This is a genomic window from Chachezhania antarctica (assembly GCF_003646465.1).
GTDB lineage: Bacteria > Pseudomonadota > Alphaproteobacteria > Rhodobacterales > Rhodobacteraceae > Chachezhania > Chachezhania antarctica.
Map to the genome: position 1 here is coordinate 57,672 of NZ_QZEX01000007.1, position 57,671 is coordinate 115,342.

Below are 57,671 nucleotides of genomic sequence, written 5' to 3' on the forward strand. Positions count from 1 at the left end.
AGCGTCCAGCCTGGCGCCACGCCCAGCCACTGGCCGTATTTCAGCACCGTGGGCTGCATGTAACCGTTGTTGGTCAGCCAGCTCAGCACCGCCTCGTCCGACATGCGGAAGTTGCCCTGGGTCTTGGCCAGCTTTTCGAGGTTCGGAAAAAGGTTCGTCAGAAAGAACACGATGAATGTCAGGCACAAGGCCGTCAGCACCATCACACCGGTCCGTCGGAGGATGAACAGTCCCATTTTTTCCCCTGTCGGTCAGGGGCATCGGGCCCCTGCGCGCATTATTGGTTTTGCCGTCTTTCGGTCGTCTTCATTCGGTGCATAGTGCCGACTGTCCATGGGATCGTCGGGCGCCCCCGGCCTGCCTGCGGCCGGTCAATGGTTTCGTGCGGTTCTTCGGTCCCTGTCCCACTTGCAGTCTGGCTGTGGCGGGGGCGCGTCACGGGCGACCCAACTCCCTCATTCGGCACGACTTTGACCGTCAGGTCAATTCCTGTCTGGGGGATCGTGGGGTCCAAAAGCGACCAATGACCAGTCTGAAAACGACATTGCGCCCAAAATTCGGGCGGAAGTGTCGCGGGGCGCAAGGGGCCTGTGCTGGAAATTGCGGCGCAAATCACCCGGGCAGGGCGACGGGCGTACCGGATTGGCGGAACGCCAGCGGCGTGTGGCCTGTCTGGTGGCGCAGGAAGGTCGAGAAATAGGCGGGGCTGGAGAAGCCCAGGTCCCGCGCGATGTCCTGCGCCGGCGCGTCGGTCTCGATCAGCGCCTGGCAGGCGGCGTGGGTCAGCCGCTGGGTCAGAAGCGCGCCGGCCGTCAGCCCGGTTTCCGCACGGCAGACCTGCCCCAGATAGGTGGCAGTGACACCCAGCGCCTCGGCATGTTCGTCGACCGTCAGCCCCAATGCATGACCATCGGCCACCCGTTGGCAGAACTGGCGCGACAGGTGCCGCGCGGCGTGGGTGGGCATGGTATCCGCCGCCCCGGCGGCGGCCCGGCGCGACAGCCAGACCATGGTGAGCTGGGCAAATGCTTCGAGCGCCGCAGGCGTCAGCGAATCTTCCGCCCGATCGGATTCGCGCATCCCCGAGGTCATGAGCCCCGTCAGTTCCGACTGCGCCCGGGCGTCGCGAAAGCGGAAGATCAGCGGCTGTTCGGGCATGGGCAGCGCCGTGGGGTGCGGCAGGCTCAGGACGTGCCCCGACGCGCCGCGGGCCAGTTTCAGGGCAAACAGGCTGTGGGCCGGCAGGAAAAGCGCCGTATGCGCCCCGATTCCGTGCCGCCCGCCGCCGATCAGCGCGGTGCCGCGGCCCAGCGTGATCCAGATCAGCGTCGCGCCGGGCCTGTCATGCGCAAGCTCTGTCTGCCAAGGCGCCCGGGGGGCGAGCTGGGCCAGGGGAGCGAAAACCGGGGTTCTGTAACTGTGCATCATGTCGAGCATAGCTCCGGATGGTTACGCAGCAGGCCGGGTCCGGCCAAGTCCAAACAACGGCGCCGGCGCAAAACCGCTGCGAAAACCGTGCGCCTGATCGGTTATGCAGCAACAATCCGCCGCCAGTTCCGCATCCGGGTGCGGAACCACGTCCGTTGCCGCTTGGCGAATTGCCGGGTCGAAACCGTCGCACGGTCGCGCGCGGTGTCCAGCGATACGAGGCCGTTCAGGTGATCCACCAGCTCGGGCACGCCGATGGCCTTCATCGACGGGAGCGCCGGATCGAACCTGTCGCGCATGGCGTCGACCTCGGCCAGCGCACCGGCGTCCAGCATCGCGTCGAACCGCCGGTCGATGCGCGGCGTCAGCCAGTCTTTCGGCGCGTCGATGACCAGCGGCAACGTTGTGTCGAGCGGCAGAAGCGGCGGGGGCGTGTCGTCCTGCCAGCGGGCCAGCGACTGGCCCGTTGCGCGCTGCACTTCCCAGGCGCGTTGCACCCGCGCACGGTTCAGCAGGTCGATCCGCGCGGCTGTTTCGGCATCCAGCCCAGCTATCAGGCGGTTAAGCGGGATCTCGTCCGCTTCGGCCCGAATCCGGGGCGGGGTCGGGGGGATGTCGGCCAGCCCTTCGGTCAGCGCCGTAAAGTACAGCCCGGTGCCCCCCACGATGATCGGCCGTTCGCCGCCCGCAAGCAACGGCGCCACGGCGCGCAGCCAGTGGCCTGTGGAATAGGCCACGTCGTAGGCGACATGGCCATAAAGCGCATGCGGTGCCCGCGATTCCTCTTGGGGCGAGGGGCGTGCGGTGATCACGCGCCAGCAGTCGTAGACCTGCGAGGCATCGGCGTTGACGATACGCCCGCCAGCCCGTTCGGCGATCTCCAGCGCAAGGGCGGACTTGCCCGACGCGGTCGGCCCCGCGATCAGCACGGGCCGGTCCGCGGGCAGCGTATCAAGGGGAACCTGTCCGATCATCGTGCGTCAGTCTCGTGCCTGTATGTCATGAACCGGCAGATCGTACCCGTCCGCCTGCCTTGTCGCATTGAATCTGCGCGCCTGATCGGTCAGTTTGCGCGAAATTACACCCCCAGTCAGCCGGAGCGCAACATGCCCCCCATCGATGTTCCCGTATCCGAAACCTCGGGTCTGAAATACAAGCGCGTGATGCTCAAGATCTCCGGCGAGGCGCTGATGGGCCAGGAAGGCTATGGCCTGCATCCCCCGACCGTCGAACGCATCGCCCGCGAGGTGAAGACGGTCCACGATCTGGGCGCCCAGATCTGCATGGTGATCGGCGGCGGCAACATCTTCCGCGGGCTCTCGGGCTCGGCCCAGGGGATGGAACGGACGACGGCCGATTACATGGGGATGCTCGCCACCGTGATGAACGCGCTGGCGATGCAATCGTCGCTTGAGAATATGGGCGTCTATACCCGCGTGATCTCGGCCATCCGGATGGACGAGGTGTGCGAGCCCTACATCCGCCGCCGCGCCGTGCGCCACCTGGAGAAGGAGCGCGTCTGCATCTTCGCCGCCGGCACGGGCAACCCGTACTTCACGACCGACACGGCGGCCACGCTGCGCGCCAACGAAATGAAGTGCCAGGCGATCTTCAAGGGCACGAAGGTCGACGGGATCTACGACAAGGATCCCAAGAAATTCGACGACGCCACGCGCTACGACGACCTGAGCTATGACCAGTGCCTTGCGGAAAACCTGGGCGTGATGGACGCCACCGCGATCGCGCTGGCGCGCGACAACAATCTGCCGATCATCGTCTTCTCGCTGGACGAACCGGGCGGTTTCAAGGGTATCCTTGCCGGGGAAGGCACCTATACAATGGTGCACGGCTGAGTTTATAGAGCGGTCACGGGCCGTTTGCCTTGGCGCCGGGCCACGGGTCCGGCGCAATGCGTCAGGAGAACCGGCGCGGGCTGCCTGGATGTGCATCCGGGCCGATGGGGAGCGGCCGCGAGGCTGGAACAGATCCGGTAGGGGTCGCGTTGACCGTGGCCGGAGGAGAACGAGAAGACCACCATGTCCGACGATTTCGAACTCGACACCGAAGACCTGCAACGCCGCATGGATGGCGCCATGGCGAACCTGCGGACCGAATTCGCCTCGCTTCGTACCGGGCGGGCCAGTGCATCCATGCTGGAACCCGTCATGGTCGAAGCCTATGGCCAGCCCACGCCGATCAACCAGGTGGGCACCGTGAACGTGCCGGAACCGCGGATGGTCACGATCAACGTCTGGGACAAGGGCCTTGTCGGCAAGGTCGAAAAGGCGATCCGCGAAAGCGGGCTGGGCATCAACCCGCAGCTGAACGGCACCATCATCATGCTGCCGATTCCCGAACTGAACGAGGAACGCCGCCGCGAGCTGACCAAGGTCGCCGGCACCTATGCCGAAAACGCCAGGGTCTCCGTGCGCAACGTACGCCGTGACGGGATGGACCAGATCAAGAAGGCCAAGGCCGACGGCATGAGCGAGGACGACCAGAAATTCTGGGAGACCGAGGTCCAGGAACTGACCGACAAGATGATCGCGGCGGTCGATGCGGCGCTTGAGACCAAGCAAGCCGAGATCATGCATGTCTGAAGCCAGGATCGCTCCGGAAGACATCGTGGACGACCTCCCCGGCCCGAAGAAGGACTTCGCGCCGATCGAGGGGGCGCCGCGGCATGTCGCGATCATCATGGACGGCAACGGCCGTTGGGCGCAGGCCCGCGGGCGGCCGCGGTTGTTCGGCCATCATGCCGGGGCGAAACGGGTACGCGAAATTGTCGAGGCGTGCGAGGATCTGGGTGTCAAATACCTGACGATATTCGCCTTTTCGACCGAGAACTGGAAACGCACTCAGGTCGAGGTGGCCGGGCTGATGAGCCTGTTCCGCCGCTACATCGCCAAGGAAACCCGGGAACTGGACGAACGCGACGCGCGGGTCCGGTTCATCGGGGACCGGGTGAAGCTTGACCGCAAACTGATCGCCCTGATGGACACGCTGGAGGCCGAAACATCGGGCAACGACGGCGTGCAACTGACCGTGGCGCTGAACTACGGCGGCCGGGACGAGGTCGCGCGCGCGACCAAGCGGCTGGCGCAGGACGTGGCCGACGGCAAGCTCGACCCCGCGAAGGTGGACGAGGAAACGCTGCCCAAGTACCTCGATACGCACGTGCTGCCCGACCCGGATCTCGTGATCCGCACCAGCGGGGAGGCACGGATTTCCAACTTCCTTCTCTGGCAGTCGGCCTATGCCGAGTATGAATTTGTCGACACGCTCTGGCCCGATTTCTCGGCCGAGGAATTCGCGCGCCTGTGCGAAAGCTATGCCCGGCGCGACAGGCGTTTCGGGGCCGTGATCAGCTGATATGGACACGGGCCGGAGCGACAGCGCCACCGGCGCCAAGCCAAAGCGCACATGGGCGGATCTGCGGGTGCGGATCATCTCGGGCGCGGTGCTGGCGACGGCGGGGATCGGCGCGCTGAGCATCGGCGGGCTGATCTGGCTCGTCTTCGTGTCGGCGATTGCCGGGCTTCTGACCTGGGAACTCTACACGCTCCTTGACCGCGAAAGCCCCGTGCTTGCATGGCAAATGGGGATCCTGGCGGGGGCCTGTGCGCTTTTTTCCATCATGTTCCGCGCCGAAATGGTCGTGCCGACGTTGCTGGTGCCGCTGGTCGCCACGTGGCTGACCCTGCCGCACGCGCGGCGCATGGCGATGCCGGCGATGGTGCTGATCCTGCTGGCGGCCTTCGGGATGATGTCGGTCCGGAACGAATTCGGCGTGCACTGGATGCTATGGCTGGTTCTTGTCGTGGCCGGGACAGATATTGCGGGCTATTTCGCCGGCAAGTCCATCGGCGGCCCGAAAACATGGCCCAGCCTCAGCCCCAACAAGACATGGGCCGGGACGATCGCCGGCTGGGTGGCCGCGGCCCTGATCGGTGCCTGTTTTGCCATCGGCGTTTCCATGGGGTTCTGGCTGGTGGCCCTGTCGGTGGCGGCGTCCATGGCCTCGCAACTGGCCGATATTGCCGAAAGCGCGATCAAGCGCAGCGTCGGCGCCAAGGACAGCAGCGCGCTGATCCCCGGGCATGGCGGCTTTCTGGACCGCTTCGACGGCATGATCGGCGCGTCGGTGCTGGTCTTGCTGGTGATGACGGCCACGGGCTATCCGGCGGTGACGCCGTGATGCGGCGGGTCTCGATCCTCGGGGTCACGGGTTCCATCGGACAGAACACCATCGACCTGATCTCGCGCGCGCCGGATGAATATGACGTGGTGGCGCTGACCGGGGCAGGGAACATCGACCAGCTGGCGGCGGATGCCGTGCGTCTGCGCGCGGACGTGGCCGTGACAGCGCATGACGACCGGTACGAAGATCTTCAAGCGGCCCTGAAAGGCACGGGCGTTGCCGCGGCAGCGGGCACCGAGGCGCTGATCGAGGCTGCCGCGCGACCGGCCGATTGGGTCATGTCCGCGATCGTCGGCGCGGCCGGGCTGACGCCGGGCCTGACGGCGCTGGAGCAGGGCGCGACGCTGGCGCTGGCCAACAAGGAATCGCTCGTCTGCGCCGGTGCGCTGGTGATGGAAACGGCGCGCGTCAACGACGCGCAGCTGCTGCCCGTGGACAGTGAACATTCGGCGGTCTTCCAGGCGCTGGTGGGGGAAGAAATCGCGGCGGTCGAGCGGGTGATCATCACCGCGTCGGGCGGCGCGTTCCGGGACTGGCCGCTGGATCGGCTGTGCCACGCGACACCGGCCGAGGCGACGACGCACCCGAACTGGACCATGGGCCAGCGGATCACGGTCGACAGTGCCTCCATGTTCAACAAGGCGCTGGAACTGATTGAAACGAAGGAATTCTTCGGCGTCTCGCCCGACCAGATCGAAACGGTGATCCATCCGGAATCGCTGATCCACGCTCTGGTGGGTTTCCGGGACGGCGCGCTGATGGCCCATGTCGGCCCGCCCGACATGCGGCATGCCATAGGCTACGCGCTGCACTGGCCCGAACGGCGGGAACTGCCCGTCGCGCGGCTGGACCTTGCACAGATCGGCGCGTTGACCTTCCGCGCCCCCGAACCCGAACGCTATCCCGCGCTGGCGCTGGCGCGGCAGGTCATGGCGCGCGGCGGTCTGGCGGGCGCGGTCTTCAACGGGGCCAAGGAACGTAGCCTCGATGCCTTCCTGGCCGGTCACATCCGCTTTACCGACATGGCGTCCGTCGTGGCCGATGTGCTGGACTGGGCCGAAGGGCAGGCGGGGCTGCTGGATGCCGCGATGACCTTGGAAAACGTGCGTTTCGCGGATGCCGAAGCACGGCGTGCGGCGGACATGGCCATCGCGAAACGGGCAGGCGCAACGGTCGAAAGTGTCCGGGGATAAGCGCCCGGACTTGATTGACGGCCCGCGCCCCGCACATGCATATGAGCGCGCAACAGCTGGAACGAGCAGGAACCCCACGTGAACATCACCGAGATGCTGCCGCAATTCGGCGGGCTGGCCTATACCATCGTCGCTTTCGTGATCGCCCTGTCGATCATCGTGGCCGTCCATGAATTCGGCCACTACATCGTCGGCCGCTGGTCGGGCATCCATGCCGAGGTGTTCTCGCTGGGGTTCGGCCCCGTCATCTTCTCCCGAGTGGACCGTCGCGGCACCCGCTGGCAATTCGCGGCACTGCCCTTTGGCGGCTACGTGAAATTCCTGGGCGATGCCGATGCGGCCTCCGCCGGGGCGGATGATGCCGCGATGGCGCAGGCGGCCAGAGATCCGGCCGAGTTGCGGCGCACGATGCACGGCGCACCGCTTTGGGCGCGGACGCTGACGGTGCTGGCGGGGCCGGTGTTCAACTTCATCCTGTCGATCATCGTCTTTGCCGTGATCCTGATGGCCCGCGGCGTGCCCAGCGAGCCGCTGACCGTGGGCAATGCCTACGACTTGCCGGGCGGCTTCTACGAGTTGCGGGAAGGGGACGAGGTCCTGGGCATCGCCGGTACCCCCACGCCCGATTTCGGCGATGGGGCGGCGTGGTCCGCGTTCACCAACGACATTCCGCCGGAACCGGTGCTCGACTACCGCATCCGCCGCGACGACCAGCAGATGAACGTCGACGGCCCCTACCTGATGCCGCCCCTGATCCGGCAGGTCGCGCCGCGCAGTGCGTCTTCGGATATCGGGCTGAAGCCGGGCGACGTGATCACGGAAGTGGATGATCAGCCGATCTTCTCGTTCAACGAGCTGCGCGAGATCGTCGAAGGTTCCGACGGGAGACCGCTGCTGCTGAAGGTCTGGCGCGACGGATCTGTGATGGATTTCGCCCTGACGCCCCGCCGCACGGACGAACCGGGCCGGGATGGCGGTTTCGTCACCCACTGGCGCATCGGCATCGTCGGCGGCATGGCCTTTGACCCGGCAACCACCGTCGCCGGACCGCTGGATGCGCTGGAGGGCGGGGTGCGGCAGACGATCGCGATCGTCGAAGGTTCGCTTTCCGGGCTGTGGCACATGGTGACCGGCGCGATCAGCACCTGCAACATGTCCGGACCCATTGGCATCGCCGAGGCCTCGGGCGACATGGCCAGCCAGGGCGCGCAAAGCTTCATCCGCTTCGTTGCTGTCCTGTCCACGGCGGTGGGCCTGCTGAACCTGTTCCCGATCCCGGTTCTGGACGGCGGCCACCTTGTCTTCTTCGCCTACGAGGCCGTCGCGGGCCGTCCGCCCAGCGAACGTGTGCTGCGGGTGTTGATGACCGTGGGGCTGGCGATCATCCTGTCTCTGATGTTCTTCGCGCTGTCGAACGACATTTTCTGCTGACTTCCGGCCGGCCCGATCCGGCGCGGCTGATTCTGGCAGGCGCGGCGATGTCGGTCTCAGGGCGGCCCGGGTCGCCGGCTTGAAGTCCGTCGCCTAACCGGTTTCATTATCTGTCTTTTGATCTTTGCGCCTTGCGCGACAGGGGCCGGGCCTTGTCATACCGCAAACCGCCGGCGGGCGGTTTTGCGGTTTTGACATGGTCCTGATATCCCGGTAACCACTTCTGTGAAGTCTGCTGATATTGGGTCGGGAACACATGGATTCTGCCAACTGCATGGGAAGTGCGTGCCTCACCAACGCGCCGCGTCCATCGAAGTCCGCATCCGTGCGTTTACTGGGCTATATGGCACTTGCGTTCGTGCTGGTGCTGGCACCGCTGAACGAAGCGCTGGCGCAGTCCTACCGGTTCACCGACCTGAAGATCGAAGGGGCTCAACGGATCGAGCCTGCGACGATCATCAGTTATCTCGGTGTCGAACGGGGCCAGGAGATCTCGGCCGCGCAACTGAACGACGGCTACCAGCGGCTGGTCGATTCCGGCGCGTTCGAGACGGTGGAGCTTGTTCCGCAGGGTTCGACCCTCGTCGTGAAGGTCAACGAATATCCGACGATCAACAGGATCAGCTTCGAAGGCAACCGTCGTCTGAAGGACAGTGACCTGTCCGAAGTGATCGAATCGCAATCGCGCCGGGTGCTGAACCCGGCCCAGGCGGAACGCGATGCGTCGCTGATCGCCGAAGCCTATGGCCAGCAGGGCCGGATCGCCGCGCGCGTCCGTCCGCAGATCATTCGCCGCAACGACAACCGCGTCGATCTTGTCTTCGAAATCTCGGAAGGCACCACGGTGGAGATCGAGCGCGTCTCGTTCGTCGGCAACCGCGCGTTTTCGGATCGCCGCCTGCGGCAGGTCCTGCAATCGAAGCAGGCGGGTTTCCTGCGTGCCTTCATCCGCCGCGACACGCTGATCGAGGACCGGATCGAATTCGACAAGCAGGTGCTGCGCGAATTCTACCTGTCGCGCGGTTATGTCGATTTCCGGATCAACAGCGCCAACGTCGAACTGACGCGCGAGCGCGACGGGTTCTTCCTTGTGATGGACATCCATGAAGGCAACCAGTTCACCTTCGGTGAGATCGGGGTCACCTCGGAGATGAGCCAGGCCGTCGCCGCCGACTATGCCGATACGCTCGTGATCAAGCCGGGGGTCGTCTACAACCCCGCGCTTGTGGATCAGGCGATCACGCGGATGGAACGTCTGGGCGTCAAGCAGGGCGTCGACTTCTTGCGGGTCGAACCGCGGGTGACACGCAACGATCGCACCCTGACGCTGGACATGGATTTCGTCCTGTCGCGCGGGCCGCGGATCTTCGTCGAACGCATCGACATCGAAGGCAACACCACGACGCTGGACCGGGTGATCCGCCAGCAGTTCACCACGGTCGAAGGCGATCCGTTCAACCCGCGCGCCATCCGGCAAAGCGCGGAGCGGATCAAGGCGCTTGGCTATTTCGAGACGGCCGATGTCGAGACCCGCGAAGGATCGTCACCCAGCCAGCGGATCGTCGATGTCGAAGTGGAAGAAAAGCCCACCGGCTCGCTGAGCCTCGGCGGTTCGTACTCGGTCGACGAAGGTGTGGGCATCGCCGTCGGCCTGCAGGAAGACAACTTCCTTGGGCGTGGCCAGCGCGTCCGGCTGAGCCTGTCGACCGCGCAGGAGGCCGAATCCTACCAGTTCAGCTTCACGGAGCCCTATCTTCTGGGACGTGACCTGATCTTCAACCTGGATCTCGGGCTTGCAGCGACGGATTCGCGCTTCCGGTCCTACAACACATCGACCACCTATTTCCGCCCAGGCCTGACCTTCGACGTGAACGATTACGGCGCGCTGACCACGGATTACTTCTTCTCGTCGACCAAGCTGGAAGATCAGGATGGCGCCCTGCTGGGGCCGATCCTGAACAGCGAAGTCGCACAGGGCCGCCGGACGGCCAGCGGCATCGGCATCGGCTACACGTTCGATACGCGGACGACCGGGCTCGATCCCAATCGCGGGCTGCTGATTTCCTGGAACACCGACCTGGCCGGGCTGGGCGGCGACAACAAGTACATCAAGTCGACGGCGAAGGCGATCGCACAGACCCGCGTCTGGAACGAGGAAGTCGTGCTGCGGGCAACGTTCGAGGCCGGCGCGCTGCGCTGGGAATCGACCGATGCGGCCAGCCGTTCCACCGACCGTTTCCAGCTGTCGACCGACCAGATGCGCGGCTTCGATCCCGGCGGCATGGGCCCGCGCGAGATCGGCCCGGGCTACAACGATCCTCTGGGCGGCAACCAGTTCGCGGTGCTGCGGCTCGACGCCGACTTCCCCATCGGCCTGCCCGAGGAGCTGGGCGTCCGTGGCGGCGTGTTCTACGACATGGGCTCGGTCTGGAACCTGTCCGACGTGGAAACCAACGGCGCGGGTGCCGTTGGGCGCGATTTCTCCCTTCGTCATGTCATCGGGGTTTCGGTGCTGTGGACCACGGCCATCGGGCCATTGCGGTTCAACTTCTCGAAGGCGCTTCGCAAGGAAACGTTCGACGAGGTCCGCAATTTCGACCTGACGATCCAGGCAAACTTCTGACCGGGCGGCCGTCTTGCGCCGACACGAAGGATCACACAGCGTGTGGCGTCATCTCCTCATAGCCCTGCTGATCGGTTGCTCTGGTTTCGCGGCCGCCCCGTCCGGCGTCGCGGCGCAGGAGACCCCGGACCAGAAGCGTCTTCAGACGCCCGTGCTGACCGTGCGGTCGGAACAGGTGTTCCTGCGGTCGGCCTACGGTCAGCGGATCGAAAGCGATTACAAGTCTGTCCTGGATGTCGTCGCCACCGAGAACCGCCGGATCGAGGCCGAGCTGACGGCCGAGGAGCAGGACCTGACCCGCAAGCGTGACACGATGGAGCACGCGGAGTTTTCGGCGCTGGCGCAGGAATTCGACACCAAGGTCCGCGAGATCCGGCGCGAGCGGGACATGGCGCTGGCCGGGGCGAACCAGACATACGAGGCCTCGCGCGCGCAGTTCTGGGAAGACGTGCGGCCCGTCATGGTCAGCGTCCTGGCCGACAGTGGTGCGGCGGTCATGGTGGAACGGCAGTCGGTCATCGCCAGCGCGGATGCGATCGACGTGACCGACGACGTGGTGGCGCGTATCGACGAAGTGCTGGGCGAAGGCCCCGAGTTGCGGCCGGAAATGCCCTCGATCCTGCAGGAAGGCACGCCCGAAATCACCGATCCGGACAAGCCCTGACACCGGCACTGCTTGCCTGCGCGCGGCCCTGTTGCTAGTCACCGTGCGACCCATTCAAGGACCGATGCCCATGACCGATAGCGAAGCCCCAGCCTTGCAGAGTGCCGACATCCACAAGATCCAGGCCATCCTGCCCCACCGCTATCCGTTCCTTCTGGTCGACAAGGTGGTGGATATCGACGGCACGGTGTCGGCCAAGGGCATCAAGAACGTCACCATGAACGAGCCGCATTTCCAGGGCCATTTCCCCGGAACGCCGATCATGCCGGGCGTGACCATCGTCGAAGCCATGGCGCAGACGGCAGGTGTGATGATCGGCTGTTCGATCGATGACATGGAATCGCAGGACATGCTTTTGTACTTCATGGGGATCGACAATTGCCGCTTCCGCCGCAAGGTCGTGCCCGGCGATGTGCTGGAGCTGAACGTGACCACCACCCGCGGCCGTCCCGGCGCGAAGGTCTGGAAGTTCCAGGGCCGGGCCGAAGTGGACGGCGAATTGGCGGCCGAGGCAGAGTTCTCTGCCATGGTCGACTGGAACCCGAACTGACGGGAGCACCCGCCCCATGACCACCATCCACCCCACCGCCTTCGTCGAAGAGGGCGCCGAGCTGGGCGCAGAATGCGTCATCGGCCCGTTCTGCCTTGTCGGCGCGGATGTGAAACTGGGCCGCGGGGTGGAGTTGAAGAGCCATGTCGTCGTCACCGGCGACACGACCATCGGCGCGGAAACCGTGGTCTTCTCTTTCGCCGTGATCGGGGAAATCCCCCAGGATCTGAAATTCGGCGGGGAAAAATCACGGCTGGAGATCGGTGCACGCTGCCGGATCCGCGAACATGTGACCGTCAATCTGGGCACTGCGGGCGGCGGAAGCCTGACGAAGATCGGCGATGATGCGCTGCTGATGGCCGGCTGCCACGTGGCGCACGACGCGATCCTGGGCGACCGGGTGATCATCGTGAACTCGGCCGCCGTGGCCGGGCATTGCGTGCTGGAAGACGACGTGATCGTCGGCGGTCTCTGCGGCATTCACCAATTCGTCCGCATCGGCCGCGGCGCCATCATCGGCGCGCTGACCATGGTCACGAATGACGTGATCCCTTACGGCCTCGTTCAGGCCCCGCGCGGCGTGCTGGACGGTCTGAACCTCGTCGGCCTGAAGCGCCGGGGCGTGCCCCGGTCCGACATCACGGCACTGCGCGCGGCGTTCCAGATGCTCAGCCAGGGCGAAGGCACCTTCCAGGACCGCGCCCGCCGTCTGGGCGAGGAAACCCAGAGCGACTATGTCCGCCAGATCGTCGATTTCGTCACCGCAGGGACCGACCGGCATTTCCTGACGCCGGGCCCCGGGCACTGACATGTCCGACGCGGCGCACACGAGCCAACGTCAGGTTCGCGCCCGACCCCGAGGGTGGGCACAGAAACGCCTGAACGGCCTGAAGGGAATCGCAAGACCTTTGCGCCCGTTTCAACGCCTCATCCATTCGCGCCCGCCCTGGGGGACGGGGTCGGGCGCGAACCGGGTCGCAGGCGATCCGGGGGGGCCTGCTGTCTCGGATAGCACGTGTGTTGTGGCGCCGTCATTTCATACCGGGGGCTGCTTATGCAGGCACTGATCGCAGGAGGCGGCGGACTGCCCGCAGCCATCGTCGCCGCCATGGAGACACGGCCTTTCATCTGTGCCTTCGAAGCGACGGAGCCCGAGGGCCTGACACCCGACCTGACCTTCCGCGTCGAAACGCTGGGCACCCTTCTGGCCGAACTGAAGGGCCAGGGCGTGAAGGAGCTTTGCATGGCCGGCGCCGTGACCCGTCCGCAGATCGACCCGCTGGCCATCGATACCGCCACCCTGCCGCTGGTTCCCGTGATCATGGAGGCGATGGCGCAGGGCGATGACGGCACGCTGCGCACCGCCATCCGCATCTTCGAAGGGCAGGGCTTCACGGTCCTTGGCGCGCACGAGATCGCGCCGCATCTGCTGATGGCGCCCGGCTGCCCGACGCTCCGCCAACCGGGCGAGGCCGAGGAGCGCGATGCCGCCCGCGGAGCCGATGTCGTCGCCGCCATGAGCGCCGTGGACATCGGGCAGGCCTGCGCGGTGCGGGGCGGGCTGGTGGTGGCGGTCGAGACCGTGTTCGGGACCGACTGGATGCTGGCCAGCCTCGTCAACCAGCTGGACGTGCTGCAGACCGAAGGCGGCATCCTCTACAAGGCGCCGAAAACGGGGCAGGAGCGGCGCGCAGACCTGCCGACCATCGGGCCGGAGACCATCCGCGCCGCGGCGGATGCGGGGCTGGCAGGTGTCGTGATCGAGGCGGAGGGCGTGCTGGTGCTGGACCGCGAGGCGGTGATCGCCGATTGTGACCGGCTGGAGCTGTTCCTCTGGTCGCGGGCGCCATGAGGGTCTTCCTCATCGCCGGCGAGGCGTCGGGCGACGCGCTTGGCGGGGCGCTGATGGAGGGACTGAAGGCGCTGATATCCGGCGTGACATTCGACGGTGTCGGCGGCCCGATGATGCAGGCGCAGGGGCTGAAAAGCCGCTTCCCGATGGAGGAGCTGTCGATCATGGGCCTGGCCGAGGTGTTGCCCAAGTACTTCCACCTGAAACGCCGGATCCGGGAGGTGGCCAATGCTGTCACCCAAACGCAACCGGACGTCCTGATCACCATCGACAGCCCGGATTTCTGCCTGCGCGTGGCGAAGCTGGTGAAGGACGCGCGTCCGGACCTGCGCACGGTCCACTACGTCGCGCCGTCGGTCTGGGCCTGGCGTCCGGGACGGGCGGCGAAGATGGCGACCGTCATCGACCACGTACTGGCGCTGCTGCCGTTCGAGCCGCCCTACATGGAAGCGGCCGGCATGGATTGCGATTTCGTGGGCCACCCGGTGGTCGCGCAACCGCAGGCGACCGCGGCCGAGATCGCGGCGTTTCGCGCGGCTCATGACTTGGGCGACGCGCCGATACTGCTGATTCTGCCGGGGTCGCGGAAGGGAGAGGTCACGCGACTGGCAGCTGTCTTCGGACAGGCTCTGGCACCGGTTCTGGCCGAACATCCCGACCTGCGCGTCGTCGTGCCTGCCGCCGGTGGCGTGGCGGACCTGGTGCGCGAGCAGGTCGCGCATTGGCCCGGGACGCCCTTGGTGCTGGACCCGCGGACGGGATCGGCAGACGAGGCCGCGCGGGACAAGCGGGCCGCGTTCGGCGCGGCCGCGGCGGCGATCGCGGCGTCGGGGACGGTGTCGCTGGAACTGGCAGCAGCCGGCACACCGATGGTGATCGCCTACGATTTCAACCCGGTCACGCGGATGATGATGAAACGGATGATCCGGATCGACACGGTGACACTGGTCAACCTTGTCAGCGACACGCGCGTCGTTCCGGAATGCCTGGCCGGGAACTGCCGCCCCGACCGGATCGCGGCGGCGCTGTCCGGCGTTCTGGCCGACCCGTCGGCGCAGGAGGCCGCGATGGCCCTGACGATGGAACGGCTGGGGCAGGGCGGGGAGGCGCCCGGTCTGCGCGCCGCGCGGGCGGTGATGCGCGGGCTGAGCCCGTCATAGAAGGGCGCATGGGTTGACCGGTTCCCATGGCGGCAGTACCCGATTCCGGCATCCAATACACGAACGGGCGGGGCCATGGGCAAGGCACATGATTTCACGACACGGGTGATCTGGACCGGCAATCGCGGGGAGGGCACGCGCAGCTATCGCGGCTACGACCGGACATGGGACATCGCCGCGCCGGGCAAGCCTGTCGTGCACTGTTCGAACGATCCGATGCTGGGCGGCGATCCGGCGAAGATGAACCCGGAAGACCTGCTGCTCTCGGCGCTCTCGGCCTGTCACATGCTGTGGTACCTGCACATGGCGAGCGACGCGGGTGTCGTGGTGCTGTCCTATCGGGACGATCCGGTGGGACATGGCGAGTCCGAGCCGTCGGGCAAGGGCCGGTTCCTGTCGGCGGATTTGCGACCGCTGATCGAGGTGCCGGCGGGCACGGATCTGGAGGCCGCGGCGGCGATCCATGACCGGATTCATGAGGTCTGCTTCATTGCCCGGTCCGTGAACTTCCCTGTCCGCTGCATGCCCGATTTCCGGACGGTGTGATCGCCTGGGCCCGCCCCCGCGGCCGGCCCGCCCACCCACCCCCGTCGGATCGCTTTCGCGATCCTCCTTGCCGGCCGCGGGGGCGGGCCGGTGTCGACAGGCGCTGAGAGGGGTGCATTTTTCCGATTGCGGCAGTGCCGTCCGGACGGTATAGCCTGCCCCTACACGGACGGTCCTTCGGGACCGTACAGGCTCGCGTAGCTCAGCTGGATAGAGTGTCGCCCTCCGAAGGCGAAGGTCACAGGTTCGAATCCTGTCGCGAGCGCCACTTCCCCCCCTTCAGTATTGTATCGAAGCGTGTGGATGGACGCGCGCGCGTGCGGACGCCGGCAATCGGCGCGCGCAGGAAATGTTGAAGATTGTCTGGAATATGCGGCTGCGGGCGCAGCTAGCGGCCTAGAACACGGCCTTGAAGATCATCCACAGGACGCCGATCCATATGCACAGTCCCAGCACGGCGGCCGGCAGAATCCACCAGCCTGACATCAGGCGGCGCGTTCCGGCCCGCGCCGTCCGCACAATGGGTGCGTAAAGCGGCCGGATAGCTGCGGCTATCGTGCTCATAATCTGTGTCCTCCCGACGTCCCTGCAGGCCTGTCTGTGCAAACCGTTGTGTGAAAATATTATTAAATGCTTTCCACGACCTTAACGCAGGCGGTCAGGTCACCTATCCGAACGTATAGATAACTATACGAACGCATAGGTTGCAAGCAGTCAGGGGGTGCGTGATCGGAGCTCAGCTCTCGTCAATCCGGGCTCTCAGACGCTTCAGAACATAGAGACGGATGGCCGAGGCGAGCCCTGATTCCAGACCGCGGGCCTCGTCGATTTCGGCCGCGAGCGCGCTGACCGACACGCCGTCGGCCGCGGCAAAGGCGCGGAACTCGGCCCAGAATTCATCTTCCAGCGAGACCGAGGTGCGATGGCCGCGGAGCGTGAGCGACCGTTTCTGCGGCCGCCCGGTCATGCGTCATCGCGGCGGTGGGCGTCGAGGCTGCGCACCGTGCGGTCGGCTTCACGCTTGTCGCGCGCCTTTTCGGCCTTCGTGCGGCCGAACTTCACCGAGTTTTCGTCGGCCCGGGCCTTCTTGTCGGCCCGGGCCTTTTCCTTGCGGAACCGGTTCAGGTTGACCGGCCTGTCGCTCACGGCTTGGGGCCGACCATGTCCTCCGGCCGCACGACGCGGTCGAAGGTTTCGGCGTCGACGAAGCCAAGCGCGATGGCCTCTTCCTTCAGCGTGGTGCCGTTCTTGTGGGCCGTCTTCGCGACCTTGGTCGCGTTGTCGTAGCCGATCGTGGGCGCCAGCGCCGTCACCAGCATCAGAGATTCCCGCATCAGCTTTTCGATCCGGGTCTTGTCCGCCTGAAGGCCATCGATCAGGTTATCGGTGAAGGTCGAGGCCGCATCGCCCAGAAGCTGCATGGATTGCAGCACGTTGTAGGCGATCATCGGCTTGTAGACGTTCAGCTCGAACTGGCCCTGCGATCCGGCAAAGCCCACCGCGGCATCGTTGCCGAAGACATGGGCGCAGGCCTGCGTCAGCGCCTCGCACTGGGTCGGGTTCACCTTGCCGGGCATGATGGAGGAGCCGGGCTCGTTCTCCGGCAGGAGCAGTTCGCCCAGCCCGCAGCGCGGGCCCGAGCCCAGGTAACGGATGTCGTTCGCGATCTTGAAAAGCGACGCGGCGACGGTCTTCAGGGAGCCCGACATCTCCACCATCGAATCGTGGGTGGCCAGCGCCTCGAACTTGTTGGGCGCGGTGACGAAGGGGAGGCCGGTGATCTCGGCCATGTTTGCGGCCACTTCTTCGGCCCAGCCGACCTTCGTGTTCAGACCGGTGCCCACGGCCGTGCCGCCCTGCGCCAGTTGGTGGATGTGTTTCAGCGACGTCTCGATCCGCTCGATGCCCATGGCCACCATGTGGACATAGCCCGAAAATTCCTGCGAAAGCGTGAGCGGCGTTGCGTCCTGGGTGTGGGTGCGGCCGATCTTGATGATGCCGTCGAATTCTTCGACCTTGGCTTCGAGGCCCGCGTGCAGCTTCTTCAGCCCCGGCAGCAGCACGTCGCGCGCCATCATCGCGGTGGCGATGTGCATGGCGGTGGGGAACGTGTCGTTCGACGACTGGCCCATGTTGCAATGGTCGTTCGGATGCACCGGATCCTTGGTGCCCATCGTGCCGCCCATGATCTCGATCGCGCGGTTCGAGATGACCTCGTTCGCGTTCATGTTCGACTGGGTGCCGGACCCGGTCTGCCAGACCACCAGCGGGAAGTTGTCATCCAGCTTGCCGTCGATGACTTCGCCGGCCGCTTCGATGATCGCGGCGCCGCGTTTCTCGTCCAGCTTGCCCTCCGCCATGTTAGCCTGCGCACAGGCCTTCTTGATCACGCCAAGCGCGCGCACGATGGCCACGGGCTGCTTTTCCCAGCCGATGGGAAAGTTCATCAGAGAGCGTTGCGTCTGCGCGCCCCAATACTTGTCGGCGGGTACGTCGAGCGGGCCGAAACTGTCGGTTTCGGTACGGGTGTCGGTCATCGGGGCCTCCGTTGCAGACAGGATTGCAGATCGTCTAGCCGCACGCGGCAAGTGAGGCAATGGCCGAGATGAAGAAGACGGGCTGCCGAACCGTATTGCTCTTGCCGCCGGGAGGCATACATTACAACTGTGGATCGAGTGACCCGAGCCGGATTTACGGCGCGAGCGAAGGAGACAGACGGTGAGCGCAATCCTTTCGAGACACGGGCAACGTGCTGCGATCTGGCGGTCGTGGATCCGCGGATTGGTAACCATTGCGGTCGTGTCGGTTCTGGCTGCCGCCATCCCCGCGTCCGCCGCGCCGCTGGAGGCCTTCTACGGCGCCTATTCCGGGTCTGCCGACGTGATAGAGACCGATGGCACTACCATCCCGCGCGACATGAGTGTCGAGATCGCCGGACTTGAACGCGACAGGTTCTTGGTCTCGTGGACGTCTGTCACCTTTCGTACCGACGGGCGCGTGAAGGAGAAATCCTACACCATCGAATTCAAGCCCGCCGACCGGCCCGGCGTCTATGCGGCGGCCCAGACGCGCAACGTGTTCGGGCACGAGGTGCAGTTCGACCCGATGTCGGGCGAGCCTTTCGTCTGGGCACGGATCGTGGATGACACGATGACGGTGTTCTCGCTGTTTGTCGGTGACGATGGGGGATACGAGATGCAGCAATTCGACCGGACGCTTGAGGCTGATGGCCTGCATCTGAGCTTCAGCCGCGTGCGCAACGGCGAGATCCTGAAAACGGTGGAGGCCGATCTGGTCCGCGACTGAGGCGTGTGGATGGTTCCTTAAAGGGATTTAGCAGCAATGGTCGTTCCACAGATCCCGGCGATACATGTTCTTGGATTCTTGCTTGTGAACATTGCTTTAGCTTTAGCCTTAAACAAATGCGGGGTAGATATATTCGGACGGAATATAACGAAATGGTAATTCTATTTCTCGATTTCGATCATTTTGTTTGTCCCCACCTCCGGCTTACTTTGGGTCTTTCTAGATTTAGCATCTGTTGACTTTCTGAGCGATTTCAGAGATTATATTCGCCCGACTTTATGGATTGCCGCGATCTGGTCTACTATGGCGTGTCATGTAGTCGTTAGTAAAATGTTTAGATAGGAGCACTGGGAAGTCGAATTTTGCGGTTCCGACTTTGCAAAGGTCACGTTCTGCGCATGGCAGTCATATGAAACTCACCCAGAGCTTCGCGGATTGGGCTCGAACGGCATATTGCCTGAAACACTGTCACGTAGCACAACATCTGTCAAAGGCTGGCGATAGTCCGACGGCTTCCAAGCCTTTTCGCTTGCCCGGACGCAGGGGAATCCACGATAACAGGGGCAACGGGCGGGCGATGGCGTCGCCGACGCGTGGTGCGTGCCCGATATGTCCATCCTGAACGCCGGGATCCTGCCTTGCCGCTGCCGCGGTAGCCGGGGGATCCCCTGCACGTGGCTGCGGCTCTGAATAGGAGCACGCGAATGCACCGTCCCGAATTCTACCGTTTCCACCAGGGCGACCGGGTTCTGCCCTTCGCGCCCGCCGAATACGATGCCCGCCTGTCGGGCCTGCGCGCGACGATGGCCGACATGGGCGTCGATGCCTGTGTCTTCACGTCGATGCACAACATCGCCTACTACTCGGGGTTCCTCTATTGCAGCTTCGGGCGGCCCTACGGGCTGGTCGTGGCGGCCACCGACAGCGTTACCATCAGCGCCGGCATCGATGCAGGCCAGCCGTGGCGGCGGTCCCATGGCGACAACATCACCTACACCGACTGGCAGCGGAACAATTACTGGCGCGCCATCGCCTCCGTGACGGGCAAAGGGGGCGCTATCGGGCTCGAAGACGATCACATGACCCTTGCACAAAGGGGCCTGCTGGATGCGTTCCTGAAGCCCGCCACCACGGTCGACATCGCGCCCGCCACGATGCGTCAGCGGATGGCAAAATCCCCGGCCGAGATCGCCCTGATCCGCCACGGCGCGCAGGTCGCCGATGTGGGCGGCTACGCGATCCGCGAGGCCATTGCCGAGGGCGTGCGCGAGATCGACGTCGCCATGGCCGGCCGCGACGCGATGGAGCTGGAGATCGCCAAGCGCTTCCCCGATGCCGAATACCGTGACACATGGGTCTGGTTCCAGTCGGGCATCAACACCGATGGCGCCCACAACCCCGTCACGTCCCGCACATTGCATCGCGGGGATATCCTGTCGCTGAACACGTTCCCCATGATCTCGGGCTACTACACCGCCTTGGAGCGCACGCTGTTCGTGGGAGAGGTCGACGACGCCTCCCTCAAGATCTGGGAGGCAAACGTCGCGGCCCATGAATACGGCATGTCGCTTTTGAAACCGGGCGCCAGCTGTGCCGCGGTGACCGAGGCCATCAACGCGTTCTTCGCGGAGCGTGACCTGCTGCAGTACCGCACCTTCGGCTACGGCCATTCCTTCGGCGTGCTGTCCCATTACTACGGGCGCGAAGCCGGTCTGGAACTGCGCGAGGACATCGACACGGTGCTGGAACCCGGCATGGTGATCTCGATGGAGCCGATGCTGACCATCCCCGAAGGTCAGCCCGGCGCGGGTGGCTACCGCGAGCATGACATTCTGGTGATCACGGAAGACGGCAACGACAACATCACCGGTTACCCTTACGGGCCCGCGTTCAACACGGTGGGATAGCGTCGCCGCCTGCGACGTTCATCGACAGCAGAAAAGGCAGCGCCCGACGCAGGGTGGGCGCTGCCAAGGGGTGTGGGACATCCACAAAGGACCGAAGACTTGCTGAAGGCCAGCCAGCGGCGTGTCGGTGAGGGTCGGGCGCGGCACGGGGAGGATCGACAAAGGATCTTCTTCTTCTCCCAACGCGTTGCTTTCATGGCCAGCTCAGGTGGGGCTCCCGAAGGGTACGCCCCGCTTGGATTGCCTTAGCTGGCCTGGCGATCCGTCGCTGGCGCGGCCAGTTCGTATCCGGCCCGGTAGGCTTGCTCCAGCAAGGACCGGCGTCGGCTCGGGGATCCTTTCGCGCCGTACAGTATTTCCAGCTTGCGGGGCGAAAACCCGAAATAGCCGAAGGTGCCCTTGATCCAAGCGGTTTCGAGCGCGGCCAGGTAGCCATCTTCCGCCATTTCGTCGGATCGCGCCCCGGCAGGGATCAACAGGACACCCGTCCGCGGGCGCTGAAGAGACAGCTCGGGATCGTCCAGTTGGTCATAGGCCCAGCCCCAGCTCCAGACCCGGTCGACCCAGCCCTTGGTCATTGACGGCATGCCCCACCAGAACAGGGGAAAGACAAGACAAACGGCATCCGCGCGGGCAATGCGCACCTGTTCCTGCAGCACATCCGAGGGAACCTTGGCGCCGTCATCCGCCTCGATATCGGCAAGGGTCCAACGCGGGTCGAAGCCTTCGGCGTGCAGGTCCGCAAGTTCCACGGAATGACCAGCTGCCTTTGCGCCTTCCATGAAGCTTTGCGCCGCGGCCGCGCTGAAGGCGTTGGGATCCGGGTGATCGAGGACGGTCAGTACATGCATATGGGGCTCATTTCATGGTGGCTGACGCTTCTGCTAGCACCTCAACCCAACTTCAGGTCAAGCCGCAAAGTACGGTGGCCGCTATGAGGAAATGGCAAGACGCATGGTCGGACATACGAGCAGGCGTGCGCGGGCTTGCAGCAACAGGCCAGTGGCCGGGCTCTGGCCGATAGAACAAGCAACGGAGTACGACTGCACCAAGCCCGAAGGACCGAATACTGCCGAGCACGACTGGCTGCTTTCGAAGGATCGGCAAGATCCCCTGCGACCCGAGATCTGGCATGCGTTCAAACATGTTGGACCGCTCTATCACGCGACCTAATCGCTTTCGATGATCCAGTATCTCTCTGCGATGAGTCGCGTGGCGAGCCATACGAGCGCGAAGAGCACCGGGTCGGAAAGAACATTGTAGATGACCCAATGATCGGTTGTCAGCGCCCGCCGCGCCACCTCGTTCGCAAGGGCCGAGAAGAGCGCGAGCGCGATCCATGCGGTGTTCAAAACAGGCCAGCCCTTTGCGTGGATACGGAGCTTGTAGCCGAGTGTTCTTTGGAGAAGACTCGGCCGAACAAGCGCACCGATAGCAAGGATGGCGGCGAACGCGAGTGCTCCTACCGTCGGACGAATGAATACGAAAGTTTCATCGCCCAGAAAGATACCGAGCCCAGTGAGGACAAGGGCGAGCACGAGGGTTGATACAGCCAGCCAGGGCACGGATCCATCCCAACGCCAGCGTATGCCGACGGCCGCAGCGGTCGCCGCGGTCGCTGCGCCAGCTGCCCAAAACAGCTCGCCGAACGCATTGCCAAGCAGGAAGGCTAATCCGGGCAGCAATTCGAGAATTAGGCGGCGATCCATTCGTTCATACAGTAGTCGCCATAGAAGATTCGCAAGGTCTTCATCAGATGGTAATGGCGAAGCCGTCATCCGGTTCAGTTGAAGAAACGACGTCTCCGTCCGCAGGGCAGCCGCGCGGATGCCGACGCTTGAAACTCCGCTCCGGATCGACGCGGCCATGGTTCTCAATCGCTGCCCGAAACCCTTCGGAAGCGGAAACGCCGCACAGCTCATGCTGTACGGCGTTCGGCAGGATACGGGCAGTTCTTCCGCCCCTGGATCAGTGGTTCACCCGGCGGAATTCGAACACGCGGGCGGGGGGAAGGTTGTTCCAGACCATGCCGCGGCGGCGGCAGGTGATGCCCAGTTCGGCGCGCATGTCTTCCGCGATGGGCGGGGTAGGGCTGTAGGTGATCTGGGTGATAAAGCCGTCCGAGCGCATGACCTTCAGCGCCGTGCCCACGACCTCGCGCTGGATCTTGGGGCGCGCCAGAACCGGCACGCCCGAGATCACGGCGCCGATGTCGGTCAGACCCAGCTTGTCGATCTCCTGCGCGGGGCGGTTCAGCACGTTCACGCCCGGGAACTTGCGGGCCAGTTCCTCGCAGAAGCGTTCGTTGGTCTCCATCAGCGTGATCCGTTCCGGGGCCACGCCGCGGGCCAGGATTGCCCTGGTGAAGCTGCCGGTGCCGGGGCCGATTTCGACGATCGGGCCGTCGATGTCTTCCAGCCCTTCCGTCATCTTCCGGGCCACCGCAGCCGACGATGGCGCAAGCGCCACGACCTCGGTAGGTCGTCGGATCATCTCTCCCAGAAACACCGCAAAATCGTTCGCCATGAGATCCATCCCTCTCAATTCAAATCGACTCGAACCTGTGCTGGTCGATCTGGATCGAAGTCATACAGCACAAGCCGGATGGGCTACAAATACGTTAACCAACGGTTAACCTGTCAACGCCCCGGCCTGCGAACACTGGGGAATTGTGGTGTCACGGCCATCGATGCAGGTGTTTCACGCCGAGCGGATCGGCAAAAAATCGCCAAAATTTTTTACAAAAACGTCATTATTTCCGGAACTTATCCAGCGAAACGATCTCGGCATCCGCGCGTTCGCCGGGCGGATCGCGGGGCTCGTCCACGTCGATACTGTCGCCCCGGTCGCCTGACCGTAGCGGCTTGTCAGGCGCGACGGTGTCGTCATCCTCGTCCTCGGGCGTCTCGAAGCGGAGGCCGAATTCCACGGACGGGTCCACGAAGGTGCGGATCGCGGTGTAGGGGATGTACAGCGGTTCGGGCTGATCGCCGAAGTTCAGCGTTACGGCAAAGCCGTCGTCCTCGATCGAAAGCCCGTCATACCAGTGTTGCATGACCACGGTCATTTCCGACGGGTAGCGATCCGACAGCCAGTCGGCCATGCGCGCGTCGGGATGGGTGGTGTCGAAGGTGATGAAGAAGTGATGCGCGCCGGGCAGGCCATGGGCCTCCACGTCCTGAAGCACGGTCTTGATCAGGCCGCGCATCGCTGCGTGCATCAGATTGCCGTAATCGATTTCGCGCTCCATGCCTTCGTTCCCTGGGCTTGTTCCCGCACGCCCCACCCGAGGAGTGTCCGTTCGGGCAGAATAGGGGATTCGGGTAAAGATGAAAGGCCCTGCGCACCGATTGCGCCGTCATGGCGTCCCACCGGCGAAATACAACCGTGGCGTTAAAATGCCCCCGGAATTGCAGCCGCGACAATGCCGAGCACGGCCATCACCGCCAGCGTTTCGGCCAGACCCCGTTTGAACCGCAGCATCGCCAGCGCGGCCAGGGCGGTGAGGGCCAGCGCCAGCGGCTGGAGCGTCGACGGATCGGGCAGGGGGATCTGTACCGGACCGGCCGACCACGTTCCGACCTCTCCGAACCAGACATGGAGCGCGAACCAGACCGACAGGTTCAGGATCACGCCGACCACCGCGGCGGTGATGCCCTGCAATGCAGCCGACAGCCGCGGCCGCGCGGCCAGCTGTTCGACATATGGCCCGGCAAGGAAGATCCACAGGAAGCAGGGCACGAAGGTGGCCCAGAGAGCCACGACTCCGGCCGCCAGTCCCAGCCACGGGCCGGCGCGCAGGTCGCCGGCCAGCATCGCGACGAACTGGGTGACAAGGATCAGCGGGCCGGGCGTGGTTTCGGCCAGCCCCAGCGCGTCGATCATCTGCGCGGTCGAGATCCAGCCGAAATCGACCACCGCCGTCTGCGTGATGTAGGACAGCACCGCGTAGGCGCCGCCGAAGGTGATGACCGCCAGCCACGCGAAGAACCAGCCGACCTGCGCCAGAAAGACCTGGCCCGTGGCCGTCAGCGCCAGAAGGGGCACCAGCCACAGGGCCAGCCACAGCGCCGCCGTGCGCAGCGTGCTGCCGGCGGAATTGGTGAAGGGTGGCGGCGCGGTGTCGGGCCTGGGCGCGGTCAGAAAACCGTAGAGCGCCGCGGCGGCGATGATGAGGGGAAAGGGCAGGTCGAAACAGAAAATCCCGATGAACGCCAGCGCCGCGATGCCGTATGCCCACGGCGCCGTCAGCGCCCGGGCCGACAGTTTCCTGAGCGCCTGCAGCACGATCACGATCACCGCCGCCTTCACCCCCACGAAGGCGGCCTGCACCAGCGGCACCTGCCCGTAGGCGGCATAAAGCAGCGCCAGCGCCGCGATCACCGCCGCCCCCGGCAGCACGAACAGCAGGCCCGCGATCAACCCGCCCGTCACACCGCGCAGACGCCAGCCGGCATAGGTGGCCAGCTGCATCGCTTCCGGCCCCGGCAGCAGCATGCACAGGCTTAGCGCCCGCAGGAATCCGGGCTCGTCCAGCCATGGGCGTTCCTCGACCAGTTCGCGGTGCATCAGCGCGATCTGGGCCGCGGGGCCGCCGAAGGATAGCAAGCCGATCCGACCGAAGACACGGGTCATCTGGGCCAGTGTCGGGGATGTTTCATGGGTCATGCTTTGCGATCCGCCGGCCAGTCATGTCCTTCGTCGGCGCCATCGCGCGCCCATCGATACAGCGCGTCATAGACGATCATGCCAGCCTCAAGCTGCGCGAGATCGTCGCGCCACGCGCGCGAAAGCCCGACCGAGATCGCCAGAAGCCCCGCGGCTTCCGGTGCCAGATCGTGACAGTTGGTGTCGGCGGCACGAACAACCGTGGCCAATCGGTCGAGCGCTGGATGTGACAGGCCGAATTCGTCGACCATCACGTCGAAAGTGCACGCCGGCCCACGGTGGGACCAGAACGTGTCCTGGGTATCGAAGGGCGTGGCGTCGAAACGTTCGGCCACAGCAGCGACCTCGGAAGGAGGCACGAACAGGAACCGCGCGGATGGATCCACAAAGCGACGTATCAGCCACGGGCAGGCGATACGGTCTATCTTGGGCCGGTGGCGCGTGACCCAGGCTGTCGCGCCATTACTGCGTGATGGCAGCGCGGCGATGGGCACGCGCGGCAGCCCGGCATCGCGCCAGCTCATGTTGCCGCCGGCCAGCACTTCTGCCTCAACGCCCGCTGTGCGGAGGAGGGCCGCGGCGCCGTGGCTCAGCTTTTTGCCGCGCTGGCAGACGATCACCGCCTTTCGGCCAGCAAGTCCCGGTGCCAGATCGCGCACCAGGTCATGAGGATGTCGGGCGGCACCAGGCACAAGGAATGGCTGGGTGGCCACGTCTTCATCCAGCGAGACATCGATGATCGAAGGCGCGGCAGCGGTACCGACCAGTCGAAACAATTGCTCGGGCGTAATTTCGGAATAGGACGGCATGATATGCACCCCAAATGTTCGTCTGTGCCGGTGTGCCGCTTGTACGAAAGCGGCCGCCACACCGGGCACTCAGGTTACGGGATGCGAGCCTTTGGGCCGTGGCCTCACGGGGCGGTCGCGGGCCCCATGCGAATATCGTTGCACCATGGGCGGCTCACGCGTCAACCCCGGATTAAGCGGTCAGGTCCGGCGCGGAAGGGCGACACGGTGCGCATTTCGAGTTCTAAAAGTCATGGGTTCAACTTTCTACCATAGGGTTAGTAAACTTACTGCCAGAGGCAGGCGCCCGTTCAATCCGCCGTTGTGGCAAACGGATTGATCGTCCACACTAAATTGAAGTTGGAGCCCGGCGAAGCGATTCGTCGGCGCCCGATTTTTGGGCAGTTTCCCGCACCGGGAGACTGGAGGGTAACTTGGAGATTTTGCAAATGAACAATCGTTTTCTGACAGGCACCGCCGTGGCACTCAGCGTAGTCGCCGGCTCCGCTCTGGCATCCGACAGCTCGGTCTGGAATTTCTCGGAATTCGGCACCGCGGGTGACTGGAACGTCATGAAAAGCGACGACACCGGTGATTGCGTGATGATGCGCAAGAACGGTGACACGATGATGCAGGCCGGCTTCGCCTTCAACGACCCGACCAAGGGTTACCTGGGCGTCTTCACGACCGACACCGAAACCATGCTGGACGACGGCAAGACCGTGAAGATCGAGCTTGCGGTCGATGGAGAGGACTATTCCTACAGCTCCATCGCCACCGAAGTGACCACGGGCATCGAGCCGGGCTACCAGGGCGCCATGATGGTCATCGACAATCCGAAGTTCGTGGATGACTTCGTCAACAAGAACACGCTGACCGTGCACGTCAAGGACGGCCCGGTGCACACGTTCTCGCTGGAAGGCACGAAAGCCGCCACGACGCTGCTGCGCGAATGCGAAGCCGGCTGAGGCCGGTCTGGCTTCAGTGCTAGAAAGTCATGAGGGGACCCTGGGCTGTAGGTCGGGGTCCCTTTTTCGTGCGCTCGGCCCTGGTCGACGCGTTTCAATCGGGTCCTGTCTTCGCGCAGGATGAACTTCGCGGCCTGGGCGACGTCGTAGTTCTGTTCTCCCAGCGGATCAGCCGTCAGCCGCGCACCGTTGCGGGGGATGGCCGTGCCCCGGCGCAGGCATCTGGCCGGCCCGCTGGGCACGGCGCTTTTGACCAGGGCGCAGCGCGAGGCCGACAGCCGCGTGATTTCGCCACCGGCAGAAGCCGCGTTCCGACGCACGTTCCCGCCGGACAGCAACAGGCAGGTCGCGGGGCGGAGGGCATGAAGGGGGAATAAGTGCAGGCTTCTGTTGCCAGGTGCCTGCGAACCCCGCCTGAAGCTGCTAGGCCCCAGGAGTTAAGTTTCGGTATTCGTTACTGCTTACGCAGCAACTGCAACCGGAGCACGATTGTCATTTGCAATTGTACTGTTCGGACCGATAACGGTGGTACCTCACCGGGACAAAGCAAAACCCCTTTAGACGTTCGTCGATCCTGTTTCGGCCCCATGATCCCCAAATGAAGGATGTTTGGTGGAGCCGCCGGGTACCGCCCCCGGGTCCGATCCGCTTATTACGAGCGCGTTTATGTCCATAGTCCCGAAGGACAGCCTCAATATAGGGGGGCGGTTCGGGCGATGCAATCCGGTCCGCGCGGATTGCGGCGGTGCCGGGCATGTTGTCAGGAATTGCGTGGCCTGACATCAAGGCGCAGGGTGCCGGCGCCCGGGCCTTGGGCCGCCATCGAAAGGACAATCATGATCGATCCCGCCTATTGCCAGCTCATGGCGCGCTATAACCGCTGGCAGAATGCGCAGCTGGTGGACTGCCTTGCGCCTTTGAGCACCGAGGACCTGGACCTGAACCGAGGCGCGTTCTTCGGGTCGATCCGGGCAACGCTCAATCACCTGATATGGGGCGACGAGATGTGGATGTCGCGCTTCGATGGCGGGTCGAAGCCTGCTGTGGGCATTCCCGACAGCGTGGCGGTCCACCCGGATGTGGAAAGCTGGGGGCGGGCGCGGTCGCAGATGGATGACCGGATCGCCGATTGGTGCAAGACGGTGGACGAGACCGCCCTGCGCGGTGCCATCACCTGGTTTTCGGGGGTGGCGAAGGCGGATGTGACGAAGCCTCTGGCGCTTTGCGTGGTGCACATGTTCAACCACCAGACCCATCATCGCGGCCAGATCCACGCCATGCTTACGGCCGCGGGCGGGCAGGCGCCGGTGACCGACCTGTTCATGATGCCGGAGTGACGGTCATGGACATCGTCAAGGGAACGGCCCGGATCGGCGGGCAGACGGTTTCGTATCGCCGCGCGGGGCAGGGCGCGCCTGTGCTGCTTCTGCACTGTTCCTCCAGCCATTCCGGCCAGTGGCGCGCGTTGATGGAGGCGGCGGGCGACCGGTACGACTTCATCGCGCCGGATCTGCTTGGCTATGGCGGATCGGGCGTGCCGCATCGCGGGGTGCCCGTTGCCCCGGTGCAGGATGCGACGGCGATAGCCGGCCTGCTGGACCATCTGGGCATCCGCGGCCCGGTCCAATTGGTGGGTCACTCCATGGGCGGGGTGGTGGCGTCTCACCTGATCCGCGACCACGGCGCGCGCTTCCAAAGCCTGACGGTGATCGAACCGGTGCTGTTCGGCCTGCTGGAAGAACTGGACGCGCCCGAGAAGATCGAACACCTTGAGATCACCGCGCGGCTGTTCGTCGAACTGCACCTTGGCCGGCCGGACGCTGCGGCCGAATCCTTCATCGATTTCTGGAGCGGCCCCGGCGCCTATGCCGCGATGGAGCCGCGGATCCGCGATTATGCCCTGTCCACCATCGGCCGCGTGGCCGACGATTTCGCCGCCTGCGGTGCGGCCGTGCCGGGCTCGATGTCGCGGGCGGCGCTGGCGGGCTTCGACCTGCCAACACTGGTTCTGTGTGGCGAGGCCACGCGCCCCGCCGCGCGGCTGGTGGCTGAAACCGTGGCCGCCACGATCCCCGGCGCGCGCCTGCAGATCCTCCCCGATGCACAACATCTTGCCGCCGCGCAAACGCCCGACCGCGTCAATCCCGCGCTGTTGGCCTTTCTGGACGGGCAGCGGCTTCCCACATCACCATAGACACACAGATCGGAGGAAGATTTCATGTTCAAGGCATTGATCGTCGAAAAGGACGAGGCGACCGGCAAGACCGAGGCGCATATCCAGGACCTGACCGAAGACCGTCTGCCCGACGGCGACGTAACGGTCGCGGTCGAATACTCGACGGTGAACTACAAGGACGGCTTGTGCCTTGGGTCCGGCGGCGGGCTGGTGCGGACCTATCCGCACGTGCCCGGCATCGATTTCGCCGGCACGGTCGAGACATCGGACGATCCCCGTTACAAACCCGGCGACAAGGTCGTGCTGACCGGCTGGCGCGTGGGCGAGGTGCATTGGGGCGGATACGCCCAGAAGGCCCGCGTGAAGGCCGACTGGCTGGTGCCCTTGCCCGATGGGCTGACGACACAACAGGCGATGGCGGTGGGCACGGCAGGCTTCACCGCGATGCTGGCGGTTATGGCGCTGGAAGATCACGGCGTCACGCCCGAATCCGGCCCGGTGCTGGTCACCGGCGCGGCGGGCGGCGTGGGATCCGTCGCCACGGCGATCCTGGCCAAGGCGGGCTACGAGGTTGCGGCGGTGACCGGGCGCCCGGAAACCGAAGCCTACCTTCGCGATCTGGGCGCCTCGCAAATCATCCCGCGCGACGAGATTTCCGAAACCGTCAAGCGCCCGCTGGAAGCCGAGACATGGGCCGGTGCCATCGATGCCGTGGGCGGCGCGATGCTGGCCCGCCTGCTGGGGCAGATGAAATACGGCGGGTCGGTCGCGTCCGTCGGCCTTGCCGGCGGCTCGGGCCTTCCGGCGACGGTGATCCCGTTCCTGCTGCGCGGCGTGAACCTTCTGGGAATCGATTCCGTGATGCGCCCCTATGCCGACCGTGAACGCGCGTGGAGCCGAGTCGCCCGCGATGTGCCCCTGGACAAGCTAGAGGCGATGACGGTGCCTGCCGTCCTGGCCGATGTGCCGGGGCTGGGAAGCGACATCCTGAAGGGGCAGGTCAAGGGCCGCGTCGTTGTCGACGTGAACGGATAAGCACAACCTGGGCGGTACACTCGACACGCGGGCCTAACTGTCGCACACTGGCATGGAAGTGCCGCGTCGAGACGCGCGGGCGAAAGTCCGCGCGTGTCCGCTGGCCTCAAGGGTGACAGGTGTCCGGTCCAAGAGACCGGCACGAAAAAAATAAAACGACTGGAAGGGGTGCGAAATGTTCGCAAAAATCATGGTTCCGGTGGATCTGGCCCATGCCGACCGCCTGACGCGCGCGCTGACGGTGACCGCAGACATGGCCAAGCAATACGGGGCAGAGGTCATCTTCGTAGGTGTCAGCACGGCGGCGCCCACATCGGTCGCGCACACGCCCGAGGAGTATGCCGAAAAGTTGAAGACCTTTGCCGCCGACCAGGGCACGAAGGGTGGCTTCACGGCGTCGTCCGATCCCATCCTCAGCCACGATCCCAGCGTGGACCTGAACAAGGCCCTGCTGAAGGCGATCTCGGACACCGGGGCCGAGCTTGTGATCATGGCCTCTCATGTTCCCGGCGCGTTGGATTACGTCCTGGGCTCTCATGGCGGGCATCTGGCCTCGCATGCGCATTGTTCGGTTCTTCTGATCCGCGAGGGCTGAGCCGCCACGTCCCGCCGCCGCGTCCGCGCGGTTCTTGCAACAATAATGACGAGGGAGAGCCGAAATGGCCGATGAAACGACCAATCAGGGAATTCCCGAGCCCGAGGGGCATTCGGATGTAATCGAGACCGAGTACGAGATCGGTCAGGACAATATCGAAACCCAGATCGGTCCCTTCGGGCTCGACATTCACAACCCGGTGTTCCTGATCTCCGGCGTCGCGATCGTGGCCTTCGTGTTCTACACGCTGGCCCTGCCCGAGCAGGCGTCTTCCGTCTTCTCGTCGATGTTCAGTTACACGACCAAGACCTTCGACTGGTTCTTCCTTGGGGCCAGTGACCTCGTGGTGCTTTTCGCGCTGGCGCTGATCGTTCTGCCGGTGGGCAGCGTGCGGCTGGGCGGCGCGGAGGCGACACCCGATTATTCCTATATCGGCTGGTTCGCGATGCTGTTCGCGGCCGGCATGGGCATCGGGCTGATGTTCTACGGCGTGTCCGAACCGATGAGCCATTTTTCGACGGCGTTCGGCGGAACGGCCGTGGGCGAGAACGGCATCCGAACCGACTGGGCGCCCCTTGGCGGCGCGGCCGGTGACCAGGAAGCCGCGATCCGGCTTGGCATGGCGGCCACCATCTATCACTGGGCGCTGCACCCGTGGGCGATCTACGCGATGGTCGCCCTTGCCCTGGCGCTGTTCAGCTTCAACAAGGGTCTGCCGCTGACCATCCGGTCGGCGTTCTACCCGCTGCTGGGCGAACGCGTCTGGGGCTGGTGGGGCCACCTCATCGACACCATTGCCGTCTTCGCGACGCTCTTCGGCCTTGCCACCTCGCTTGGGTTCGGTGCGACGCAGGCGAATGCGGGCCTGAACGAACTGTTCGGCATTCCGATCGGCACCGGGACCGAGGTGATCCTGATCACGGCCATCACCGCGGTGGCGCTGATCTCGGTGCTGCGCGGGCTCGACGGCGGGGTCAAGATCCTGTCCGAGATCAACATGGGCCTGGCCGGTCTGCTGGCGCTGTTCGTGCTGATCACCGGCCCGACCGTCTGGTTGCTGAGCTTCTTCTGGGACAGCCTTCTGGCCTATGCCGAAAACCTGATCCCGCTGTCGATGCCCTTCGGCCGTGACGACGTGAACTACAGCCAGGGCTGGACCGCCTTCTACTGGGCGTGGTGGATCTCCTGGTCGCCCTTCGTCGGCATGTTCATCGCCCGGGTCAGCCGCGGCCGCACGGTGCGGGAATTCGTGACCTGCGTTCTGATCATCCCGTCGCTGGTCTGCGTGTTCTGGATGTCGATCTTCGGCGGCACAGCGATCCACCAGGTTGTCACCGACGGCTACACCGCCGCGCAGGACGCCGATCTGCCGCTGCAGCTGTTCAAGATGCTGGATCCGCTGCCGATTGCCTCGCTGACCTCGTTCATCGGTATCGTGCTGGTCATCGTGTTCTTCGTCACCTCGTCGGACTCCGGCTCGCTTGTGATCGATACGATCACCGCGGGCGGCAAGGTCGACGCGCCGGTGCCGCAGCGGGTGTTCTGGTGCATCTTCGAAGGCGCCGTGGCCATCGCGCTGCTGGTGGGCGGCGGGCTTGCGGCCCTGCAATCCATGGTGATCTCGACCGGGCTGGTCTTCACTATTGTCCTTCTGGTGATGTGCTTCTCGATCTGGAAGGGGCTTGTGTCCGAACGCCATTCGCGCTGACGGGCCGGGCCTTCGTGGCCGACATTGAGGATCGGGGCCTCGGCATTGCCGGGGCCCTTTTCGTTTACGGGGTTCTGGTCGTTTACATGGCTGTTGCCATTTCCGGCGGCGCTTGACCTTCCGCGCGGCACGGGGTTTGTCTCGATTGCGCTGAAAATGGAGGCTCCGCATGCTTGATACCGAATTCGTCCGCGCCCAGTTCCCGGCCTTTTCGGCGCCCGAGCTTCAGGGCCAGGCCTTTTTCGAGAATGCCGGCGGCTCCTATACCTGCGCGCAGGTGATCGACCGGCTGACGCGCTACTATCATACGCGCAAGGTGCAGCCTTACGCGCCTTACGAGGCCAGCCGCCGTGCGGGCGAGGAGATGGATGAAGCCCGCACGCGCCTTGCCGCGATGATGGGCATCGACACGGACGAACTGTCCTTCGGGCCGTCGACCACGCAGAACACCTATGTGCTGGCGCAGGCCTTCCGGCAGTGGATGTCGCCGGGCGAGGCAATCGTCGTCACCAACCAGGACCATGAGGCGAATACCGGCCCGTGGCGGCGGCTGGCCCAGGACGGGATCGAGATCCGCGAATGGCGGATCGATCCGACAACCGGCCATCTGAACCCCGAAGACCTGGCCAACCTCCTGGATGACAAGGTGCGACTGGTCTGCTTTCCCCATGCCTCGAACGTGGTGGGAGAGATCAACCCGGTGACCGAGATTGCCGCCATCGCCCATGCCGCGGGCGCCTTCGTCTGCGTTGACGGGGTGTCCTATGCGCCCCACGGCCTGCCCGATGTGGGCGCGCTGGGGCCGGATATCTACCTGTTTTCGGCCTACAAGACCTACGGCCCGCATCAGGGGATCATGGCGATCCGGCGGGCCTTGGGAGAGCTGTTGCCGAACCAGGCGCATCATTTCAACGGCGACACGCTCTACAAGCGCTTCACGCCCGCGGGGCCGGACCACGCACAGGTCGCCGCCTGCGCCGGGATCGCGGATTACATCGACACGCTCGCCGCCCATCATGGCGCGCCCGATGGCGCAGGCCCGGCCGAACGGTCGGCCTTCGTCCACGACCTGATGCGTACCCGGGAAACCCAGGCCCTGAAGCCGCTGCTGGACCGCCTGTCGGCGCGCAACGACGTACGGCTGATCGGACCGTCCACCGCCGAAAACCGCGCGCCGACGCTGGCACTGGCGCTGAACCGCCCGGCCTTGCCCGTCGCCACGGCGCTCGCCGAACACGGGATCATGGCCGGTGGCGGGGATTTCTACGCCGGGCGCGCTCTGGGCGCTTTGGGAGTTGCCGAGGAGCACGGCGTGCTGCGTCTCAGCTTCACGCACTACACGTCGGACGCGGAGATCACGCAGCTTCTGGAGGCACTCGACGCCGTGCTGTGATCCGGTGGCGGGCGGGGTGCGTAACCCTTTGTAAAGAGGTTCTTCGTGACGTCCGATACTTCGCCCATCCTGCTGTGGTTCCGCCGCGATCTGCGGCTGGCCGACCATCCCGCCTTGAGCGCCGCCTGCAAGGCGGGCCGGCCGGTTGTGCCTGTCTTCATCCTTGATCCCGAAACCGAAGCCCTTGGCGCCGCACCTGCATGGCGGCTTGGGCTGGGGCTCGACCGGCTGGCGGCATCGCTGAAGGAGGCGGGCAGCCATCTGATCTGCCGTCGCGGCCCGGCGAAGGACGTTCTGGACGCGCTGATCAAGGAAACCGGGGCAGGAGCCGTCTACTGGACGCGCGCCTATGATCCGGCCTCCGTCACCCGCGACACGGCCGTGAAGACGGATCTGAAGGACGCCGCCATCGACGCGCGGTCGTTCGGCGGGCACTTGCTGTTCGAACCCTGGACGGTCGAGACGAAGACGGGCGATTACTACAAGGTCTTCACGCCGATGTGGAAGTCTGTTCGGGGCAGGGATGTGGAAACGCCCTTGTCCGCGCCCGGAAAGATCCCGGCCCCCGACGCATGGCCCGACAGCGAGGACCGCACGGAATGGCAGCTTGGTGCCCGCATGAACCGCGGCGCGGATGTCGTGGCGGAAAATGTCCGCCCGGGCGAAGCCGCGGCGCGGGACACGCTCGACCAGTTCATCGACGACAAGATCGGTGCTTACGGGACAAAACGGGACATGGTCGCGGAGGACGCGACCTCGGGCCTTTCGCAATACCTGACCTTGGGCGAAATCAGTCCGCATACGGCCTGGCACGCGGGCCACGCGGCGATGGAGCAGGGCGCGCAGGGGGCCGAGACGTTCCTGAAGGAACTCGTCTGGCGCGAGTTTGCCTATCACCTGATGCACCACACGCCCCGCATGCTGACCGACAACTGGCGGGCGGAATGGGATGGCTTCCCATGGAAAGAAGACCGCGATCATCCCCGTGTCATCGCATGGCAGCAGGGGCGCACCGGCGTGCCGCTGGTCGATGCCGGCCTGCGCGAGATGTACGTGACCGGCCGCATGCACAACCGCGCCCGCATGATCGTGGCCAGCTACCTGACGAAACACCTGCTGGTGCACTGGAAGATCGGCATGAACTGGTTCGACGATTGCCTTGTCGACTGGGATCCGGCCTCGAACGCCATGGGCTGGCAGTGGGTTGCGGGCTCCGGCCCCGATGCCTCGCCTTATTTCCGGATCTTCAATCCCGAAACGCAGGCCGAGAAGTTCGACCCCAAGGGCGCATACGTGGCTCGCTGGATCGCCGAAGGGCAAAAGGATCCCGGCCCGGAGGCGCTGAGCTATTTCGATGCGGTTCCCAGGAAGTGGGGGCTATCCCCAGGCGATCCCTATCCAGACCCAAAGGTCACGCTGCGCGAGGGGCGCGAGGCGGCTCTGGCGGCCTACGAGGGGCACAAGGAATGACGGGTCCCATGGATTCCCGGGAGCGCGGGATTGGTGCCCCGGCGCTACTGGCGGCCGCGGGCGGACCGGGTTCTGCCGCCTTGGTGGCGGAAATGCCCCAACTTTCGGCACAGAACGGGAAAAAGCGTTGCCTGACCGACCGGAGACTTGTTGCATGCACCTTGCGGACTACCCTTCCGCATCAGTGGGACCTTGTGGGAATTTGGGAATGATCTTGACCTCGACAGATGGACAGGACGGACTGCCGCGTTACTTCGCGTCGACCTTCGCGATGCTGGCGCATCTGCGCCACGGACAGGTGGATGTCGTCCTGCCAGACGGCCGGACCTTCCGCCGCAAGGGCGACGAACCCGGCCCGGCGGTGGTGATCGAGGTTCATAACGCCGATCTGTTCGCCCGTCTGGTGCGCGAAGGCGATCTGGGCTTTTCGGATGCCTACATCGATGGCTGGTGGTCCACGCCGGACCTGCAGGCCTTCATGGACCTGATCCACGAAGCCGAGGACGATCTGGCCTACAGCTTCCCCGGCATGGGCCTTGTCCGCGCCTTCGAACGGCTGCGGTTCTGGCTCCAGCGCAATCACAAGGCGCAGGCCAAACGCAACATCGCCCACCACTACGACCTTGGGAACGATTTCTACGGCCACTGGCTGGACGATACGATGACGTATTCCAGCGCTCTGTTCACCACCGGGCAGGAAAGCCTGGAACGCGCGCAGATCGCCAAGTACGAGAACCTTGTCAAACAGATCGGCGTGAAGGAAGGCGATCACGTGCTTGAGATCGGCTGCGGCTGGGGCGGCTTCGCCGAATACGCCGCGGGCGTGCACGGGCTGCGCGTGACGGGCCTGACGATCAGCCAGGCACAATACGATTTCGCCTGCGACCGCATCCGGCGGGCCGGGCTTGAGGACCGCGTCGAATTCCGGCTTCAGGATTACCGCGACGAGAAAGGCACCTACGACGGCGTCGCCTCGATCGAGATGTTCGAAGCGGTGGGCGAAAAGTACTGGCCAGTCTACTTTGACACCCTGAAGGCGCGGCTGAAGCCCGGGGCCAATGCGGCGCTGCAGATCATCACGCTGCGGGACGACCGATGGGAAAGCTATCGCCGCGGCGTGGATTTCATCCAGAAGCATATCTTCCCGGGTGGCATGCTGCCCAGCCCGTCGGTTCTGCGGACGCAGATCCAGAGCTCGGGCCTGGAAGTCGGCCCGTCGGTGGAGTTCGGGCAGAGCTATTCGCTGACGCTTCGCCGCTGGCTGGAAAGCTTTGACGAGGCTTGGGAAAAACTGGCGCGGATGGGGTTCGATGACAGGTTCCGCCGGATGTGGCGGTATTACCTGACCTCGTGCGCGGCGGCTTTCGAAAGCGCCGTGTGCGACGTGACCCAGATCACCGTCACGCGCCCCGTGCCGGTCAAGGGCTAGCACGCCCCGACATCGGGCAAATCTTCGGTCATATTGACGCTTCGGGCGGGCGCTGGTCCGGCCGGGGTTGCGCGAGGGAGGCGGCGCGCTCTATGGCGCGGGGAAGGTTATTCCCGGAGCCAGCGCCATGACCGACCCCACGCCCGTCCCTGCGATGCAAAACGCCTCGGGTACGTTCCGCCCGGCCGCCGATCAGGGCAAGCGGGTGATGGCCTTCTACGGCACGCTGCGCCACATCCCCGTCTTGCAGACGGTCCTTGGCCGCGTGCCCGCGTCCGACACGCTGGCTGAAGGCACGATGCCGGATCACGTCGTGTACAAGGTCGCGGGCGGCGACTGGCCGATGATCGCGCACCAGCCCGGCGCGCAGGCGACGCTGCTGCTGCTGACGGACGCCAGTGCCGAAGACGTCGCGCGGCTGAGCGATTATGAACTGGGCTGGGGCTACACGCTGGAACGCATCGCCGTCCGCCTGAACGATGGGCAGGAGATCGAGGCGGAGATGTTCATGCCCGCGCCCGAAGCCATGGTCGCCGATGGCCTGTGGTCGCTGCCCGACTGGGCGCAGACCCACGGTGAGCAGGCGGAAGCCGAAGCGGTGGAATTCGCGCTGCTTCACGGTCACATGACGCCCGAGGAAATCACGGCCCGCGACGGCATCATCGGCGTCCGCGCCACGGCCCGTATTGCGGCGGCGAAACGACCCGCCGATCCCGACCGGAGGGTCGAAGATCACGTCGAGGAAAAGTGGTTCCGCCGCGCCTACGCCAATTTCTTCGCGCTCGACGAAATCTCGCTGAAGGTTCGCCGTTATGACGGAACGATGGGCGACGCGATGGAGCGTGCGGCGCTCTGGGTTGGCGATGCGGTCGTGGTGCTGCCCTATGATCCGTTGCGCGACGAGGTGCTGCTGGTCGAACAGTTCCGCACGCCCGTCTACGTGCTGGGCGATCCCAACCCCTGGGTATGGGAGCCCGTTGCGGGCCTGATCGACGCCGGAGAGGCGCCCGAAACCGCCGCGCGCCGCGAAACGCAGGAGGAGGCGGGGCTGGAACTGGACCGGCTGGAAAAGGTCGCGGGGGCCTATTCTTCGACCGGGTCTTCCACGGAATTCCTGCATCTTTACATCGGCATAGCGGATCTTTCGAATGTCGACTCGCGGGGCGGGCTGGAAGAAGAGGGCGAGGATATCAGGTCGCGCGTCCTGTCCTTCGATGCGCTGATGGCGGAATTCGACGCGGGCGCCTTCAAGGACCTGCCGCTCGTCACCACGTTGCTGTGGCTGGCACGTCATCGTGACACTCTGCGCGACAGCGCTTGAGGTCACCTGCCACCGCGGCTACATCTGGCCTCCAATCGGTCGGATGGCCAAGAAGGGGAGAGACATGCAAATTGCACGCGATCTGGCGGAAGCCGTAGGCAACACTCCTCTGATCCGGCTGCGCCGCATCAGCGAGGAAACCGGCTGCGAAATCCTGGGCAAGGCCGAATTCCTGAATCCGGGCCAGTCGGTCAAGGACCGCGCGGCGCTTTACATGATCCGCGATGCGGTGAAGCGGGGCGAATTGCAGCCCGGCGGGACCATCGTGGAAGGCACGGCCGGTAACACCGGTATCGGGCTGGCGCTGGTGGGCGCCTCGATGGGGTTCAAGACCGTCATCGTGATCCCGGAAACCCAGTCGGAAGAAAAGAAGGACATGCTGCGCCTTGCGGGGGCCGAGCTGATCCAGGTGCCGGCGGCGCCCTATTCGAACCCGAACAACTTCGTGCGCTATTCCGACCGTCTTGCGCAGGAACTGAAGCAGAGCGAACCCAACGGCGTGCTGTGGGCGAACCAGTTCGACAATACCGCCAACCGGCAGGCCCATATCGAAACGACCGGCCCCGAAATCTGGCAGCAGACCGGCGGCAAGGTCGATGGCTTCGTGGCCTCGGCAGGGTCCGGCGGGACGGTGGCGGGTGTCGCCGCCGCGCTGCAACCGCGCGGTGTGAAGGTGGGGCTGGCCGATCCGATGGGCGCGGCGCTCTATTCCTATTACACCACCGGGGAACTGCACGCCGAAGGCACCAGCATCTCCGAAGGCATCGGGCAGGCGCGGATCACGGCGAACCTTGAAGGGTTCACACCCGATTTCACCTACCAGATCACCGACAAGGAAGCGCTGCCCTACATCTTCAACCTGCTGCGTGAAGAAGGCCTGGTGATGGGATCGTCGACGGCGATCAACATGGCCGGCGCCGTGCGGATGGCCAAGGATCTTGGCCCCGGCCATACGATCGTGACGATCCTGTGCGATTACGGCACGCGCTACCAGTCGAAGCTTTTCAACCCCGACTTCCTGCGCTCGAAAGAGCTGCCGGTGCCGGAATGGATGACCGAGTCTCCCCGCAGCATTCCGGGCGTCTTCGTCGATACGTGAGGCTTCCATGCCGCAGATCCTGACCAGCCGTCCGCGCGGCCTGACACGCCCGGAGCTCTTCCGGGCGTTCGCCTTGTGTGCCCTGGTGCTGGTGCTGGCCTTCGCGGCGGTTCCCGGCGCGGCACAGGACACCACGCCGGACGAGCCGACGCAGGCGCTGCTGGATGATTGGGACAGTGCCGCCAAGCAGGCGGAAGCGGTGATTGCCGCTGACGGAAGCACGAACGCCCAGCTGGAAAGCCAACGCGCGACGATCGCCGGATACCGCTCCCAATTCGCCGATTTGCGTGACAGCAACGCCGCCAGCATCGCCACGCTGGAATCGCAGCTGAGCGCCCTTGGCCCCAAGCCCGAGGACGGCGCGACCGAAGCCGATGACGTGGCCCGGCTGAGGGCCGATCTGAACGCGCAACTGTCGGAACTGAAGGCGCCGCAGGTGATCGCGGAAGAAGCCTATCTGCGCGCCAACGGCCTGGTGACGCAGATCGACCAGATCCTGCGGACGCGGCAGACGGATAAATTCCTGTCCCGCGATCCGATCCCGGTGAATCCGGCCAACTGGCCCGGCGCGGTGAAGGAACTGCACGAAGTCTTCGTGGCCCTTGTCTCCGAGGTCCGGACCGCGTTCCAGTCGCCGGACACCCGCGCCAGGGCCTCGCGCGACCTGCCGCAGATCGTATTGCTGGTGATCGTGGGCCTGGCCCTGATGCTGCGCGGCGTGCGGATTTCCCGGCGCCTAGGTCAGTATGCGGCGGACCGCGGCGGGCGCGGTGCGCCGGTTTGGAGCTTCCTTGCGACGCTGATGATGATCGTCATCCCGATCGCCGGGCTTTTTGCGCTGTCCGAGGGGATCGAGTTGACGGGCTTTTACGGCCCGCGCGGGCGCCTTCTGCTGAATGCGCTGCCGTTCTGGGGGGGGATCATCCTGGGATTTCACTGGCTGGGCATGCAATTGACCCGGCTGGCGGAAGCCGAGGGCGAGATGCTGATGAACGTCACACGTCCGGCCGAACTGCGCCTGATGATCGACCTGCTGGCGGTCATGCTGGTTCTTGCCAACCTGACCGATCTCTATGGCCAGATCTCGGACATCACCCTGGCGTCGATGGCCGTTACGGTCTTTCCGCTTATCGTCATCACGTCGCTTCTGCTGCTGCGCGTCCTGCAACTGGGCGTCTTGCAGCGCACGCCGCAGGATGTCCCTGAAGCTTCGGACGATCCGACCGCGGACGATGACGCGTCTTCGTCGATTGTCGATACATGGCTGCCGGTCCTGAACCGCTTCGTGATGTTCCTGGTGGTGATCGCACCGATCCTGGCCGCCATCGGCTATATTGAGGCCGCAAAGGGGATCATCTTTCCGCTCATTCTTACGCTGGCTCTGGTCGGCGTCACGCTGATCCTGCACCGGTTCCTGGGCAATGTCTTCGCGCTGGCCGTAGGCCGTGACGACAGCGGGACGGATTCGCTTTTTGCGGTGGCCATGGGGTTCGTTCTTACCCTGATCCTGCTGCCGTTCCTTGCGCTGGTCTGGGGCGCGCGGGTGTCCGATCTGACGGAACTCTGGACGCGCTTCCTTCAAGGTTACAAGGTTGGCGGGGTGGTGATCTCGCCCACGTCGCTGATGGTGCTGGTGATCATCTTCGCCATCGGGCTGATCGGCACGCGGCTGTTGCAGGGCGTGCTTCGGAACTCGGTCCTGCCCAAGACACGGCTCGACCCCGGCGGCCAGGCGGCGATGGTGTCGGGCGTGGGCTATGTCGGGATCTTCCTGGCCGCTCTCATCGCCATCACCAGCGCCGGGTTCAACCTGTCGTCGCTGGCCATCGTCGCCGGTGCGCTTTCCGTCGGCGTCGGTTTCGGGCTTCAGACCATCGTGTCGAACTTCGTGTCGGGCATCATCCTTCTGATCGAACGGCCCGTCTCCAAGGGCGACTGGATCCAGGTCGGCACCAACATGGGCTATGTCCGCGACATCTCGGTCCGCGCCACGCGGATCGAGACCTTCGACCGGACGGACGTGATCCTGCCGAACTCGGACCTGATTTCCGGCACGGTGGTGAACTTCACCCGGGGCAACACCGTGGGCCGGGTCATCGTGTCGGTGGGCGTGGCCTACGGGACCGATACGCGGCGGGTGGAAAAGATCCTGCTGGACATCGCCAATTCCCACCCGATGGTTCTGGCGGGGCCGATGATCAATTTCGTGGGCTTCGGGCCCAGTTCGCTCGACTTCGAGATCCGCGCGATCCTGCGCGACGTGAACTGGATGCTGAACGTGAAGACGGAAATGAACCACATGATCGCCGAACGCTTCGCCAAGGAAGGCATCGAGATCCCGTTCGCGCAGCAGGATCTGTGGCTGAGAAACCCCGAAGTGCTGCCGGGCGCACATGCCTTCCACGGCACCTCGCGCCACAACTTCGCGAAGGACGATCAGGTGTCCACCCCTGACACGCCAAAGGAAGAACCGACGCCGCAGCGCGAGATCGATTTCGATACGGATGCCGATGGAGGTGGCGATGGCCGCTGATCCCTACTTTGCCGTAGACGCCTATCGGCGCACCGCGCCGGCCGTGGTGACTGCCGTGACCGAAGACGGCATCACCGTCGACCGCAGCCTGTTCTATGCCACCGGCGGCGGGCAGCCGGGCGATGCGGGCAAGCTGGAATGGGACGGTGGTTCCTGCCCGATCCTGACGGCCGAGAAGGCGGACGGCGGCATCCTTTTGATCCCGGGCGAAGGCGCACGCCCCGAGGTGGGGGCCGAGGTCACCCAGACGCTCGACTGGGATCGGCGCCTGGGCCATATGCGCGTCCATACCTGCCTGCATCTGCTGTCGGTCGTGCTGCCGCTGCCTGTAACCGGTGGCGCGATCACGGCCGAGAAGGGGCGGCTCGACTTCGTGATGGACACACCGCCCGACGACAAGGAGGCCTTGCAGCACGAACTGCAATCGTTGATCGACCGCGATCTGCCGGTGTCGGAGACGTGGATCACCGAAGCGGAACTGGACGCCAATCCGGGCCTCGTCAAAACGATGTCGGTCGCGCCGCCGCGCGGGGCGGGGCGTATCCGGCTGGTGCGGATCGGCGAGGGCGACACCCAGATCGACCTGCAACCCTGCGGCGGCACTCATGTCGCCCGCACGGGAGAGATCGGCCGCATCCGCATCGGCAAGATCGAAAAGAAGGGCCGCCAGAACCGTCGGGTCTACGTGCATCTCGACAATTGAGACGTGCGACACATTCTATCTTGAAGATATATTCGAATATGACTATGTGAATGGCAGGCCCGCAACCACCGTGCGGGCTGGTCCCGGCATGTGAACCAAATGGCAATCCGGGAGGTGCAGACTGGCGGAACGCCCGTCGCCTCCGCCGTGTCATCGGGCCACCGGGCTTGAAGCGAGGCGACCATGTTCGAACGATTGCACCGTTACCTGCCGATCCTGGACTGGTCGCGGACCTACACGCGCGACACCCTGTCGAACGACATGCTGGCCGCGGTGATCGTGACAATCATGCTGATCCCGCAGTCGCTGGCCTACGCGATGCTGGCCGGGCTCCCGCCCGAGGCGGGGATCTACGCCTCGATCGCGCCGATCCTCCTTTATGCCATCTTCGGCACCTCCCGCGCGCTGGCGGTGGGCCCGGTCGCCGTCGTGTCGCTGATGACGGCGGCGGCCGTGGGGCAGGTGGCCGAGCAGGGGACGATGGGCTATGCCGCCGCCGCGCTGACGCTGGCGCTGCTGTCGGGCCTGTTCCTGCTGGCGATGGGCCTCTTCCGGCTGGGGTTCCTGGCCAGCTTCCTGTCGCATCCCGTGATCGTGGGCTTCATCACCGCGTCCGGTCTTCTGATCGCTGCCAGCCAGCTTCGCCATGTCCTTGGGATCGAGGCGCACGGCCATACGCTGCCGCAAATGCTGGGCTCTCTGGCGGGGAACCTAGGCGACACGAACATCGCGACGCTGGTCATCGGCGCGCTGGCGATGGCGTTCCTGTTCTGGGTCCGCAAGGGGTTGAAACCGCTGCTGCTGTCGCTGGGTCTGCGGCCCAAGCTGGCCGATGTCGTGACCAAGGCCGGGCCTGTCGCCGCCGTTCTGGTGACGACACTGGCCGTCTGGGCCTTTCGGCTGGACGAGGCCGGCGTGCGGATCGTTGGGTCCGTTCCGCAAAGCCTGCCGCCGCTGACCATGCCGGACCTGTCGTTCGACCTGATCGAGATGCTGGCGGTGCCCGCCCTCCTGATCTCCATCATCGGGTTCGTTGAATCGATTTCCGTCGCCCAGACCTTCGCGTCGAAGAAGCGCCAGCGCGTCGACCCGGATCAGGAGCTGATCGGCCTGGGCGCTGCAAATATCGGAGCGGCCTTTACCGGCGGCTACCCCGTGACGGGGGGTTTTGCGCGGTCGGTCGTGAACTTCGACGCAGGCGCCGAAACGCCCGCAGCCGGGGCCTTCACCGCCATCGGGCTGGCCATCGCCGCCGTGGCGCTGACGCCGCTCGTCTACTTCCTGCCCACCGCCACGCTGGCCGCAACGATCATCGTGGCCGTGCTGGGCCTTGTCGATTTCCGCGCGCTGGCCCGGATCTGGCCCTACTCGAAAAGCGATTTCGCGGCGCAGCTTGCGACCATCCTGCTGACGCTGGGCTTCGGGGTGGAGGTGGGCATCGTCGCCGGTGTGGGCCTGTCGATCACGCTGCACCTTTACCGCACCTCGCGACCCCATTGCGCGGTCATAGGCCAGGTCCCGGGGACGGAGCACTTCCGCAACACCGACCGCCACTGCGTCGTGACTTCCCCCCGCATCCACATGCTGCGGGTCGACGAAAGTCTGTACTTCCCCAACGCCCGCTTCCTGCAGGATCGCATCTACGCCGACGTCGCACGGAACAGGGCGATCCGGCACGTGGTGCTGCAATGCTCGGCCGTGAACGCCATCGACGCCTCCGCGCTCGAGGCGCTGGAGGAGATCAACCATCACCTTAAGGATTCCGGCGTCACCTTCCACCTGTCTGAGGTCAAGGGCCCGGTCATGGACCGCCTGCAACGCACGACATTCGTCGAGGACCTGACCGGCCAGATCTACCTGACCCAGTACGACGCCTTTGAAGCGCTCGACCCCGGCCTGGCCCGCGTGGCGCTGAAGGATCCGCGGACGGCCGCAACCTGCCACGGCCTGCAATAGCGCGTAGGGTGCGTGGTCCCCACGCACCGTGGCGGACCGGTCGAAGCGTTTGCCGGGCGGTGCGTGCAGAGCACGCACCCTACGTCTGCACCAGGGCTTTGCTATTTCTCGCGCTTCCATGTCGCGATGGACACGTCCGCGCGATGGCCCAGAACATGCTGATAGACGCAGGACATGGTATCGGTGTCCACGATGCGGCAGGTGCGGAAGCCGTTCTCGTCCACCATGTAGACGGTTGCGTCCTCGGTATCGATCACGCCCGCCACGCGTTCCAGCGGCGGCGTTTCGGGGCCCGCGGACGCCTTTTCGTGGATTTCCTTGCCCGAGATCCGGCGGCCGTCCTGCTGGTCGAACTCGATGATGTTCTCCAGGGTCCGATAGACGATCTCGCCGCTCTCGCCGTCCGCATCGAAGGAAAAGCCGACGGCCTCGGCCGTGAAACTCCACCGGCCGGTCAGGTCGGGGGCGGAGTCCTGGGCGATGGCGGCCGTAGAGGGCGCCAGAAGCGACGCGGCAAGGGCCGAGAGGGGAAGATACTTCATCTTTTCGCCTTTCTCTGTTCCGGCGGTTGCCCGCGTGGGTTGAGCGTAGGACCGCGGGCCATGGCGCGCAAGAAAAGCTGCGTGGTGACCAAGCTCCAGACGTGCCGGCTTGACGGACGCGCCGCCCGGATCTAATATTTGAACAAGCGTTCATTAATCCGCTCAACTTCGCTGGCGCGTCCGGGCGCATGATGTGGCAGAGTGGCGGCGAGACATTCGGGGAGGTTAGGATGTTCAACGCATCGATGCAGTTCGATCTGGGCGAGGACGTGAACGCGCTGCGCGACACCGTCCACCGCTGGGCGCAGGAGCGTGTCCGGCCCATGGCGGCGGAGATCGACAGCTCCAATGAATTCCCGCCCGCGCTCTGGCGCGAGATGGGCGACCTGGGCCTGCTGGGCATCACCGTGGACGAGGAATTCGGCGGCGCCGGGATGGGCTACCTGGCCCATGCCGTGGCGGTTGAGGAAATCGCGCGCGCCTCGGCCAGTGTCTCGCTCTCCTACGGTGCGCATTCGAACCTGTGCGTGAACCAGATCAAGCTGAACGGCAGCCCGGAGCAGAAGGCCAAGTACCTGCCGAAGCTCGTTTCGGGCGAACATGTCGGCGCGCTGGCGATGTCGGAAGCGGGCGCCGGATCGGACGTGGTGTCGATGACGCTGAACGCGGAAAAGCGGAACGATCACTACCGGCTCAACGGCAACAAGTACTGGATCACCAACGGCCCCGATGCCGACACGCTGGTGGTCTACGCCAAGACGGACAAGGACGCCGGATCCAAGGGCATGACGGCCTTCCTGATCGAAAAGGACTTCACCGGCTTCTCGACTTCGCCCCATTTCGACAAGCTGGGCATGCGCGGATCGAACACGGCCGAACTGATCTTCGACGACGTGGAAGTCCCGTTTGAAAACGTGCTGGGCGAGGAAGGCCGCGGCGTGGCGGTGCTGATGTCGGGGCTGGATTACGAACGCGTGGTGCTGGCGGCCATCGGGCCGGGCATCATGGCCGCCTGCCTGGACGAGGTCATGCCCTACATGGCCGAACGCAAGCAGTTCGGGCAGCCCATCGGATCGTTCCAGCTGATGCAGGGCAAGATCGCCGACATGTATACGGCGATGAATTCGGCCCGGGCCTATGTCTACGAGGTCGCCAAGGCCTGCGACCGGGGCGACGTGACCCGGCAGGACGCGGCGGCGTGCTGCCTTTATGCGTCCGAACAGGCGATGGTTCAGGCGCACCAGGCCGTGCAGGCGTTCGGCGGTGCCGGGTTCCTGGCGGATGCGCCGGTGGCGCGGCTTTTCCGCGATGCCAAGCTGATGGAGATCGGCGCTGGCACATCGGAAATCCGCCGCATGCTGATCGGACGCGAAATGATGGGCACGATGGCTTAAGCCCCGCGGGCTTAGTGTGCCGGTCTCAAACCGGAGGACCACCATGAAAACCGTACTTGCCTTTCTTGCACTTCTGCTGCCCGCCATGCCCGTTGCGGCACAGGGGATCGACGTCACCTTTTCCGAAGCGCCCACAGCCAATTGCGTGGCCGCGGCCGGCACGGCGGAGGCCAAACTCGCCTGCGCGGGCACCTCGGCGCAGGCTTGCATGGACACGCCGTCGGGCGGGACCACGCCCGGGATCGGCGCGTGTCTGGATCGCGAGCGCGCGTGGTGGGATGCGCAGCTGAACGCCAATTACAAGACCGCCATGGCCCAGGCCAAGGCCACGGATGCCGACATGAAAGCCATGGGCGGGCGCGACTTCAAGGTCGCGGAAAACCTGCGCCAGATGCAGCGCCAGTGGATCGCCTTCCGCGATGCCAAGTGCGACTACGTGATGGCGCAGTGGACCGATGGGTCCGGCGCCGGTCCGGCATGGGTCGGCTGCATGATGCAGACGACCGCCGAACAGGCGGTCTTCCTGATACCGGAACAGAACTGACGAATGCCGGGCTGGCCGCATATCACGCCTCAGGGCACGTGGGCGCTTCCGGCCCGGCTGAACATGGCCGCGCAGGCGCTGGATGGTCCGGCGGACGGGCTGGCGATCGTCTACCTGACGGGCGATGACCGCCGCGACGTAACACGGGGCGCGCTGTCGGAGATGACCGATGCACTGGCCCGGCGGCTGTTGCGCCGCGTTGGTCCGGGTGATCGTGTCGGTGTTCTGCTGTCGCAATCGCCCCTATGTGCGGCGGCGCATCTGGCGATCTGGAAGATCGGCGCGATCTCGGTCCCGCTGTTCAAGCTGTTCCAGCATGACGCGCTGGCCAGCCGGATCGGCGACGCGGATCTGAGCTTCGTTTTGACCGACACCGAAGGCGCCGCGCAACTCGGCGATCTGGCCGAACCGCTGATCGCGTCCGAGATGGGGGAGGAGGGCGCGCCCGTGCCGTTCGCCGATACCGGCCCGGACGATCCGGCAGTGCTGATCTACACGTCCGGCACGACCGGGGCCCCAAAGGGCGCGCTGCACGGGCACCGGGTGCTGACGGGCCATATCCCCGGCGTGGCGCTGTCCCACGATCATCTGGGGCAGGCGGGCGACGTGCTGTGGACTCCGGCCGATTGGGCGTGGATCGGCGGCCTGTTCGACGTGCTGATGCCCGGGCTGGCCCTTGGCGTGCCGGTCGTGGCCGCCCGGATGGACAAGTTCACGCCGGACGGCGCGGCCGAAATCGTCGCGCGGGCCGGGGTGCGCAACGTCTTCTTCCCGCCCACCGCGCTTCGGATGCTGAAGGCGGCGGACCTTTCGATCCCGGGCCTGCGCTCGGTCGCGTCGGGCGGGGAGCCTCTGGGCGCCGAGATGCTGGACTGGGGCCGCACGGCCTTCGGGCTGGTGATCAACGAATTCTACGGCCAGACGGAATGCAACATGACCGTGTCGGGCTGCGCGGCGGATTACCCGGTGCGTCCCGGTGCCATCGGCAAGCCGGTCCCGGGACAGGACGTCGCCGTGATCGACGCAGAGGGTGCCGTGACGGACAGTGAGGGCGATATCGCCGTGCGCCGCGGTTCGGCCTCGATGATGCTGGAATACTGGCGGAAGCCCGGTGCCACCGCCGACAAGTTCCGCGGCGACTGGCTGGTGACGGGTGACCGCGGCGTGATGGAAAACGGCTATATCCGCTTCGTGGGGCGGGAGGATGACGTGATCACCTCGGCCGGCTATCGCATCGGCCCGGCCGAGATCGAGGATTGCCTGCTGACCCATCCGTCCATCGCGACGGTGGGCGTGGTGGGCAAGCCCGACGCGCTGCGGACGGAGATCGTGAAGGCCTATGTCGTCCTGAAACCGGGCGCGGCGGTCTCGGGTGTGGAGCTGTCCGAGTGGGTCAAGGCGCGGCTGGCCAGCTATGCCTACCCGCGCGAGGTGGCCTTTCTGGACACTCTGCCGATGACCGTCACGGGCAAGGTGATCCGCAAGGAATTGAAGGCGCGCGCGATGGAAGAAGGATCGACCTGAGCGCCGCGCTGCAGGAAAAGACCGTTCGGGCATGTGACCGGGACGGAACTGTCGAGGGGAAACCGAAATGAAAATCGCATCGAAGGCCCTGCCGTCGTCCGAGGCCTTCCAGGCCAACCGAAAGGCGCATCTTGAGGCCCTTGCGCAGATCTCCGAGGCGGCCGAGCTTGCCGCCGCGGGGGGCGGGGAGAAGGCACGCGAACGGCACGTGTCGCGGGGCAAGATGCTGCCGCGGGAACGGGTGGCGAACCTGCTGGATCCAGGTGCTCCGTTTCTGGAAGTCGGTGCGACGGCGGCCCATGGGCTGTACGGCGGCGCGGCGCCCTGTGCCGGTATGATTGCCGGTGTCGGCCGTGTCGAGGGGCGCGAGGTCATGGTCGTCTGCAACGATGCCACCGTGAAGGGCGGGACCTATTACCCGATGTCGGTGAAAAAGCACCTGCGCGCGCAGGAGATCGCCGAGGAATGCCGTCTGCCCTGCATCTACCTTGTCGACAGCGGCGGGGCGAACCTGCCGAACCAGGACGAGGTCTTCCCCGACCGGGACCATTTCGGACGGATCTTCTACAACCAGGCACAGATGAGCGCGAAGGGCATACCACAGATCGCAGTCGTGATGGGCTCGTGCACTGCCGGCGGGGCTTACGTGCCGGCGATGTCCGACGTGTCGATCATCGTGCGCGAGCAGGGGACGATCTTCCTGGCCGGCCCGCCGCTGGTCAAGGCCGCGACGGGCGAGGTCGTGACGGCCGAAGATCTGGGCGGCGGGGACGTGCATACGCGCCTGTCGGGCGTGGCCGATTACCTGGCGGAGGACGATTTCCACGCGCTGGCGCTGGCCCGCCGCGCGGTGCGGAACCTGAACGGTGGCGGCATCGCGAACCCCGCGATCCGGATGCAGACGCCGGAAGAACCGGCCTACGACCCCGACGAGATCCTGGGTGTCGTCCCCGGCGATCTGCGCACGCCCTACGACATCCGCGAAGTGATCGCGCGGCTGGTGGACGGGTCCTATTTCGACGAGTTCAAGCCGCGCTTCGGGGAAACTCTGGTCTGCGGCTTTGCCCATGTGAAGGGCGTGCCCGTGGGGATCGTGGCAAATAACGGCGTGCTGTTTTCGGAAAGCGCACAGAAGGGGGCGCATTTCGTCGAACTGTGCTCGCAACGGAACATCCCGCTGGTGTTCCTGCAGAACATAACCGGCTTCATGGTGGGCCGGAAATACGAGAACGAAGGCATCGCCCGGAACGGCGCCAAGATGGTGACCGCGGTCGCGACGACATCGGTGCCCAAGGTGACGATGCTTGTCGGTGGGTCCTTCGGGGCCGGGAACTACGGCATGGCCGGGCGGGCCTATCAGCCGCGGTTCCTGTGGAGCTGGCCCAATTCCCGCATCTCGGTCATGGGCGGTGCGCAGGCGGCGGGCGTTCTGGCGACCGTCAAGCGCGATGCGATCGAGCGGGGCGGCGGCAGCTGGTCGGCCGAGGACGAGGCCGAATTCAAGCGCCCGACCATCGAGATGTTCGAGGAACAGTCGCATCCTTTGTACGCTTCGGCGCGGCTTTGGGACGACGGGGTGATCGATCCGCGGAAAAGCCGCGACGTGCTGGCGCTGTCGCTGTCGGCGGCGCTGAACGCGCCGATAGAGGAGACGCGGTTCGGCGTCTTCCGGATGTGATCGTGTTGTCGTCGGACGCCCGCGCGGGCAGACGGCCCACCCACCCGCCCCCGTCTGCCCGCGCGGGCGGGCCTTTGGGGGCTGACCGGTCTTTCGTGTCGGGGAAGGGTGCCTCCGGCGGGAGTATTTTTGAAAAGGAGAAAACCGGGTGGGGCCTGTGAGCGGCGCGGCGCAGGTATTGGCGCGCTATCCCGGGGCGGAGACGTTCACGTTCGGGGACAGCAGGGCGCTGTGCGACGAGGTACTGGCGCTGGTGCGGGCCGGACGGAAGACGGTGACCTGCGGCGTGCTGGCCGCCGTCGAGGCCAGTGGCGAGGCGTTGCCCGAGGCGGGGCGCGTGGATATCGCGCTGGACTGGGACGGGGCGCCGGCGCTGGCGGTTGAGACGCTCGAGGTGCAGCTGGTGCCCTTCGATGCGGTGACCGAGGACATGGTGCCCGATCAGGGCGAATTCCGGGACCTGGCGCACTGGCGCGCGGGCTACCGGGCGTACCTGGAACGCGCGGGCCATTTCGCACCGGACGCGATGATGATCATCGAACGGTTCCGGGTGGTGGAAGATTTTCAGCCTGTTTCGAACGGGCGCGGAGGACGAGACGATGTTTGACACGATCCTGATTGCCAACCGGGGCGAGATCGCCTGCCGGGTGATCGAAACCGCGCGGGTGCTGGGCGTGACCACGGTGGCCGTCTATTCCGACGCCGATGCCGCGGCGCGCCATGTGGCCCTGGCGGACCGCGCGGTGCATATCGGCGGGCCGGCGCCGAAGGACAGCTACCTGCGCGGCGATGCGATCATCGCGGCGGCCAGGGCTTCGGGCGCGCAGGGCATCCATCCGGGCTATGGGTTCTTGTCGGAGAACCCGGTTTTCGTGGAGGCGGTGGAAGCGGCCGGGCTGACCTTCATCGGGCCCTCTGCCAAGGCGATCCGGGCCATGGGGCTGAAGGATGCCGCGAAGGCCTTGATGGAGGAGGCCGGCGTGCCAGTGGTGCCGGGCTATCACGGGGCCGATCAGGATCCCGAACTCCTGGCGCGGGAGGCCGAGGCCATCGGCTATCCCGTCCTGATCAAGGCCGTGGCCGGCGGCGGCGGCAAGGGGATGCGGCTGGTCGAGGCGCCGGGCGGCTTTGCCGAGGCGCTGGAGAGCGCGCAGGGCGAGGCGCAGACCTCGTTCGGGAACCCGGCCGTGCTGATCGAGAAATACGTCCAGAAGCCGCGGCATATCGAGGTGCAGGTCTTTGGCGACGGAACGCATGCGGTGCACCTGTTCGAACGCGATTGCTCGCTGCAACGGCGCCACCAGAAGGTGATCGAGGAGGCGCCCGCGCCCGGCATGACCGAAGAGATGCGCACCGCGATGGGGGATGCCGCCGTGCGCGCGGCCGAGGCGATCGGGTATTCCGGTGCCGGGACGGTGGAGTTTATCGTCGACGGGTCGGACGGGCTGCGCCCCGACCGGTTCTGGTTCATGGAGATGAACACGCGTCTGCAGGTCGAACATCCCGTGACCGAGGAGATCACCGGCGTCGACCTTGTGGAATGGCAGCTGCGGGTGGCCAGCGGGGAGGCCTTGCCCGCCCGGCAGGAGGATCTGACCATCACCGGCCATTCGGTCGAGGCGCGGATCTATGCCGAGGACGTGCCGGCCGGGTTCCTGCCGTCGACGGGGACGATTTCGCACCTGAAATTCGCCGATGGGGCCCGGGTCGATACCGGTGTGCGCGCCGGGGACACGATCAGCCCGTGGTACGATCCGATGATCGCGAAACTGACGATTCACGGGCCCACCCGCGGCGCGGCGCTGCGGTCGATGGAGCGCGCACTCGGATGGACAGAGATCGCGGGGACGGTGACGAACGTGTCTTTCCTGAAGGCTCTGGTGGCCGAGCCGGGATTCGTGGCGGGCGACGTGGATACCGGACTGGTCGGGCGGGAGCTGGACACGCTGGCGCCGGCGCCGGTGGCCTGTCCCAAGGCGCGCTCGATTGCGGCTTTGGCGGCGCTGGGGCTCTGGGACGGCGCGGCGGGCGTGACGGACGCGGGCTTCACGCTCTGGGCGCCGCTGCTGCGCTCGGTCTTGCTGGAACATCGTGGGGAGGAGTTCGCGGTGAAGGTCGCGGCCGCGGGGGCCGAGCGGTTCGAGGTGGATCTGGGCGAGGTGCAGACTGTCGTGACCTGCCATGACGGGCTATGGTGGGTGGACGACACCAAGGTGCTGGCCCGGACGGTGCGCGACGGAGACGATCTGACGGTCTTCTGGGGCAACGGGTATCCCTTCCGGGTGATCGACCCGCTGGCGCGCGCGGAAGGGGCTGGCGCGTCGAGCGACGTGATCGAGGCGCCGATGCCGGGTCTGGTGAAGGCGCTCTATGCCGAGGCCGGGCAGGCGGTGAAGGCGGGCGACCGGCTGGCGGTGCTGGAAGCGATGAAGATGGAGCACGGGCTTCTGGCGGCGCGGGACGGCGTCGTGGCCGAGGTGCTTTGCAAAGCGGGTGACCAGGTGGAGGCCGGCGCGCCGCTGGTGCGGCTTGAGGAAGATCCGGACTGAGATCCGGACGGTCTGCGCATGGATTGGCGGGGTGGCGTCTGGCCCGTACATGCCGGGGGACAGCTCGGGTTCACCACAGAGATGGGCCCGCCATCGCTGCAGATCCACCGCCGCCTGTTTGGGGCCTGAGCGCTCACGAACTTCCCGTCAAGGGCAAGCCGCGCTGGCGCGCGGGCCTTCGGCCCCTTGACGGGAAGGCCGCGACCGCTCTTTTCGGCCCCAGGCGACGGTGGCTCCGCAGAGATGGCTCGAGGCAGTCTTTGGGCGCGGGTCTTCTTTGGTCTTCAAATACCTCGGGGGAGTCCGCTCCGCAGGAGCGGGCGGGGGCAGAGCTCCCATACCGGCTTCGGAAATCGCGCGGGGTGAGCGGGCCGAGTGCGCGTCAGCCGCGACGGCGGCGTCTGCGGCCGCCGCTTTCACTGCCATAGGTGTTGAACGACACATCCGGCAGGGTGACGATCCGGCTGAGTTCCGGGAACGGATCTGTCTTGTGCGGGATCGCGTTGGCGGCAACGAAATGTTCCTGGAACTTCGGCTCGATCGCGGTTTCGACCTTGGTGATCTCGCGGACCGTGCGTTCGATCTCGGCCCGGGCGTCGATGTTGCAGAGCGCGATGCGCGCGCCCGTGCCGGCGGCGTTCCCGGCGGATGTGACCTTGTCCAGCGGCACGTCCGGGATCATGCCCAGCACCATCGCGTGCTTGGGGGAGATATGGGCGCCGAAGGCCCCGGCCAGCACCACGCGGTCGACCTTGTCGACCGAGCGTTCGTCCATCAGGAGGCGCGCGCCGGCGTAGAGCGCCGATTTCGCCAACTGGATCGCGCGGATGTCGCCCTGAGTGACGGCGATCAGCGGCCCGCCGGCCTCGGTTCCGTCCCAGATCACGTAGGACTGGGTCCGGCCGTCGGGGATACAGCGCGCCGTGCCGCATTGTTCGGCGGATCCGATCAGGCCCGACGGGTCCAATAGGCCCGCCATGCGCATTTCGGCCACCGCCTCGATGATGCCCGATCCGCAGATGCCGGTGATGGCCGTGGGACCCGCGGCCTCGGTGAAGCCGTCCTCGTCCGACCATTGCTCCACGCCGATGATGCGGAAGCGGGGTTCCTTCGTAACCGGGTCGATCTCGATCCGTTCGATGGCGCCGGGGGCCGCGCGCTGGCCGGAGCTGATCTGCGCGCCCTCAAACGCCGGGCCCGTGGGGGAGGAGCAGGCCAGCACGCGGGAGGTATCGCCCAACAGGATCTCGGCATTGGTGCCGACATCGACGACAAGCACCAGATCCTCGGACTTGCCGGGTTGTTCCGAAAGCGCCACGGCGGCGGCATCCGCGCCCACGTGGCCGGCGATGCAGGGCAGGACGTAGATCCGGGCGCGGGGGGTCAGGCCCGTCAGCTCCAGATCTCCGGCGCCGAGGCCCATGGAATTCGAGGTCACCAGTGCGAAGGGCGCCTGGCCCAGTTCGACCGGATCGAAGCCCAGCAGCAGGTGGTGCATCACGGGGTTACAGACGAAGACGGCCTCGACGATGCGGTCGGCCTCGATTTCAGCCTCTTGCGCCAGATCGGCGATCAGGCCGCTGATGGCCTCGCGCACGGCGGCTGTCATTTCCTTGTCGCCGCCGGGGTTCATCATCGCGTAGGACACACGGCTCATCAGGTCTTCGCCGAAGCGGATCTGGGGGTTCATCGCCCCGGCCGAGGCCGCGACCGCGCCCGTCACCAGATCGGTCAGGTGTGCCGCGATGGTGGTCGAGCCGAGGTCGATCGCCAGCCCGTAAAGCGGACCCTCCTGCAGACCCGGCCACACCTCGACGATGCGCGGTGGGGCACCGGTGTGGTCCTTGTGAAGCGCCACCGTCACCTGCCAATTGCCCTTGCGCAGAACGGGTTGCAGGCGGGCCAGCAGTGTGGGATCGGCGGTTACGCCCTCGATATCCCATTGTGCCTTCAGCGCCCGGGCAAGCCGTTCGAAATCGCCCGTGGGTTCGTGCATGTCGGGTTCCTGCACCTCGACGAAGACCAGCCGCGTGGCGGGGTTCATCGTGATGTCCCGCATCGCGGCTTCCTTGCGCACGACCTGCTTGTGCACCTGGCTTTCGCGCGGCACGTCTATGACCATGTCGCCCTGGATCTGCGCCTGACAGCCCAGCCGCCGGCCCTTGGCCAGGCCGCGGATGCGGTCGTACCGCGCCTCGACCTCGTTCCATGCACTCAGCGCGTCGTCATCCACGTGCACGCCATGCTTGGCGAATTCGCCGTAGGCGGGCGACACTTGGCATTTCGAACAGATGCCGCGCCCGCCGCAGACCGAATCCAGGTCGACCCCCAGCCTCCGTGCAGCCGCCAGCACCGTGGTGCCCGGCGCCACGCGGCCGCGTTTGCCCGAAGGCGTGAAGACGACGAGCGGATCCTGGGGTTCGGACATGGGACGACCTGTCAGTGAGTGTTCCCGGCACCATAGGTGTTTCGGGCGCAGAGGGAAGGTAGGGCAGTTTGGAAGGCAATCATGAACAAAGCTCTGCCACACTCATGCCCAGCCGCGACATTCCCCAAGCGATTGGCGTCAATGGGCTGGACCCATAACTGCCGTGCCTAGTAGCCCCGCCAGATCCAGCCGCCGCCGAAGATGCGGCTGCCTTCGGTCTCGTAGAACACGCAGGCCTGGCCGGGGGACACGCCTTCCTCGGCATCGAACAGGACCACTTCGGCCTCGGTGTCCGAAATCGGGCGCAAAACGGCTTCGCGCGGGGGGCGGGTGGAGCGGACCTTGACCGAGATGTTCCATTCCGCTCGGGACATCATCGGTTCGTCGCCCAGCCAGTTGATCTCGCGCACCGGGACGGTGCGGGTCGACAGCATCTCCTTCGGGCCCACGACGACACGGCGCGCATCCGGGTCCAGCCGCACGACATACAGGGGATCGGCCAGCCCGCCGATGCCAAGGCCGCGCCGCTGTCCGATGGTGTAGTGGATCACGCCCTTGTGGGTGCCCAGCACGTTTCCATTGGTATCGACGATCTCGCCCGGTTCGCCCGCGCCGGGGCGCAGCTTTTCGATCACGGCGGCATAGTCGCCGTTCGGGACAAAGCAGATGTCCTGGCTGTCGGGCTTGTCGGCCACGGCAAGCCCGTAGCGCGACGCGAGATCCCGCGTCGCGTCCTTCGACGGCAGATGGCCCAGCGGAAAGCGCAGGTAGTCCAGCTGCTCGGGCGTGGTCGAGAACAGGAAGTACGATTGGTCGCGCCGCGCATCGGCCGCGCTGTGAAGCTCCGGACCTTGCGCGCCCATCTTGCGCTGGATGTAATGGCCCGTGGCCATACAATCGGCATCGAGGTCCTTGGCCGTTTCCAGCAGGTCCTTGAACTTCACTCTTTCGTTACAACGGATGCAGGGCACGGGCGTGGCGCCCGCCAGGTAGCTGTCGGCGAATTCGTCGATCACCGCGTCGCGGAACGTGTTTTCGTAATCCAGCACGTAATGCGGAAAGCCGCGTTCCTCGGCCACGCGGCGGGCATCGTGGATGTCGAGGCCCGCGCAGCACGCCCCCTTCTTCGCCAGCGCCGCGCCATGGTCATAGAGCTGCAGCGTAACGCCCACGACGTCGTAACCTTCTTCATGCAGCTGGGCGGCCACGACCGAACTGTCCACGCCGCCGGACATCGCCACGACAACGCGCGTTTCGGCCGGGGGCTTGGCAAACCCCAGCGAATTCAGCTTCGGATGCGAATCGAGCGCCATGACAGGTCCTGCAGTGTCGAGAGATGAAGGGGGAATATAGGAAAATTCGAATTACTCACAAGGGCGGCTTTAGCACGGTTTTAAGGGGTCAGGGCGGATTCTGGGTCAAATATGGCGTAAGTGGATGAAGTCCAAGATGTATCTCAGGAAAGTCGAAGGCGCGCGTGCGGTCACGTTACCCGATGGCACCGTACTGTCCCGCGCGGATCTGCCGCCGGCTGGCACGGTACGCTGGGTGGCCTCGCGCAAGCTCGCCGTGGTGCGGGGCGTGCTCTACGGTCTGCTGTCGAAGGAAGAAGCGCTGGACCTCTACCAGCTGAGCGAGGAGGAATTCCAGGGCTGGGTCTCTGCTATGGCCGAACACGGGCGGGAGGCGTTGAAAGCTACGACCCTGAAAAAGTATCGACAACCAAAAGGTGAGTGAATAGGTTTACGCTTAGTAACGTCAGGTTAACTTTTGTTCTCCATGGTTAAGGCCAGCACGATAACTAGGCGGAGCTTGAAGCTATGCGGGTACTTCTGGTCGAGGATGATCCGACGACATCGAAAAGCATCGAACTGATGCTGACGCACGCCAATCTCAACGTCTACGCGACGGATATGGGCGAAGAAGGCGTCGATCTTGCCAAGCTCTATGACTACGATCTGATCATACTCGATCTCGATCTGCCGGACATGCACGGGCACGAGGTTCTGCGCCAACTGCGCACGGCGCGCATCGAAACGCCGATCCTGATCCTGTCGGGCGCCGACGATACCGAGAACAAGATCAAGGGCTTCGGCTTCGGCGCCGACGACTACCTGACAAAACCTTTCCACCGCGAAGAACTGGTGGCGCGGATCCACGCGATCATCCGGCGGTCCAAGGGCCATTCGGAATCGGTGATCCGGACGGGCAAGATCTCCGTCAATCTCGATGCCAAGACGGTGGAAGTGGACAGCCAGCCCGTTCATCTGACCGGCAAGGAATACCAGATGCTGGAGCTGTTGAGCCTG

General features: G+C 65.3%; 53 protein-coding genes, 1 tRNA gene, 1 other RNA gene and 1 pseudogene (2 of these 56 cut by a window edge). 38 read left to right on the top strand and 18 right to left on the bottom strand.

Annotated features, from left to right (window positions below; genetic code table 11):
- From D4754_RS14715 to miaA, 3 genes are all read right to left on the bottom strand, one after another.
- Positions 1–236 carry the start of an ABC transporter permease gene (locus D4754_RS14715; RefSeq protein ID WP_121064902.1) on the bottom strand. Its footprint begins 820 nt before the window's first position, so the window shows 236 of its 1,056 coding nt (coding positions 1–236); it begins with the start codon at positions 234–236; the stop codon falls past the left edge of the window.
- Positions 237–612: 376 nt separating this feature from the next.
- Positions 613–1,425: a helix-turn-helix domain-containing protein gene (locus tag D4754_RS14720; protein WP_163025930.1), complete on the bottom strand. Its 813-nt coding sequence runs from the start codon at positions 1,423–1,425 to the stop codon at positions 613–615.
- Positions 1,426–1,529: 104 nt separating this feature from the next.
- Complete coding sequence (gene miaA / locus D4754_RS14725; RefSeq protein ID WP_121064906.1) at positions 1,530–2,402, bottom strand: tRNA (adenosine(37)-N6)-dimethylallyltransferase MiaA; 873 nt, start codon at positions 2,400–2,402, stop codon at positions 1,530–1,532.
- Between the two features lie 132 nt (positions 2,403–2,534).
- Between miaA and pyrH the strand changes: the two genes are divergently transcribed.
- The 14 genes from pyrH (at position 2,535) to D4754_RS14795 (ending at position 15,916) form a co-directional block, all read left to right on the top strand.
- Positions 2,535–3,281, top strand: a complete 747-nt coding sequence (gene pyrH, locus D4754_RS14730; protein WP_121064909.1) for a UMP kinase — start codon at positions 2,535–2,537, stop codon at positions 3,279–3,281.
- Between the two features lie 183 nt (positions 3,282–3,464).
- Positions 3,465–4,028: a ribosome recycling factor gene (frr, locus tag D4754_RS14735; protein ID WP_121064911.1), complete on the top strand. Its 564-nt coding sequence runs from the start codon at positions 3,465–3,467 to the stop codon at positions 4,026–4,028.
- Positions 4,021–4,800, top strand: a complete 780-nt coding sequence (locus D4754_RS14740; RefSeq protein WP_121064913.1) for an isoprenyl transferase — start codon at positions 4,021–4,023, stop codon at positions 4,798–4,800. The genes frr and D4754_RS14740 overlap by 8 nt, the downstream gene beginning before the upstream one ends.
- Before the next feature lies 1 nt (position 4,801).
- Positions 4,802–5,626 carry a phosphatidate cytidylyltransferase gene (locus D4754_RS14745; RefSeq protein WP_121064915.1) on the top strand — a complete coding sequence of 275 codons (825 nt, stop codon included), beginning with the start codon at positions 4,802–4,804 and terminating at the stop codon, positions 5,624–5,626.
- Positions 5,626–6,822: a 1-deoxy-D-xylulose-5-phosphate reductoisomerase gene (dxr, locus tag D4754_RS14750; RefSeq protein ID WP_121064917.1), complete on the top strand. Its 1,197-nt coding sequence runs from the start codon at positions 5,626–5,628 to the stop codon at positions 6,820–6,822. Before D4754_RS14745 ends, dxr begins: the two co-directional genes overlap by 1 nt.
- Before the next feature lie 78 nt (positions 6,823–6,900).
- Positions 6,901–8,253 (top strand): RIP metalloprotease RseP, encoded by a 1,353-nt coding sequence (gene rseP, locus D4754_RS14755; protein ID WP_121064919.1) that lies wholly within the window; start codon positions 6,901–6,903, stop codon positions 8,251–8,253.
- 343 nt (positions 8,254–8,596) lie between these two features.
- Positions 8,597–10,876 (top strand): outer membrane protein assembly factor BamA, encoded by a 2,280-nt coding sequence (bamA, locus tag D4754_RS14760; protein WP_121064921.1) that lies wholly within the window; start codon positions 8,597–8,599, stop codon positions 10,874–10,876.
- 40 nt (positions 10,877–10,916) lie between these two features.
- Entirely contained in the window at positions 10,917–11,540 is a 624-nt protein-coding gene (locus D4754_RS14765; RefSeq protein WP_163025931.1) for an OmpH/Skp family outer membrane protein, read from the top strand.
- A gap of 70 nt (positions 11,541–11,610) precedes the next feature.
- Complete coding sequence (fabZ, locus tag D4754_RS14770; protein WP_121064925.1) at positions 11,611–12,090, top strand: 3-hydroxyacyl-ACP dehydratase FabZ; 480 nt, start codon at positions 11,611–11,613, stop codon at positions 12,088–12,090.
- A gap of 16 nt (positions 12,091–12,106) precedes the next feature.
- The gene (gene lpxA, locus D4754_RS14775) at positions 12,107–12,898 is read left to right on the top strand and encodes an acyl-ACP--UDP-N-acetylglucosamine O-acyltransferase (protein ID WP_121064927.1); all 792 of its coding nucleotides are present in this window, start codon (positions 12,107–12,109) and stop codon (positions 12,896–12,898) included.
- A gap of 246 nt (positions 12,899–13,144) precedes the next feature.
- Positions 13,145–13,942 carry an LpxI family protein gene (locus D4754_RS14780; RefSeq protein WP_121064929.1) on the top strand — a complete coding sequence of 266 codons (798 nt, stop codon included), beginning with the start codon at positions 13,145–13,147 and terminating at the stop codon, positions 13,940–13,942.
- Complete coding sequence (gene lpxB / locus D4754_RS14785) at positions 13,939–15,102, top strand: lipid-A-disaccharide synthase (RefSeq protein WP_121064931.1); 1,164 nt, start codon at positions 13,939–13,941, stop codon at positions 15,100–15,102. The genes D4754_RS14780 and lpxB overlap by 4 nt, the downstream gene beginning before the upstream one ends.
- Before the next feature lie 75 nt (positions 15,103–15,177).
- On the top strand, positions 15,178–15,648 hold the full coding sequence (locus D4754_RS14790) for an OsmC family protein (protein WP_121064933.1): 471 nt from the start codon (positions 15,178–15,180) through the stop codon (positions 15,646–15,648).
- Positions 15,649–15,839: 191 nt separating this feature from the next.
- A tRNA-Arg gene (locus D4754_RS14795) sits at positions 15,840–15,916 on the top strand.
- A 128-nt stretch (positions 15,917–16,044) separates the two neighbouring features.
- Here D4754_RS14795 and D4754_RS24035 read toward each other — a convergent pair.
- The 4 genes from D4754_RS24035 to fumC form a co-directional block, all read right to left on the bottom strand.
- Positions 16,045–16,212, bottom strand: coding sequence for a hypothetical protein (locus D4754_RS24035; protein ID WP_163025932.1), 168 nt, complete (start codon positions 16,210–16,212; stop codon positions 16,045–16,047).
- Positions 16,213–16,384: 172 nt separating this feature from the next.
- Positions 16,385–16,615 carry a ribbon-helix-helix domain-containing protein gene (locus D4754_RS14800; protein WP_121064935.1) on the bottom strand — a complete coding sequence of 77 codons (231 nt, stop codon included), beginning with the start codon at positions 16,613–16,615 and terminating at the stop codon, positions 16,385–16,387.
- On the bottom strand, positions 16,612–16,794 hold the full coding sequence (locus D4754_RS14805) for a DUF4169 family protein (RefSeq protein WP_121064937.1): 183 nt from the start codon (positions 16,792–16,794) through the stop codon (positions 16,612–16,614). Before D4754_RS14805 ends, D4754_RS14800 begins: the two co-directional genes overlap by 4 nt.
- Positions 16,791–18,185 (bottom strand): class II fumarate hydratase, encoded by a 1,395-nt coding sequence (gene fumC / locus D4754_RS14810; protein WP_121064939.1) that lies wholly within the window; start codon positions 18,183–18,185, stop codon positions 16,791–16,793. The genes D4754_RS14805 and fumC overlap by 4 nt, the downstream gene beginning before the upstream one ends.
- A gap of 181 nt (positions 18,186–18,366) precedes the next feature.
- On the opposite strand from fumC, the gene D4754_RS14815 reads away from it, so the two are divergent.
- Positions 18,367–18,954, top strand: coding sequence for a hypothetical protein (locus D4754_RS14815; RefSeq protein WP_240453895.1), 588 nt, complete (start codon positions 18,367–18,369; stop codon positions 18,952–18,954).
- Between the two features lie 704 nt (positions 18,955–19,658).
- Positions 19,659–20,861 carry a M24 family metallopeptidase gene (locus D4754_RS14820; protein WP_121064941.1) on the top strand — a complete coding sequence of 401 codons (1,203 nt, stop codon included), beginning with the start codon at positions 19,659–19,661 and terminating at the stop codon, positions 20,859–20,861.
- Positions 20,862–21,106: 245 nt separating this feature from the next.
- Here D4754_RS14820 and D4754_RS14825 read toward each other — a convergent pair whose 3' ends face one another.
- The 6 genes from D4754_RS14825 to D4754_RS14850 form a co-directional block, all read right to left on the bottom strand.
- Positions 21,107–21,712, bottom strand: coding sequence for an NAD(P)H-dependent oxidoreductase (locus tag D4754_RS14825; protein WP_121064943.1), 606 nt, complete (start codon positions 21,710–21,712; stop codon positions 21,107–21,109).
- 318 nt (positions 21,713–22,030) lie between these two features.
- Positions 22,031–22,729, bottom strand: coding sequence for an inner membrane-spanning protein YciB (locus D4754_RS14830; RefSeq protein ID WP_163025933.1), 699 nt, complete (start codon positions 22,727–22,729; stop codon positions 22,031–22,033).
- 100 nt (positions 22,730–22,829) lie between these two features.
- Positions 22,830–23,387 (bottom strand): class I SAM-dependent methyltransferase, encoded by a 558-nt coding sequence (locus tag D4754_RS14835; protein ID WP_121064947.1) that lies wholly within the window; start codon positions 23,385–23,387, stop codon positions 22,830–22,832.
- A gap of 226 nt (positions 23,388–23,613) precedes the next feature.
- Positions 23,614–24,111: an SspB family protein gene (locus D4754_RS14840; protein ID WP_121064949.1), complete on the bottom strand. Its 498-nt coding sequence runs from the start codon at positions 24,109–24,111 to the stop codon at positions 23,614–23,616.
- A 143-nt stretch (positions 24,112–24,254) separates the two neighbouring features.
- Entirely contained in the window at positions 24,255–25,529 is a 1,275-nt protein-coding gene (gene chrA / locus D4754_RS14845) for a chromate efflux transporter (RefSeq protein WP_240453896.1), read from the bottom strand.
- Positions 25,526–26,338 (bottom strand): chromate resistance protein ChrB domain-containing protein, encoded by an 813-nt coding sequence (locus tag D4754_RS14850; RefSeq protein ID WP_121064951.1) that lies wholly within the window; start codon positions 26,336–26,338, stop codon positions 25,526–25,528. The genes chrA and D4754_RS14850 overlap by 4 nt, the downstream gene beginning before the upstream one ends.
- Before the next feature lie 428 nt (positions 26,339–26,766).
- Here D4754_RS14850 and D4754_RS14855 point away from each other — a divergent pair, with 428 nt between their 5' ends.
- On the top strand, positions 26,767–27,285 hold the full coding sequence (locus tag D4754_RS14855) for a hypothetical protein (protein WP_121064953.1): 519 nt from the start codon (positions 26,767–26,769) through the stop codon (positions 27,283–27,285).
- Between the two features lie 92 nt (positions 27,286–27,377).
- Here D4754_RS14855 and D4754_RS24395 read toward each other — a convergent pair.
- Both D4754_RS24395 and ssrA read right to left on the bottom strand, forming a co-directional pair.
- A pseudogene (locus D4754_RS24395) lies at positions 27,378–27,467 on the bottom strand (NIPSNAP family protein); the annotation flags it as partial.
- 194 nt (positions 27,468–27,661) lie between these two features.
- Positions 27,662–28,011, bottom strand: a transfer-messenger RNA (tmRNA) gene (gene ssrA, locus D4754_RS14865).
- A 110-nt stretch (positions 28,012–28,121) separates the two neighbouring features.
- Here ssrA and D4754_RS14870 point away from each other — a divergent pair.
- The 13 genes from D4754_RS14870 (at position 28,122) to D4754_RS14930 (ending at position 44,703) form a co-directional block, all read left to right on the top strand.
- Positions 28,122–28,622: a DinB family protein gene (locus D4754_RS14870; protein WP_121064955.1), complete on the top strand. Its 501-nt coding sequence runs from the start codon at positions 28,122–28,124 to the stop codon at positions 28,620–28,622.
- 5 nt (positions 28,623–28,627) lie between these two features.
- Entirely contained in the window at positions 28,628–29,479 is an 852-nt protein-coding gene (locus tag D4754_RS14875; protein ID WP_121064957.1) for an alpha/beta fold hydrolase, read from the top strand.
- Positions 29,480–29,503: 24 nt separating this feature from the next.
- Positions 29,504–30,496: an acrylyl-CoA reductase (NADPH) gene (gene acuI, locus D4754_RS14880; RefSeq protein ID WP_121064959.1), complete on the top strand. Its 993-nt coding sequence runs from the start codon at positions 29,504–29,506 to the stop codon at positions 30,494–30,496.
- A gap of 175 nt (positions 30,497–30,671) precedes the next feature.
- A complete protein-coding gene (locus D4754_RS14885; protein WP_121064961.1) occupies positions 30,672–31,091 on the top strand; it encodes a universal stress protein in 420 nt (139 codons plus the stop codon).
- 64 nt (positions 31,092–31,155) lie between these two features.
- Positions 31,156–32,799: a BCCT family transporter gene (locus tag D4754_RS14890; protein ID WP_121064963.1), complete on the top strand. Its 1,644-nt coding sequence runs from the start codon at positions 31,156–31,158 to the stop codon at positions 32,797–32,799.
- Between the two features lie 169 nt (positions 32,800–32,968).
- A complete protein-coding gene (locus D4754_RS14895) occupies positions 32,969–34,192 on the top strand; it encodes an aminotransferase class V-fold PLP-dependent enzyme (RefSeq protein WP_121064965.1) in 1,224 nt (407 codons plus the stop codon).
- Between the two features lie 45 nt (positions 34,193–34,237).
- Complete coding sequence (locus tag D4754_RS14900; RefSeq protein WP_121064967.1) at positions 34,238–35,662, top strand: cryptochrome/photolyase family protein; 1,425 nt, start codon at positions 34,238–34,240, stop codon at positions 35,660–35,662.
- Positions 35,663–35,870: 208 nt separating this feature from the next.
- Positions 35,871–37,091 carry an SAM-dependent methyltransferase gene (locus D4754_RS14905; protein WP_121064970.1) on the top strand — a complete coding sequence of 407 codons (1,221 nt, stop codon included), beginning with the start codon at positions 35,871–35,873 and terminating at the stop codon, positions 37,089–37,091.
- A gap of 127 nt (positions 37,092–37,218) precedes the next feature.
- Positions 37,219–38,412 carry an NUDIX domain-containing protein gene (locus D4754_RS14910; protein WP_121064972.1) on the top strand — a complete coding sequence of 398 codons (1,194 nt, stop codon included), beginning with the start codon at positions 37,219–37,221 and terminating at the stop codon, positions 38,410–38,412.
- 64 nt (positions 38,413–38,476) lie between these two features.
- Positions 38,477–39,511: a cysteine synthase A gene (locus D4754_RS14915; protein WP_121064974.1), complete on the top strand. Its 1,035-nt coding sequence runs from the start codon at positions 38,477–38,479 to the stop codon at positions 39,509–39,511.
- Positions 39,512–39,518: 7 nt separating this feature from the next.
- A complete protein-coding gene (locus tag D4754_RS14920) occupies positions 39,519–42,044 on the top strand; it encodes a DUF3772 domain-containing protein (RefSeq protein ID WP_121064976.1) in 2,526 nt (841 codons plus the stop codon).
- On the top strand, positions 42,034–42,747 hold the full coding sequence (locus D4754_RS14925) for an alanyl-tRNA editing protein (RefSeq protein ID WP_121065335.1): 714 nt from the start codon (positions 42,034–42,036) through the stop codon (positions 42,745–42,747). Before D4754_RS14920 ends, D4754_RS14925 begins: the two co-directional genes overlap by 11 nt.
- 183 nt (positions 42,748–42,930) lie before the next feature.
- Positions 42,931–44,703 (top strand): SulP family inorganic anion transporter, encoded by a 1,773-nt coding sequence (locus D4754_RS14930; protein ID WP_121064978.1) that lies wholly within the window; start codon positions 42,931–42,933, stop codon positions 44,701–44,703.
- A gap of 101 nt (positions 44,704–44,804) precedes the next feature.
- On the opposite strand, the gene D4754_RS14935 is transcribed toward D4754_RS14930, so the two are convergent.
- On the bottom strand, positions 44,805–45,245 hold the full coding sequence (locus tag D4754_RS14935; RefSeq protein WP_121064980.1) for a hypothetical protein: 441 nt from the start codon (positions 45,243–45,245) through the stop codon (positions 44,805–44,807).
- A gap of 230 nt (positions 45,246–45,475) precedes the next feature.
- Here D4754_RS14935 and D4754_RS14940 point away from each other — a divergent pair, with 230 nt between their 5' ends.
- The 6 genes from D4754_RS14940 (at position 45,476) to D4754_RS14965 (ending at position 52,934) form a co-directional block, all read left to right on the top strand.
- The gene (locus D4754_RS14940; RefSeq protein ID WP_121064982.1) at positions 45,476–46,639 is read left to right on the top strand and encodes an isovaleryl-CoA dehydrogenase; all 1,164 of its coding nucleotides are present in this window, start codon (positions 45,476–45,478) and stop codon (positions 46,637–46,639) included.
- 43 nt (positions 46,640–46,682) lie between these two features.
- Positions 46,683–47,183, top strand: a complete 501-nt coding sequence (locus D4754_RS14945) for a lysozyme inhibitor LprI family protein (RefSeq protein ID WP_121064984.1) — start codon at positions 46,683–46,685, stop codon at positions 47,181–47,183.
- A gap of 3 nt (positions 47,184–47,186) precedes the next feature.
- Entirely contained in the window at positions 47,187–48,707 is a 1,521-nt protein-coding gene (locus D4754_RS14950) for an AMP-binding protein (RefSeq protein WP_121064986.1), read from the top strand.
- A 67-nt stretch (positions 48,708–48,774) separates the two neighbouring features.
- Complete coding sequence (locus tag D4754_RS14955; protein WP_121064988.1) at positions 48,775–50,385, top strand: carboxyl transferase domain-containing protein; 1,611 nt, start codon at positions 48,775–48,777, stop codon at positions 50,383–50,385.
- A gap of 148 nt (positions 50,386–50,533) precedes the next feature.
- Positions 50,534–50,992 carry an ASCH domain-containing protein gene (locus tag D4754_RS14960; RefSeq protein ID WP_338031152.1) on the top strand — a complete coding sequence of 153 codons (459 nt, stop codon included), beginning with the start codon at positions 50,534–50,536 and terminating at the stop codon, positions 50,990–50,992.
- Complete coding sequence (locus D4754_RS14965; RefSeq protein WP_121064992.1) at positions 50,985–52,934, top strand: acetyl-CoA carboxylase biotin carboxylase subunit; 1,950 nt, start codon at positions 50,985–50,987, stop codon at positions 52,932–52,934. Before D4754_RS14960 ends, D4754_RS14965 begins: the two co-directional genes overlap by 8 nt.
- Before the next feature lie 382 nt (positions 52,935–53,316).
- On the opposite strand, the gene D4754_RS14970 is transcribed toward D4754_RS14965, so the two are convergent.
- Together D4754_RS14970 and mnmA are read right to left on the bottom strand one after the other, a co-directional pair.
- Entirely contained in the window at positions 53,317–55,362 is a 2,046-nt protein-coding gene (locus D4754_RS14970; protein WP_121064994.1) for an ASKHA domain-containing protein, read from the bottom strand.
- Between the two features lie 167 nt (positions 55,363–55,529).
- The gene (gene mnmA / locus D4754_RS14975; protein ID WP_121064996.1) at positions 55,530–56,675 is read right to left on the bottom strand and encodes a tRNA 2-thiouridine(34) synthase MnmA; all 1,146 of its coding nucleotides are present in this window, start codon (positions 56,673–56,675) and stop codon (positions 55,530–55,532) included.
- 136 nt (positions 56,676–56,811) lie between these two features.
- On the opposite strand from mnmA, the gene sciP reads away from it, so the two are divergent.
- Positions 56,812–57,099 (top strand): CtrA inhibitor SciP, encoded by a 288-nt coding sequence (gene sciP / locus D4754_RS14980; RefSeq protein ID WP_121065337.1) that lies wholly within the window; start codon positions 56,812–56,814, stop codon positions 57,097–57,099.
- Positions 57,100–57,182: 83 nt separating this feature from the next.
- Positions 57,183–57,671, top strand: partial view of a response regulator transcription factor CtrA gene (gene ctrA, locus D4754_RS14985; RefSeq protein WP_121064998.1) — the 5' portion only. 228 nt of this gene lie beyond the right edge of the window; 489 of the gene's 717 nt are visible here — the first part of the coding sequence; its start codon is at positions 57,183–57,185; its stop codon lies off the right edge, out of view.

Coding starts and splice junctions, on each gene's coding strand:
- D4754_RS14720 (WP_163025930.1), bottom strand. CDS start 1,425: ATGCACAGTTACAGAACCCCGGTTTTCGCTCCCCTGGCCCAGCTCGCC.
- miaA (WP_121064906.1), bottom strand. CDS start 2,402: ATGATCGGACAGGTTCCCCTTGATACGCTGCCCGCGGACCGGCCCGTG.
- pyrH (WP_121064909.1), top strand. CDS start 2,535: ATGCCCCCCATCGATGTTCCCGTATCCGAAACCTCGGGTCTGAAATAC.
- frr (WP_121064911.1), top strand. CDS start 3,465: ATGTCCGACGATTTCGAACTCGACACCGAAGACCTGCAACGCCGCATG.
- D4754_RS14740 (WP_121064913.1), top strand. CDS start 4,021: ATGTCTGAAGCCAGGATCGCTCCGGAAGACATCGTGGACGACCTCCCC.
- D4754_RS14745 (WP_121064915.1), top strand. CDS start 4,802: ATGGACACGGGCCGGAGCGACAGCGCCACCGGCGCCAAGCCAAAGCGC.
- dxr (WP_121064917.1), top strand. CDS start 5,626: ATGCGGCGGGTCTCGATCCTCGGGGTCACGGGTTCCATCGGACAGAAC.
- bamA (WP_121064921.1), top strand. CDS start 8,597: ATGGCACTTGCGTTCGTGCTGGTGCTGGCACCGCTGAACGAAGCGCTG.
- fabZ (WP_121064925.1), top strand. CDS start 11,611: ATGACCGATAGCGAAGCCCCAGCCTTGCAGAGTGCCGACATCCACAAG.
- lpxA (WP_121064927.1), top strand. CDS start 12,107: ATGACCACCATCCACCCCACCGCCTTCGTCGAAGAGGGCGCCGAGCTG.
- D4754_RS14780 (WP_121064929.1), top strand. CDS start 13,145: ATGCAGGCACTGATCGCAGGAGGCGGCGGACTGCCCGCAGCCATCGTC.
- lpxB (WP_121064931.1), top strand. CDS start 13,939: ATGAGGGTCTTCCTCATCGCCGGCGAGGCGTCGGGCGACGCGCTTGGC.
- D4754_RS14790 (WP_121064933.1), top strand. CDS start 15,178: ATGGGCAAGGCACATGATTTCACGACACGGGTGATCTGGACCGGCAAT.
- D4754_RS24035 (WP_163025932.1), bottom strand. CDS start 16,212: ATGAGCACGATAGCCGCAGCTATCCGGCCGCTTTACGCACCCATTGTG.
- D4754_RS14800 (WP_121064935.1), bottom strand. CDS start 16,615: ATGACCGGGCGGCCGCAGAAACGGTCGCTCACGCTCCGCGGCCATCGC.
- fumC (WP_121064939.1), bottom strand. CDS start 18,185: ATGACCGACACCCGTACCGAAACCGACAGTTTCGGCCCGCTCGACGTA.
- D4754_RS14820 (WP_121064941.1), top strand. CDS start 19,659: ATGCACCGTCCCGAATTCTACCGTTTCCACCAGGGCGACCGGGTTCTG.
- D4754_RS14825 (WP_121064943.1), bottom strand. CDS start 21,712: ATGCATGTACTGACCGTCCTCGATCACCCGGATCCCAACGCCTTCAGC.
- D4754_RS14830 (WP_163025933.1), bottom strand. CDS start 22,729: ATGGCCGCGTCGATCCGGAGCGGAGTTTCAAGCGTCGGCATCCGCGCG.
- D4754_RS14835 (WP_121064947.1), bottom strand. CDS start 23,387: ATGGCGAACGATTTTGCGGTGTTTCTGGGAGAGATGATCCGACGACCT.
- D4754_RS14840 (WP_121064949.1), bottom strand. CDS start 24,111: ATGGAGCGCGAAATCGATTACGGCAATCTGATGCACGCAGCGATGCGC.
- chrA (WP_240453896.1), bottom strand. CDS start 25,529: ATGACCCATGAAACATCCCCGACACTGGCCCAGATGACCCGTGTCTTC.
- D4754_RS14850 (WP_121064951.1), bottom strand. CDS start 26,338: ATGCCGTCCTATTCCGAAATTACGCCCGAGCAATTGTTTCGACTGGTC.
- D4754_RS14855 (WP_121064953.1), top strand. CDS start 26,767: ATGAACAATCGTTTTCTGACAGGCACCGCCGTGGCACTCAGCGTAGTC.
- D4754_RS14870 (WP_121064955.1), top strand. CDS start 28,122: ATGATCGATCCCGCCTATTGCCAGCTCATGGCGCGCTATAACCGCTGG.
- D4754_RS14875 (WP_121064957.1), top strand. CDS start 28,628: ATGGACATCGTCAAGGGAACGGCCCGGATCGGCGGGCAGACGGTTTCG.
- acuI (WP_121064959.1), top strand. CDS start 29,504: ATGTTCAAGGCATTGATCGTCGAAAAGGACGAGGCGACCGGCAAGACC.
- D4754_RS14885 (WP_121064961.1), top strand. CDS start 30,672: ATGTTCGCAAAAATCATGGTTCCGGTGGATCTGGCCCATGCCGACCGC.
- D4754_RS14890 (WP_121064963.1), top strand. CDS start 31,156: ATGGCCGATGAAACGACCAATCAGGGAATTCCCGAGCCCGAGGGGCAT.
- D4754_RS14895 (WP_121064965.1), top strand. CDS start 32,969: ATGCTTGATACCGAATTCGTCCGCGCCCAGTTCCCGGCCTTTTCGGCG.
- D4754_RS14905 (WP_121064970.1), top strand. CDS start 35,871: ATGATCTTGACCTCGACAGATGGACAGGACGGACTGCCGCGTTACTTC.
- D4754_RS14910 (WP_121064972.1), top strand. CDS start 37,219: ATGACCGACCCCACGCCCGTCCCTGCGATGCAAAACGCCTCGGGTACG.
- D4754_RS14915 (WP_121064974.1), top strand. CDS start 38,477: ATGCAAATTGCACGCGATCTGGCGGAAGCCGTAGGCAACACTCCTCTG.
- D4754_RS14920 (WP_121064976.1), top strand. CDS start 39,519: ATGCCGCAGATCCTGACCAGCCGTCCGCGCGGCCTGACACGCCCGGAG.
- D4754_RS14925 (WP_121065335.1), top strand. CDS start 42,034: ATGGCCGCTGATCCCTACTTTGCCGTAGACGCCTATCGGCGCACCGCG.
- D4754_RS14930 (WP_121064978.1), top strand. CDS start 42,931: ATGTTCGAACGATTGCACCGTTACCTGCCGATCCTGGACTGGTCGCGG.
- D4754_RS14935 (WP_121064980.1), bottom strand. CDS start 45,245: ATGAAGTATCTTCCCCTCTCGGCCCTTGCCGCGTCGCTTCTGGCGCCC.
- D4754_RS14940 (WP_121064982.1), top strand. CDS start 45,476: ATGTTCAACGCATCGATGCAGTTCGATCTGGGCGAGGACGTGAACGCG.
- D4754_RS14945 (WP_121064984.1), top strand. CDS start 46,683: ATGAAAACCGTACTTGCCTTTCTTGCACTTCTGCTGCCCGCCATGCCC.
- D4754_RS14950 (WP_121064986.1), top strand. CDS start 47,187: ATGCCGGGCTGGCCGCATATCACGCCTCAGGGCACGTGGGCGCTTCCG.
- D4754_RS14955 (WP_121064988.1), top strand. CDS start 48,775: ATGAAAATCGCATCGAAGGCCCTGCCGTCGTCCGAGGCCTTCCAGGCC.
- D4754_RS14965 (WP_121064992.1), top strand. CDS start 50,985: ATGTTTGACACGATCCTGATTGCCAACCGGGGCGAGATCGCCTGCCGG.
- D4754_RS14970 (WP_121064994.1), bottom strand. CDS start 55,362: ATGTCCGAACCCCAGGATCCGCTCGTCGTCTTCACGCCTTCGGGCAAA.
- mnmA (WP_121064996.1), bottom strand. CDS start 56,675: ATGGCGCTCGATTCGCATCCGAAGCTGAATTCGCTGGGGTTTGCCAAG.
- sciP (WP_121065337.1), top strand. CDS start 56,812: ATGTATCTCAGGAAAGTCGAAGGCGCGCGTGCGGTCACGTTACCCGAT.